At 74.0% G+C, this 55,412-nt stretch carries 56 protein-coding genes (2 of these 56 cut by a window edge); 27 read left to right on the top strand and 29 right to left on the bottom strand.

The features are described 5' to 3' along the window. The 5 genes from OG956_RS34420 to OG956_RS34400 form a co-directional block, all read right to left on the bottom strand. Positions 1-1,125, bottom strand: the 5' portion of a protein-coding gene (locus OG956_RS34420; protein ID WP_330341931.1) for a phosphodiester glycosidase family protein. It extends 162 nt beyond the left edge of the window; the window shows 1,125 of its 1,287 coding nt (coding positions 1-1,125); the start codon lies at positions 1,123-1,125; its stop codon lies off the left edge, out of view. A gap of 345 nt (positions 1,126-1,470) precedes the next feature. Further along, positions 1,471-3,651 carry an MMPL family transporter gene (locus OG956_RS34415; protein WP_330341930.1) on the bottom strand — a complete coding sequence of 727 codons (2,181 nt, stop codon included), beginning with the start codon at positions 3,649-3,651 and terminating at the stop codon, positions 1,471-1,473. Between the two features lie 273 nt (positions 3,652-3,924). Further along, positions 3,925-4,584: a maleylpyruvate isomerase N-terminal domain-containing protein gene (locus tag OG956_RS34410; protein WP_330341929.1), complete on the bottom strand. Its 660-nt coding sequence runs from the start codon at positions 4,582-4,584 to the stop codon at positions 3,925-3,927. A 75-nt stretch (positions 4,585-4,659) separates the two neighbouring features. Continuing rightward, a complete protein-coding gene (locus OG956_RS34405) occupies positions 4,660-5,025 on the bottom strand; it encodes a 5-carboxymethyl-2-hydroxymuconate Delta-isomerase (RefSeq protein ID WP_330341928.1) in 366 nt (121 codons plus the stop codon). 85 nt (positions 5,026-5,110) lie between these two features. Further along, positions 5,111-5,962, bottom strand: coding sequence for a helix-turn-helix transcriptional regulator (locus OG956_RS34400; protein WP_330341927.1), 852 nt, complete (start codon positions 5,960-5,962; stop codon positions 5,111-5,113). Positions 5,963-6,048: 86 nt separating this feature from the next. Between OG956_RS34400 and OG956_RS34395 the strand changes: the two genes are divergently transcribed. After that, positions 6,049-6,840, top strand: coding sequence for an SDR family NAD(P)-dependent oxidoreductase (locus OG956_RS34395; RefSeq protein ID WP_330341926.1), 792 nt, complete (start codon positions 6,049-6,051; stop codon positions 6,838-6,840). 18 nt (positions 6,841-6,858) lie between these two features. On the opposite strand, the gene OG956_RS34390 is transcribed toward OG956_RS34395, so the two are convergent. After that, positions 6,859-7,731, bottom strand: coding sequence for an SGNH/GDSL hydrolase family protein (locus OG956_RS34390; protein WP_330341925.1), 873 nt, complete (start codon positions 7,729-7,731; stop codon positions 6,859-6,861). Positions 7,732-8,244: 513 nt separating this feature from the next. On the opposite strand from OG956_RS34390, the gene OG956_RS34385 reads away from it, so the two are divergent. Then, complete coding sequence (locus tag OG956_RS34385; RefSeq protein ID WP_330341924.1) at positions 8,245-9,246, top strand: NAD-dependent epimerase/dehydratase family protein; 1,002 nt, start codon at positions 8,245-8,247, stop codon at positions 9,244-9,246. A gap of 62 nt (positions 9,247-9,308) precedes the next feature. Here the strand turns inward: OG956_RS34385 and OG956_RS34380 are convergent, their stop codons facing one another. Continuing rightward, positions 9,309-10,427, bottom strand: coding sequence for a sensor histidine kinase (locus tag OG956_RS34380; protein ID WP_330341923.1), 1,119 nt, complete (start codon positions 10,425-10,427; stop codon positions 9,309-9,311). Between the two features lie 2 nt (positions 10,428-10,429). After that, the gene (locus OG956_RS34375) at positions 10,430-11,329 is read right to left on the bottom strand and encodes a response regulator transcription factor (protein ID WP_330341922.1); all 900 of its coding nucleotides are present in this window, start codon (positions 11,327-11,329) and stop codon (positions 10,430-10,432) included. A 111-nt stretch (positions 11,330-11,440) separates the two neighbouring features. Here OG956_RS34375 and OG956_RS34370 point away from each other — a divergent pair, with 111 nt between their 5' ends. The 3 genes from OG956_RS34370 to OG956_RS34360 are packed head-to-tail and all read left to right on the top strand — an operon-like array spanning position 11,441 to position 13,508. Further along, complete coding sequence (locus OG956_RS34370) at positions 11,441-12,133, top strand: glycosyltransferase family 2 protein (RefSeq protein WP_330341921.1); 693 nt, start codon at positions 11,441-11,443, stop codon at positions 12,131-12,133. Further along, a complete protein-coding gene (locus OG956_RS34365) occupies positions 12,130-12,747 on the top strand; it encodes a TIGR04282 family arsenosugar biosynthesis glycosyltransferase (RefSeq protein WP_330341920.1) in 618 nt (205 codons plus the stop codon). The genes OG956_RS34370 and OG956_RS34365 overlap by 4 nt, the downstream gene beginning before the upstream one ends. Then, a complete protein-coding gene (locus OG956_RS34360) occupies positions 12,744-13,508 on the top strand; it encodes a class I SAM-dependent methyltransferase (protein ID WP_330341919.1) in 765 nt (254 codons plus the stop codon). Before OG956_RS34365 ends, OG956_RS34360 begins: the two co-directional genes overlap by 4 nt. Positions 13,509-13,821: 313 nt before the next feature. Here OG956_RS34360 and OG956_RS34355 read toward each other — a convergent pair whose 3' ends face one another. Next, complete coding sequence (locus OG956_RS34355; RefSeq protein ID WP_330341918.1) at positions 13,822-15,057, bottom strand: molybdopterin-dependent oxidoreductase; 1,236 nt, start codon at positions 15,055-15,057, stop codon at positions 13,822-13,824. Between the two features lie 113 nt (positions 15,058-15,170). Between OG956_RS34355 and OG956_RS34350 the strand changes: the two genes are divergently transcribed. Then, entirely contained in the window at positions 15,171-16,505 is a 1,335-nt protein-coding gene (locus OG956_RS34350; protein WP_330341917.1) for a hypothetical protein, read from the top strand. Positions 16,506-16,667: 162 nt separating this feature from the next. After that, complete coding sequence (locus OG956_RS34345) at positions 16,668-19,817, top strand: amidohydrolase family protein (protein WP_330341916.1); 3,150 nt, start codon at positions 16,668-16,670, stop codon at positions 19,815-19,817. Position 19,818: 1 nt separating this feature from the next. Here the strand turns inward: OG956_RS34345 and OG956_RS34340 are convergent, their stop codons facing one another. Beyond that, positions 19,819-20,571 (bottom strand): class I SAM-dependent methyltransferase, encoded by a 753-nt coding sequence (locus OG956_RS34340; RefSeq protein ID WP_330341915.1) that lies wholly within the window; start codon positions 20,569-20,571, stop codon positions 19,819-19,821. A gap of 114 nt (positions 20,572-20,685) precedes the next feature. On the opposite strand from OG956_RS34340, the gene OG956_RS34335 reads away from it, so the two are divergent. From OG956_RS34335 to OG956_RS34320, 4 genes are all read left to right on the top strand, one after another. After that, positions 20,686-21,630 carry a TIGR01777 family oxidoreductase gene (locus tag OG956_RS34335; protein ID WP_330341914.1) on the top strand — a complete coding sequence of 315 codons (945 nt, stop codon included), beginning with the start codon at positions 20,686-20,688 and terminating at the stop codon, positions 21,628-21,630. 87 nt (positions 21,631-21,717) lie between these two features. Then, positions 21,718-22,632 carry a TIGR01777 family oxidoreductase gene (locus tag OG956_RS34330; RefSeq protein WP_330341913.1) on the top strand — a complete coding sequence of 305 codons (915 nt, stop codon included), beginning with the start codon at positions 21,718-21,720 and terminating at the stop codon, positions 22,630-22,632. A 121-nt stretch (positions 22,633-22,753) separates the two neighbouring features. Beyond that, on the top strand, positions 22,754-23,623 hold the full coding sequence (locus tag OG956_RS34325) for a class II glutamine amidotransferase (protein WP_330341912.1): 870 nt from the start codon (positions 22,754-22,756) through the stop codon (positions 23,621-23,623). Between the two features lie 84 nt (positions 23,624-23,707). Continuing rightward, on the top strand, positions 23,708-23,941 hold the full coding sequence (locus OG956_RS34320; RefSeq protein ID WP_330341911.1) for a hypothetical protein: 234 nt from the start codon (positions 23,708-23,710) through the stop codon (positions 23,939-23,941). Positions 23,942-23,963: 22 nt separating this feature from the next. Here OG956_RS34320 and OG956_RS34315 read toward each other — a convergent pair whose 3' ends face one another. The 5 genes from OG956_RS34315 to OG956_RS34295 all read right to left on the bottom strand — a co-directional run bounded on the left by OG956_RS34315 (position 23,964) and on the right by OG956_RS34295 (position 29,366). Beyond that, positions 23,964-25,667 (bottom strand): LCP family protein, encoded by a 1,704-nt coding sequence (locus OG956_RS34315; protein ID WP_330341910.1) that lies wholly within the window; start codon positions 25,665-25,667, stop codon positions 23,964-23,966. Positions 25,668-25,933: 266 nt separating this feature from the next. Beyond that, entirely contained in the window at positions 25,934-26,296 is a 363-nt protein-coding gene (locus OG956_RS34310; protein WP_330341909.1) for an ArsR/SmtB family transcription factor, read from the bottom strand. Positions 26,297-26,410: 114 nt separating this feature from the next. After that, positions 26,411-27,574: a TerD family protein gene (locus OG956_RS34305; RefSeq protein ID WP_330341908.1), complete on the bottom strand. Its 1,164-nt coding sequence runs from the start codon at positions 27,572-27,574 to the stop codon at positions 26,411-26,413. A gap of 325 nt (positions 27,575-27,899) precedes the next feature. Then, positions 27,900-28,772 carry a trypsin-like serine protease gene (locus OG956_RS34300; protein ID WP_330341907.1) on the bottom strand — a complete coding sequence of 291 codons (873 nt, stop codon included), beginning with the start codon at positions 28,770-28,772 and terminating at the stop codon, positions 27,900-27,902. Between the two features lie 162 nt (positions 28,773-28,934). Next, on the bottom strand, positions 28,935-29,366 hold the full coding sequence (locus OG956_RS34295) for an ASCH domain-containing protein (protein ID WP_330341906.1): 432 nt from the start codon (positions 29,364-29,366) through the stop codon (positions 28,935-28,937). A 251-nt stretch (positions 29,367-29,617) separates the two neighbouring features. Here OG956_RS34295 and OG956_RS34290 point away from each other — a divergent pair, with 251 nt between their 5' ends. Then, complete coding sequence (locus tag OG956_RS34290; RefSeq protein ID WP_330341905.1) at positions 29,618-30,028, top strand: hypothetical protein; 411 nt, start codon at positions 29,618-29,620, stop codon at positions 30,026-30,028. A gap of 27 nt (positions 30,029-30,055) precedes the next feature. Here OG956_RS34290 and OG956_RS34285 read toward each other — a convergent pair whose 3' ends face one another. Next, on the bottom strand, positions 30,056-31,315 hold the full coding sequence (locus OG956_RS34285; RefSeq protein WP_330341904.1) for a hypothetical protein: 1,260 nt from the start codon (positions 31,313-31,315) through the stop codon (positions 30,056-30,058). A gap of 431 nt (positions 31,316-31,746) precedes the next feature. Beyond that, positions 31,747-32,349 (bottom strand): Rv1733c family protein, encoded by a 603-nt coding sequence (locus OG956_RS34280; RefSeq protein WP_330341903.1) that lies wholly within the window; start codon positions 32,347-32,349, stop codon positions 31,747-31,749. Between the two features lie 469 nt (positions 32,350-32,818). On the opposite strand from OG956_RS34280, the gene OG956_RS34275 reads away from it, so the two are divergent. The 4 genes from OG956_RS34275 to OG956_RS34260 all read left to right on the top strand — a co-directional run bounded on the left by OG956_RS34275 (position 32,819) and on the right by OG956_RS34260 (position 35,156). Beyond that, complete coding sequence (locus OG956_RS34275; RefSeq protein WP_330341902.1) at positions 32,819-33,631, top strand: serine hydrolase; 813 nt, start codon at positions 32,819-32,821, stop codon at positions 33,629-33,631. A gap of 440 nt (positions 33,632-34,071) precedes the next feature. Further along, positions 34,072-34,302, top strand: a complete 231-nt coding sequence (locus OG956_RS34270) for a response regulator transcription factor (RefSeq protein ID WP_330341901.1) — start codon at positions 34,072-34,074, stop codon at positions 34,300-34,302. 168 nt (positions 34,303-34,470) lie between these two features. Then, on the top strand, positions 34,471-34,884 hold the full coding sequence (locus OG956_RS34265) for an SRPBCC family protein (protein ID WP_330341900.1): 414 nt from the start codon (positions 34,471-34,473) through the stop codon (positions 34,882-34,884). A 74-nt stretch (positions 34,885-34,958) separates the two neighbouring features. After that, on the top strand, positions 34,959-35,156 hold the full coding sequence (locus OG956_RS34260) for a hypothetical protein (protein WP_330341899.1): 198 nt from the start codon (positions 34,959-34,961) through the stop codon (positions 35,154-35,156). A 66-nt stretch (positions 35,157-35,222) separates the two neighbouring features. On the opposite strand, the gene OG956_RS34255 is transcribed toward OG956_RS34260, so the two are convergent. Both OG956_RS34255 and OG956_RS40315 read right to left on the bottom strand, forming a co-directional pair. Continuing rightward, positions 35,223-36,800 carry a hypothetical protein gene (locus OG956_RS34255; protein ID WP_330341898.1) on the bottom strand — a complete coding sequence of 526 codons (1,578 nt, stop codon included), beginning with the start codon at positions 36,798-36,800 and terminating at the stop codon, positions 35,223-35,225. Between the two features lie 14 nt (positions 36,801-36,814). Then, the gene (locus OG956_RS40315; RefSeq protein WP_443065633.1) at positions 36,815-37,525 is read right to left on the bottom strand and encodes a DoxX family protein; all 711 of its coding nucleotides are present in this window, start codon (positions 37,523-37,525) and stop codon (positions 36,815-36,817) included. Between OG956_RS40315 and OG956_RS34245 the strand changes: the two genes are divergently transcribed. Genes OG956_RS34245 through hypA form a run of 9 tightly spaced genes read left to right on the top strand, consistent with a single transcriptional unit; the run spans position 37,524 to position 44,502 of the window. Further along, positions 37,524-39,074: a hypothetical protein gene (locus OG956_RS34245; RefSeq protein ID WP_330341897.1), complete on the top strand. Its 1,551-nt coding sequence runs from the start codon at positions 37,524-37,526 to the stop codon at positions 39,072-39,074. The two genes, OG956_RS40315 and OG956_RS34245, sit on opposite strands and share 2 nt — an antisense overlap. Next, the gene (locus OG956_RS34240; protein ID WP_330341896.1) at positions 39,061-39,606 is read left to right on the top strand and encodes a hemerythrin domain-containing protein; all 546 of its coding nucleotides are present in this window, start codon (positions 39,061-39,063) and stop codon (positions 39,604-39,606) included. The genes OG956_RS34245 and OG956_RS34240 overlap by 14 nt, the downstream gene beginning before the upstream one ends. Further along, complete coding sequence (locus OG956_RS34235) at positions 39,603-40,694, top strand: hydrogenase expression protein HypE (RefSeq protein WP_330341895.1); 1,092 nt, start codon at positions 39,603-39,605, stop codon at positions 40,692-40,694. The genes OG956_RS34240 and OG956_RS34235 overlap by 4 nt, the downstream gene beginning before the upstream one ends. Before the next feature lie 52 nt (positions 40,695-40,746). Next, positions 40,747-42,546 carry a nickel-dependent hydrogenase large subunit gene (locus tag OG956_RS34230; protein WP_330341894.1) on the top strand — a complete coding sequence of 600 codons (1,800 nt, stop codon included), beginning with the start codon at positions 40,747-40,749 and terminating at the stop codon, positions 42,544-42,546. Continuing rightward, complete coding sequence (locus tag OG956_RS34225) at positions 42,539-43,081, top strand: NifU family protein (RefSeq protein ID WP_330341893.1); 543 nt, start codon at positions 42,539-42,541, stop codon at positions 43,079-43,081. Before OG956_RS34230 ends, OG956_RS34225 begins: the two co-directional genes overlap by 8 nt. Then, positions 43,078-43,665 (top strand): DUF5947 family protein, encoded by a 588-nt coding sequence (locus OG956_RS34220; protein ID WP_330341892.1) that lies wholly within the window; start codon positions 43,078-43,080, stop codon positions 43,663-43,665. Before OG956_RS34225 ends, OG956_RS34220 begins: the two co-directional genes overlap by 4 nt. Positions 43,666-43,686: 21 nt before the next feature. After that, positions 43,687-43,893 (top strand): hypothetical protein, encoded by a 207-nt coding sequence (locus OG956_RS34215; RefSeq protein ID WP_330341891.1) that lies wholly within the window; start codon positions 43,687-43,689, stop codon positions 43,891-43,893. A gap of 32 nt (positions 43,894-43,925) precedes the next feature. Further along, positions 43,926-44,123: a hypothetical protein gene (locus tag OG956_RS34210; RefSeq protein ID WP_330341890.1), complete on the top strand. Its 198-nt coding sequence runs from the start codon at positions 43,926-43,928 to the stop codon at positions 44,121-44,123. Between the two features lie 7 nt (positions 44,124-44,130). Further along, positions 44,131-44,502, top strand: coding sequence for a hydrogenase maturation nickel metallochaperone HypA (hypA, locus tag OG956_RS34205; protein WP_330341889.1), 372 nt, complete (start codon positions 44,131-44,133; stop codon positions 44,500-44,502). 20 nt (positions 44,503-44,522) lie between these two features. On the opposite strand, the gene hypE is transcribed toward hypA, so the two are convergent. The 9 genes from hypE to OG956_RS34160 form a co-directional block, all read right to left on the bottom strand. Then, a complete protein-coding gene (gene hypE, locus OG956_RS34200; RefSeq protein WP_330341888.1) occupies positions 44,523-45,602 on the bottom strand; it encodes a hydrogenase expression/formation protein HypE in 1,080 nt (359 codons plus the stop codon). Then, a complete protein-coding gene (hypD, locus tag OG956_RS34195; protein WP_330341887.1) occupies positions 45,595-46,773 on the bottom strand; it encodes a hydrogenase formation protein HypD in 1,179 nt (392 codons plus the stop codon). Before hypD ends, hypE begins: the two co-directional genes overlap by 8 nt. Then, a complete protein-coding gene (locus OG956_RS34190; RefSeq protein WP_076096141.1) occupies positions 46,770-47,060 on the bottom strand; it encodes a HypC/HybG/HupF family hydrogenase formation chaperone in 291 nt (96 codons plus the stop codon). The genes hypD and OG956_RS34190 overlap by 4 nt, the downstream gene beginning before the upstream one ends. A 4-nt stretch (positions 47,061-47,064) precedes the next feature. After that, the gene (gene hypF / locus OG956_RS34185; RefSeq protein ID WP_330341886.1) at positions 47,065-49,410 is read right to left on the bottom strand and encodes a carbamoyltransferase HypF; all 2,346 of its coding nucleotides are present in this window, start codon (positions 49,408-49,410) and stop codon (positions 47,065-47,067) included. After that, on the bottom strand, positions 49,407-50,129 hold the full coding sequence (gene hypB / locus OG956_RS34180) for a hydrogenase nickel incorporation protein HypB (protein WP_330341885.1): 723 nt from the start codon (positions 50,127-50,129) through the stop codon (positions 49,407-49,409). Before hypB ends, hypF begins: the two co-directional genes overlap by 4 nt. A 72-nt stretch (positions 50,130-50,201) precedes the next feature. Continuing rightward, on the bottom strand, positions 50,202-50,768 hold the full coding sequence (locus OG956_RS34175) for a hydrogenase maturation protease (protein WP_330341884.1): 567 nt from the start codon (positions 50,766-50,768) through the stop codon (positions 50,202-50,204). After that, positions 50,765-52,471 carry a hydrogenase maturation protein gene (locus OG956_RS34170; RefSeq protein WP_330341883.1) on the bottom strand — a complete coding sequence of 569 codons (1,707 nt, stop codon included), beginning with the start codon at positions 52,469-52,471 and terminating at the stop codon, positions 50,765-50,767. The genes OG956_RS34175 and OG956_RS34170 overlap by 4 nt, the downstream gene beginning before the upstream one ends. 66 nt (positions 52,472-52,537) lie before the next feature. After that, positions 52,538-52,906: a low affinity iron permease family protein gene (locus OG956_RS34165; RefSeq protein ID WP_330341882.1), complete on the bottom strand. Its 369-nt coding sequence runs from the start codon at positions 52,904-52,906 to the stop codon at positions 52,538-52,540. A 126-nt stretch (positions 52,907-53,032) separates the two neighbouring features. After that, positions 53,033-53,563: a hypothetical protein gene (locus OG956_RS34160; RefSeq protein ID WP_330341881.1), complete on the bottom strand. Its 531-nt coding sequence runs from the start codon at positions 53,561-53,563 to the stop codon at positions 53,033-53,035. Positions 53,564-53,807: 244 nt separating this feature from the next. Between OG956_RS34160 and OG956_RS34155 the strand changes: the two genes are divergently transcribed. After that, the gene (locus OG956_RS34155; protein WP_330341880.1) at positions 53,808-54,299 is read left to right on the top strand and encodes a DUF1360 domain-containing protein; all 492 of its coding nucleotides are present in this window, start codon (positions 53,808-53,810) and stop codon (positions 54,297-54,299) included. Positions 54,300-54,346: 47 nt separating this feature from the next. Here the strand turns inward: OG956_RS34155 and OG956_RS34150 are convergent, their stop codons facing one another. Then, the gene (locus tag OG956_RS34150) at positions 54,347-55,084 is read right to left on the bottom strand and encodes an MgtC/SapB family protein (protein ID WP_330341879.1); all 738 of its coding nucleotides are present in this window, start codon (positions 55,082-55,084) and stop codon (positions 54,347-54,349) included. A gap of 229 nt (positions 55,085-55,313) precedes the next feature. On the opposite strand from OG956_RS34150, the gene OG956_RS34145 reads away from it, so the two are divergent. Then, a protein-coding gene (locus OG956_RS34145; RefSeq protein WP_330341878.1) for a DUF2267 domain-containing protein crosses the window boundary here: on the top strand, positions 55,314-55,412 show its beginning. The gene runs 336 nt beyond the window's last position; the window shows 99 of its 435 coding nt (coding positions 1-99); the start codon lies at positions 55,314-55,316; its stop codon lies off the right edge, out of view.

The following is a 55,412-nucleotide window of genomic DNA, read 5'->3' as shown; positions in this document are numbered from 1 at the left end:
GGCGAGCGCCGCCGTCTCGGCCATCGTCGTGCCGACGCTGGTCGTCATGCGTCCGTCGACGGTCGCCAGGACGATCCTGCCGTCCCGGGTGGTGCCGGCGATCGTGCGCGGGTTGCGGTCGAAGAAGCTGCCGGAGCCCGCCGGCACCACGATCCGGCCGTGGGCGGTGAGCCGGTAGCGGCCGTTGACGCCGAACAGCCCCGGGTGGAGGGGAACGCGCCGGCCCTGCTCGTCGGTCAGCACGGAGTCGGTGCGCAGGCAGCCGCCGTCCACGGTGCGCAGCAGAGCCGCCGCCTCGGCGCCCGTGGCCTGGACCGAGGTCTGGCCGGGGGCCAGCTGTGTGCCGCGCGTCCGCTGGGTGCGGACGACGCACCCGTGCCGGTCGAGGACTGCCTCGACGCCCGCGCCGGAGGGCGTGGACGCGGCGAACTCGGGGGTGAAGCGCACGACGTCACCGGCGGCCGTGCACTGGGTGGGATCCGCCGGACCGGCGCAGTCCGCCGGGACGAGGGGCGGATGGTTGAGATACGTCAGCGGCAGCGTGGCGCCGGTCCGCCGGTTGCGCAGGCTGCCCGACCAGCTCAGCCTGCCCATGACGGCGCGGTTGCCGGGCGCGTCCACGACGAAGTCGGCCTCCGCGCTGTCACCGGTGGGCTCGCTGAGCAGCCGCCCGTCGTAGAGGCCCAGCCCCACCGGGTCACCGGGGTAGTCATGGCTGGCGGTGAAGGTGAAGAAGGAGCCGTTGACGCCGGCCAGGGCCCCGGAGGACCGGACGAGATCCGTCGTCTTCTCGGTGTGGGCCAGGTCGGGGCCGTACGTCGCCCGCAGGTGGCCGCGCGCCGTGCCCGGGTCGATGGTCAGGACGTCGACCATCCAGGGGCCGCGCGTGGTGGTGTTGATCTGGTCGGCCGGGGCGGGCTCGGTCCCGCGGACGATACGGGTGAGGGTCACGCCCTGGGCGAGCGTCTGCGTGGTGCGGGTCTCCGTCAGGCCGGGGTCGCCGAGCGGGAGCCCCGGCTCGGCCGCGGCGGCCCGGCCGGCGGGCGGTGCGAGCAGCAGGAGAAGGGCGGCCACCGCGAGCGCGGCCGCGCGTGCGGGTCCGGGTCTGTACGAGGTGAATGCCATGCCGTGAGGGTGCTCGGCGTGGCGGACGATTACCCGTGCGGCGGTTGATGGGGCGGTCCCGGTTGGGTGAACGACCGGTGTCGCGGGGTGAGTTGGGGGGCGCGAGGGGGCAGTGCGGTGCCGGGCTCGTCGGGGGCACTGCGGCCGGCCTCGCGGAAAGCGCGCGGGACACCGGGGCATGGGGCACCGGAGCACGCGAGGCCCGGCCCACCCGGCCCCGGCAGCCCGTGCGGCGACCGGAAACCAGCGCCCGGCGCCGCGGTGTCGACCGCGGACGCCGACGGGGAGCCCCGCCAGGCCGTCATCGCCCGGCAGGACTCCCCGTCAGTCACCCACACGCGGCCGCTAGTTGCGGCGCCCGGCGGGATCGTGGGCGGCCGGGTAGTCGTCGGTGACCGCACCCGGGGCGGAACCGGCCGCCCCGGCGCCCGCCGCCTCCGCCCGGTCCCCGTGCCCCGGCCACCACGCGGCGTGGCCGATCAGCGCGGTGAGGCTCGGGGTGAAGAACATCGCCATGACGAAGGCCGCGACGGCGATGCCGAAGGAGACCGCGAAACCCATCTCCGTGAGCAGCGAGTTGCCCGCCAGCATCATCGTGGCGAAGGTCGCCGCCAGGATGAAGCCGGCCGCGGCCACGGTCGGCCCGGCGTGCCGCAGTGCCATGCCGGCCGCCTCGCGCGGCTCGCGGCCCTCGCGGGCCTCCTCCCGGAGCCGGGCGATCATGAGGATGTTGTAGTCGGTGCCGATGGCGACGACGAACAGATACATGATCACCGGGAGCATGAACATCAGCCCCGAGTGGCCCTCGCCCTTCTGGAAGATCCACACCGTGGCACCGAGGGTGGCGCCGAAGCCGAGGCCCACCGAGGCCATCAGGTACCAGGGGGCGACCACGCTGCGCAGCAGCAGGCCCAGGATCACCATGATGAGGATGGCGGCCACCGGGAAGACCGTCTTGTAGTCGTGGTTCACCGCGGTGTTGATGTCCTTGTAGATCGAGGACATGCCGCCGACGACCGCCTTGGTGCCGTCCGGCGCGTTGGCGTGGGCGACGTCGCGCACCTTGCCCACCGCGTCGATGGCCTTGTCCGTCGACGCCTCGTACTTGAGGGTGACGGTGAAGTCCGCGGTGGTGCCGTCCTTGTTGAGCTGCGTCATCCGGGCGTTGGCGACGCCGTCCACGGCCCCGAGCTTCTGCGCGTACGCGGCGAAGCCGGACTTGTCCAGCGGCTTGCCGTCGGTGCTGGAGAGGTAGACGTCGGTGGGCGCCGCGGCGCCGGCCGAGTACGCCTTCTGCATCTGGTCCTGGACGACCATGGACTCCTTGGTCTTCGGCATGGAGCCCGAGGCCAGGTCGAACGTGGCGTGGTAGCCGAAGATGCCGACCGACAGCGCGAGCAGGACGAGACCGGACACCCCGGCGGTCAGTGCGGGGCGGCGCTGCACCCCGCGGCCCAGGGCGGCGAAGCGGGCGTTCTCCGGTTCCCTCTGCCAGGACTTCGACGGCCAGAAGACCTTCGGCCCGATCAGCGAGACCACGGCCGGGATCAGGGTCAGACCCGCGACGAGGGTCGCACCGACCGCGATGGCGAGCGCCGGGCCCATCTGCTTGAGGAAGCCGAGGGTGGACAGCACCAGCGCGAGGAAGGCGATGATGACGGCCCCGGCCGCGGAGGCGATGGCCTCGCCCACCCGGCCGACCGCGTTGATCATGGCCTCCTTGGCCTCGTCACCGGCGCGCAGACGTTCGCGGTAGCGGAACATCAGGAACAGGAAGTAGTCCGTGCCCACGCCGAAGAGCACGACGATGAGGATCGACGAGATCGAGCTGTTCGCCTGGAGGTCGAACAGTTTGGTGGCGTAGGCGATCAGACCGTTGGCCACGGCCGACACCAGGCCGATCAGCACCAGGGGCAGGACGGCCAGGATCGGCGCCCGGAAGATGATCAGCAGGGTGACCAGGATGATCGCGAAGGTGCCGAAGCCGATCAGCGCCTGGCCTCGCTTGGACGAGTCCTGCTGGTCGAGGGCCTGGGCGGCGGAGCCGCCGAGCTTGACGTCGAGGTGCGTGCCCTTGGCCAGTTGCTTGACGTCGTCGCGCAACACCTTGGCCGCGTCGGTCTGTTTGGGCTGACCGGCGTTCTTGCTGTCCATCTGCACCAGGGTGAGGGCGTACCTGCCGTCCTTGGACGGCGGGCCGGGGACGACCTTCTGCACCTGGTCGATGTGCTTGCCGCCCAGCTCGGTGGTGATCCGGGCGACGTCCTTCATGTCGGCGGCGGTCAGCCTGCCGCCGTCCGTGCGCTGGTACAGCGCGATCGCGGACGGCGTGAAGGCGCTGGGGAACGCCTTCTGCTGGAGATCCGCCGCCTTGATGGACTCGTAACTTTTCGGCAGGAAACTGCTCTCGTCGCTGTTCGAGGGCAGACTCGGAGCGGTGGCGACGATCGCCACCGCGGCGATCAGCCATGCCACGATCGTCCACACGGGATGTCGGACGACGGTGCTGCCAATTCGTCGGAACATGCGGAAGGTCCTCCTGGGCAGGAAGATCACCGCAGCCCGGGGAGCGGTCCCTGGCATCGGCGACCCAGAACGGCACGTACGGAACGCACCGGTTGGATGGTTGTCTTGTGGGCCACATGGTAGTGACCCGGCGCGAAGATCATCTCATCAGGTGATCCTGGGTTCGAGCGAGTTTCGAGCGCTCGGCAGGCGCGGGTGTACCGGGGGACGCGTGCACACCCGAGGGGCGGGGCGGGTGTCGGCGATGGAGACGATGCAGCGGACGGCGGCCGTTCAGCCGAGGACGAACGGAAGCCGGCCGGCCACGTCGCCCAGCGCGGTCCGTTCCGCGTCGCCCGGCGCGCGGCGTCCGGTGCCCACCAGCAGCGCGTCCGTGTCGGAGAAGGAGCCGGGGAACGCGGTCCCGGCGATCTCCTCCAGCGAGGCGCGCGCCGCCGCGAGGGTCTCGGCGGGCGGCCCGGCGGCCGTCCCCGGCGGCAGACGGGCGATCAGGTCGAGGTGGTGCAGGGTCCACTCGAGCACGTAGGCGGACAGGTAGTCACCGGCGGTCAGGACGTCGTCGCGGGTGCGGACGCGGGCGGCCGGGTCGGCGAGGGCGGCGGCGCGGCCCGCGGCCGAACCGACGTCGTCCAGGTGGAACTTGAGCAGACGGGGCGGGCCGTAGGCGGCGGCCAGCCGGGGGATCAGCGCGTCGAGCGGGTCGTCTCCGCTCGGCGGGTCGACGAGCTTCCAGTAGGTGGCCGCGTCCGCGGTCGGTTCGGTGTCGGCCGGCGTCACCAGGGTGATCAGGACGTCCTGGGCGTCGATGACCAGGTGGCACACCAGGTCCCGCACCAGCCAGCCGGAGCAGCCGGACGGCCGCTCGAAGTCCTCGTCCGGGAGTGCCGCGACCGCGGTGCGCAATGCCGTCCAGGAGTGTGAGAAGAGGTCCACCGGCGGCACGCTAGTGCGGCCCGGTGCGGCGGACAATCGAATTCGGGCCTGCTCGGCCCGGTTTCCTCGGCCGGCTCACCGCGCCGACGGCGAGAGCCGGTAGGAGGCGGCGAGGTCGCGGACCTCCACCGAGAGGAACACCTGCTCCCGGTCGCCGTCGTCGGCGGGCAGATGCCTGGCGAGCAGCGCGAGCACGCTCTCGGACAGCCGCGCCTTCCGCGCCTCGGAACGGCCGGGCATGAGGCTGACTTCCACATGGACGAAGACCCTCTGGGTGCCTGCTGCGTCCCCGACGTACGTCTCGGCCGGCCGCAGCAGCGTCTTGCACACCCCGGAGGTGCCCGACTCCTCGGCCACGAGCGGGTGCAACTCCTCCACGAAGGCGTGAGCGTCGAACGCTGCGGCCGGCCGGGAGGAGTAGTCGATGGTGAGGTGCGGCACGGAGGGCGGCCTTTCACGGTTCCCCGTAGTTTCTTCGGGCAACTGTTTTCCCTCATGCCGCGAGGCGCCGTACGGCGGGTCCCGTTCAGCGGGCGGTGTCCATGCGCTGGGTGCCGAGCACCGCCAGCAGCCGCAGCGCCTCCTCGGACGGTGTGCCGGGGACGGCGGTGTAGATCACCACCTGCTGGTCCCGGCCGGTGATGTCGAGGGCGTCGCAGTCGACGGTGACCGGCCCGACCAGGGGGTGCTGGAACGTCTTGCGGTGTGCGGGCTGCGCGTCCACGTCATGGGAGTCCCACAGCCGTGCGAACTCCTCGCTGCCGGAGCGGAGTTCACGGACAAGCCCGGCCACCTCCGGGTCGTCGGGGTAGCGGGCGGCGGCCGTGCGCAGCCGGTGCACCGCGTGCCGGGAGAACGCCGCCACGTCGGACACGCCGTACAGCCGCCGCTCTCCGGAGCGCGGGCCGAGGAAGGCGCGGCGCGCGAGGTTGCGGTCGCGGCGGGACAGGGCGGAGAAGTCCTCCATGAGGGCGGCGGCCAGCTCGTTCCAGGCGAGTACCTCCAGGGTGGCCGAGGTGACGAAGGCGGCCGACTGCGGCAGCCGGTGCACCAGGTCGAGGATGCTCTGCCGCACCTCGCGGCAGGGTCCGGGCGCCGGGGCCGGCGGGGTACCGGCGAGGAGGTGCAGGTGCTCGCGCTCGGCGTCCGTGAGCCGCAGGGCGCGGGCCAGCCCGGCCAGCACCTCGCGGGACGGGCGCGGGCCGCGGGCCTGCTCGAGCCGGGTGTAGTACTCGGTGGAGATGAACGCCAGCTGCGCCACCTCCTCGCGGCGCAGGCCCGGTGTGCGACGGCGCGGCCCCGCGGCCATGCCCACGTCGGCGGGGCTGATCCGCTCGCGCCTGCTGCGCAGGAAGCCCGCCAGTTCTGCTCGGTCCACGCCCCCAGTGTGCGCGGGGCCGGGCGTGCGATCCAGGTACTGGCGGTGCCTGGATGGCTCCCGCCCGCGGACGCAGGCTGGCTGCCATGGACCACACACCGAGCAAGGACACGTCCGGGCCGGGACTGCTGGCCGGCAAGGCCGCCTTCGTCTCCGGCGCCGGACGCGGCATCGGCGCCGCCGCCGCACGGCTGTTCGCCCGGGAAGGGGCCCGGGTCCTGCTCGCGGCTCGCACGGAGGCGCAGCTGAAGGCGGTCACGGAGGAGGTACGGGCCGCGGGCGGCACCGCGGACTACGTGGTGTGCGACCTCGCCGACACCGCGAGCGTGCGGGCCGCCGTGGACCGTACCGTGGACCTCTACGGCCGCCTCGACATCGCCTTCAACAACGGGGCGGCCATCCAGCCGCCCGGCCCCATGGACCAGTTGCCGGAGGCCGACTTCGACCGGCTGTACACGGTGAACCTCAAGAGCGTCTGGCTGGCCATGGTCGCCGAGGTCGCCGCCATCCGCGCCACCGCCGGGACGGGCGCCATCGTCAACAACTCCTCCGTCGGCAGCCTGCGGGGCAACCCCGAACTCCCGGCGTACGGCGCGATGAAGCGGGCGGTGAACAGCCTGACCGAGTCGGCCGCCGTGACGTACGGCCCCGAGGGCATCCGGGTCAACGCGATCGCGCCCGGCAACACGCTGACCGAGATGATCCGGGCCTGGGAGGCGGAGTCCCCCGGGCTGCAGGACCGGCTCACGGCGGTCACCCCGCTGCGCCGCGGGGCCGCGCCGGAGGAGATCGCCGAGGCGGCCGCCTGGCTGCTCAGCGACCGGGCCTCCTTCGTGACCGGGACGGTGCTGCGGGTCGACGGCGGCGCGCGCGCCTGATCTCGCCGGGCGCGGGAGTCAGCCGAGGCCGAGCACGCTCATGGTGCGCTCCGCCATGCGCTGCTCGCCGAGCGCGTTGGGGTGGACCGGGACGAGGTTCTGCCCGAACAGCAGCGGCTCGATCCACCGGGTGCCGGCGGGCCGGCACGCGTCATGGCCCTCGGACGCCTGGGAGAAGTCCACGAACGTGGCGCCGGTCTCCTCCGCGGCGCGCTGCACGACCGCGTTGAGATGGGCCTGGAGGGCGTGCATGTACGGCACGTCACCGGAGGCGATCGGCAGTTTGGCGAAGCACGACGGGTCCGCCTCGGCGGGCGTGATCCACGGGTAACCGAGCACCGCCACCCGGGCGTTCGGGGCCTTGGCGCGCACGGCGCGCAGGGCGTTCTTCAGCGCGGGGTAGGTCTTGGCGTCGATGGTGTCGTCGAAGGAGGAGCCGTAGAGGTCCTTGCACGGGCTGCCCTGGCCGCCGCTGAGGATGCCCGCGCTGCCGCAGGCGAGCATGGCGCCGATGAAGGTGCCGTTGTCGTTGCCGCCGATCGTCAGCGTGATCAGGTCGGTGTCCGCGCCGACCGCGTCCGCCTGCGGGGCGACGCCGGGGTACTGCGACGCGGTGAAGTCCTTGGTCTGGGCGGCGCCGCAGGTGACGTCCGTCAGCCGGGCGCCGGTGCGGGCGGCCAGCACGTGCGGGTAGTCCGCCGTGGAGCGCAGGCAGATCAGGTTGCTCGTGTCAATGGGCACGACGCCGGAGCCTGCGCTGTAACTGTCGCCGAGGGCGGCGTAGTTCAGGGTGGTGGAGGCCTGGGCGGGTGCGGCGGTGAGGCCGAGGACCAGCGCGCCGGCGAGCGCGGTCGTCGCGGCCATGACACGGCGCAGGGCGGACTTGGGCATGGGCGTGGGGCTCTCTCTTCTCGTGGTGGGGAACACCGGGGGGCGGGCACGGGGATGCCCGCCCCCCGGTGCGTGAGAACGCGGCGGCTCAGAGCGTGCGGAGGTGCCTGCCGTCGGGCGTGGGCGTGGGGACCCGCCACAACGGCCATGACGTGCTGTTTCGCGGGGTTACCGCTGGTCCTACCGATAGGTAATGTGCGGGCGCCGCACCGCGCAGTCAACGCTGTTGACAGAGATTCTTAAAAACTCCGCCGGTCGCTGTGATCCACATAACTGATCAAATAAGAACACATGCTGCTATTCCACCCCTCTGGGGGAACGCGTCGTGGCTGATCGTCGGCACGAGCGGCGCATGGAGCAGTGGGCCGCGGAGTGGGAGAGGTTCGGCGCCCGGCGGGGGCCCAGGACGGGCTGAGTTCGGACCCGGGACGGCTCGGCCCCCACCTCTTACGGAGTCGTGACGCAACGGCCGCGCCACCGGCGGCCGGCACCGGCCGCCTCTAGCGTGGCCGTATGCGTGTACTGGTCACCGGCGGTGCCGGGTTCATCGGGTCCCATGTCGTCGAGGCGCTGCGGGCGAGCGGGCACGAACCGCTCGTGTACGACGTCCGCGACGATCCCGCAGCGGACGTCCGCAACCCGGCGGCCGTCGCCCGCGCGCTGGCCGGTGTGGACGCCGTCTGCCACCAGGCGGCGATGGTCGGCCTCGGCGACGGCGTCGCCGACGCCGCGGAGTACGTCTCGCGCAACGATCTCGGCACGGCCGTGCTCGTCGCGGCCATGGCCCGGGCGGGGGTACGGCGGCTGGTGCTCGCGGGCTCGATGGTGGTGTACGGGGAGGGACGGTACGCCTGCCCGCGGCACGGGGCTGTACGGCCGGGCCCGCGGGCCGTGGCCGATCTCGACGCGGGCCGGTTCGAGCCGTCCTGCCCGCGCTGCGGGGCGGAGTTGAGCCCCGGATTGGTCGCCGAGGACGCCGCGCCCGATCCCCGGAACGTGTACGCCGCGACCAAGCTGGCCCAGGAGCACCTGGCCGCCGCCTGGGCCCGCAGCACCGGCGGTTCGGCCGTGTCGTTGCGCTACCACAACGTGTACGGGCCCCGGATGCCCCGCGACACGCCGTACGCGGGTGTCGCGTCGTTCTTCCGCTCGGCGCTCGCCCGCGGCGAGGCTCCCCGGGTCTTCGAGGACGGCCGGCAGCGGCGGGACTTCGTGCACGTCCGGGACGTGGCCGCGGCCAACGTGGCGGCCCTGGAGGCGGACCCGGCGCCGGGCGTGCTCACGGCGTACAACACCGGCAGCGGCGAGCCCCGTACCGTCGGCGAGCTGGCGTCGGCGCTGGCCGGCGCGTGCGGGGGGCCGGAGCCCGTGGTCACCGGGGAGTACCGGCTGGGGGACGTGCGGCACATCACCGCCGACTCCTCGCGGCTGCGGGCCGACCTGGGCTGGAAGCCGCAGGTCGGGTTCGCCGAGGGCATGCGGGAGTTCGCCGAGGCCGTACCGCGCGAGAAGTGACCGCGAGGGCGCTGCCGCCGCCTGGGGAGCAGTCACTGCGGCACGGGTACGGCGCCCGGGCCTCAGGACGCCGGCGCCGGAACCGGCAGCGTCACCTCGAAGCGGCACCCGCCGGGGATGTTCTGCACGCTGGCCCGGCCCTGGTGGGCCTCCACGATGCCCCGCACGATGGCCAGGCCGAGGCCCGCGCCCGCCGGCGGGGTGCGGGCGTCGGTGCCGCGCCAGCCGGTGTCGAAGACCCGTGGCAGGTCCTCCTCGGGGATGCCGCCGCAGCCGTCGGTGACGGACAGGACCACTCCGTCGGCGGTGCGCTCGGCGGCCACCGCGACCGTGCCGTCGGGAGGGGTCCGGCGGATCGCGTTGACCAGGAGGTTGCCGAGCACCCGGGTCATCTCCTTGCCGTCCACCTCCACCGGCACGGGTTCGACGCGGTCGCCCACGAGACGTACGCCGTGTTCCCGGGCGAGCGGGTCGGCGCCCGCGAGTGCGTCGCCGACCAGGTCGTACAGGGAGATCCGGGAGGGGCTGAGCGGGAGCGTGCCCGCGTGGATGCGGGAGAGTTCGAAGAGGTCGCCGACCATGTCGTTGAGCCGTTCGACCTCGGTGCGGATCTGCTTGAGGTAGCGGCCGGGGTCGGCGGCCACGCCGTCCTCCAGCGCCTCCGACATGGCGCGCAGCCCGGCCAGCGGGGTGCGCAGATCGTGCGAGATCCAGGCGACCAGTTCACGCCGGGACTTCTCCAGCGCGCGCTCCCGTTCCCGGGATTCGGCGAGCCGCGCGCTGGTGGCGGCCAGCTCGCGGCTGAGCGCGTCCAGTTCGGCGGTGGCCGGCCCGTGCGGGGCGGCGAAGGCGCCGGCGTCGCCGAACGAGCGGGCCGCGTCGGCCAGTTCACGGCTGCGGGCGGCCACCCAGCGGCCCAGGAGCAGCGCGGTGACGAGCGAGACCACGGCCGCCATGGCGACGACGGTGGTGACCACGCTCAGGTCGTGCGAGGACAGGAACATGGCCCAGGCGACGGCGAGCGTGCCCGCGAGCATGGCGACGACGCCGACCGCCGCGACCACGGCGATGGAGGCGGTGAGCGAGCGCCGCCGGAGCAGCCGCAGCAGACCCGCACCGGCGGCACCCGCGGCCGCGGCGCCGGCGAAGGCGTACAGGGCGATGAGCAGCGTGGCGCGCATGGTCAGTTCACCGCCTCGCCGGGACCGAAGCGGCGTCCGGTGCCGGACTCGGGGCTGGATGCGGCGCCGGTCTCCAAGCCGCGCTCGGCGCCAGTCGCCAAGCCGCGCTCGGCACCGGCCTCCAGGCCGCGCTCGGCGCCGGTCGCCCGGCCGTGCTCGGAGTCGGTGTCGGTGGCGGTCGTGGCGGTCGGCTCGAAGCGGTAGCCGACGCCCCACACCGTCCGGATCAGCCGGGGCCGGGCCGGGTCGTCCTCGATCTTGCCGCGCAGCCGCCGGACGTGGACCGTGACGGTCGACAGGTCGCCGAAGTCCCAGCCCCACACTTCGCGCATCAGGTCCTCGCGGCTGCAGGCGCGGCCCGGGTGCCGCAGGAAGAACGCGAGCAGGTCGAACTCCCGCAGGGTGAGGGCGAGTTCGCGGCCGTTCTTGGTGGCCCGGCGGGCATCGGGATCGACGGAGAGTCCGGCCGCGGCCAGCCGGTGCCCGGTGGCGGCGGGGCGGCTGCGGCGCAGCACGGACTCCACGCGCAGGACGAGTTCGCGCGGGCTGAAGGGTTTGGTGACGTAGTCGTCGGCGCCGACCTCCAGGCCGAGGATGCGGTCGTCCTCGTCGCCGCGGGCGGTGAGCATGATGACCGGCACGGGGCCGCCGTCCCGCATCCGCCGGCACACCTCCAGGCCGTCCATGCCGGGCAGCATCAGATCCAGCACCACCAGGTCGGGCCGGTGCGCGGCGGCGCGGGTGAGGGCGGTCGGCCCGTCGTCGGCGCGGTCGACCACATAGCCGGCGCGGTGCAGATATCCGGTGACGATCTCGGCGACGGTCGGATCGTCGTCCACGACCAGGATCCGGGCCGTCGCGCCGGCGGCGTCGGTCCCTCGGGGCTCGTACGGCGAGTGCATGCCTCCAGCCTCGCACCGCGCGCCCGCCGCCGTGGGGCCGCGGGCCGGGTGTCCGCGTTTCGTAAGGACCATGAGTCCGATTTGCCCGATCGGCGTTCGTAGGGTGAAACCGTGACGACCACTTCTGCGGACGTCGACGTGGTGCTGCCCTGCCTGGACGAAGCCGGCGCCCTGCCCTGGGTGCTCGGCCGGATCCCGGCCGGCTGGCGCGCCCTCGTCGTCGACAACGGTTCCACCGACGGCTCCCCCGGCATCGCCCGCGCACTCGGCGCGACGGTGGTGCACGAACCCCGCCGCGGCTTCGGCGCCGCCTGCCACGCCGGACTGACCGCGGCCACGGCCGACATCGTGTGTTTCTGCGACTGCGACGCCTCCCTCGACCCCGCGCTGCTCGTGCCCTTCGTACGGGAGATCCGGCAGGGCGCGGCCGACCTGGTCCTCGGCCGGCGCCGCCCCGAGGGCCGGGGCGCCTGGCCCGTGCACGCCCGCGCCGGCAACCTGGCGCTGGCGCGGATGCTGCGCCGCCGCACCGGGCTGCGCCTGCACGACCTCGGTCCCCTGCGGGCCGCCCGCCGCGAGCCGCTGCTCGCGCTCGGCCTCACCGACCGGCGCAGCGGCTATCCGCTGCAGATGGTCGTCCGCGCGGCCGACGCGGGCTGGCGCATCACCGAGCGCGACGTGCCCTACCGCCCGCGCACCGGCGCCTCCAAGGTCACGGGCACCTGGCGCGGCACCTGGCAGGCCGTGCGGGACATGAGCCGCGTGCTGGCGGAGACCCCGGCCGGCGGGGAGCTCGTACGGTGACCACGCTGCTCGTCATCGCCAAGGAACCGCTGCCGGGGCGGGTCAAGACCCGGCTGACCCCGCCGTTCAGCCCGCGGCAGGCCGCATGGCTCGCGGAGGCGGCGCTCGTGGACACCCTGCACGCGGTGGCCGCGGCACCCGCGACCCGGCGTGTCCTCGTCCTCGACGGCACGCCGGGCCCCTGGCTGCCGCCCGGCTTCGAGGTGCTGCCGCAGTGCGCGGGCGGACTCGACGAACGGCTGGCGGACGCCTTCGCGCACTGCGCCGGGCCGGCGCTGCTCATCGGCATGGACACCCCGCAGGTGACGCCCGAGCTGCTCACCGTCGACTTCGCGGACTGCGACGCGTACGTCGGTCCGGCCGAGGACGGCGGCTTCTGGGCGCTGGGCCTGGCCCGGCCCGACCCCGCGCTGCTGCGGGGCGTGCCCATGTCGACGCCGGTGACCGGGGCCGTGCAGCGCGAGCGGCTGCTCGCGGCCGGGCTGCGGGTGCGGGAGCTGCCCCGGCTGCGGGACGTCGACACCGCCGACGACGCCCGGGCCGTCGCCGCGCTGGCCCCGCACGGCCGGTTCGCGGCACGGCTCGCCGGCTGCGCACCGGCCGGTCCGCGATGACGGGCGGCTCCGTCGCCTGGGCGGCCGCCGACCCCTACTCCGCCGCGCTGCGCTCCGGCCGCGGCCCGCTGTTCCTGCGCCGCACCGACGGCTGGCTGCTGCCGCTGGAGGTGGAGCGCTGGTGCGCCCGCGCGGACGCCGTGGACCGGGCGGTGCTGGACCGCTGCGAGGGCGCCGTCCTGGACGTCGGCTGCGGGCCGGGCCGCCTGGTGGCGGAGCTCGCCGCCCGGGGCCGTACCGTGCTCGGCATCGACGTCAGCGAGGCCGCCGTCGACCACACCGTCCGGCTCGGCGGACAGGCGCTGCGGCGCTCGGTGTTCGAGCCGCTGCCCGGCGAGGGCCGCTGGGACACCGTGCTGCTGATGGACGGCAACATCGGCATCGGCGGGGAGCCGGCCGCCCTGCTGCAGCGGGTGGCCGCGCTGCTGCGCCCCGGCGGACTGCTGATCGCCGAGACGGTGCCGGGGCACGTCGACGAGCGCGCCCGGGTGCAGGTGGTCGACACGGTCGCCGGTGCCCGCACCGCCGGCGCCCCGTTCCCGTGGGCGCGCCTGGGCACCCCGGCCCTGCTGCGGTACGCGCGCAGGGCCGGGTGGCGTCCGGTCGCTCAGTGGTCCGCGGGCGGCCGGTGCTTCGCCGCCCTGCGCACCCGAAGCACCCGCAGCACCAGCAGCAGCGCCGAGCCGCCGAAGAGGACGGCGGTGATCAGCAGCCAGCGGGTGAGGAAGCCGTCCGGGGAGAGTCCGGTCGCCGACCGGTAGCGCCGCGCCGTCATGCCGCTGATCAGCGGGAACCAGACGAGCAGGAGCAGCCCGGACAGCAGCGCGGGGACGCGGACGTACAGCGTCCGGCCGCGCCCTCCGGCCGCCCCGAGACCGCGGACGACGGCCCGGTCGGCGACCGTGTACAGCGGCAGCAGCACGAGGTCGTGCAGCAGGGCGGCGCCCACGATCCACAGCGCCACCCCGAACCAGTCACCGGCGAACAGCCGGATCCCGGCGTAGGCGGCGAGGGCGAACGAGCAGGCCAGCAGCAGCAGTTGGAAGGGGCTGCCCAGGCTCGGGCGTCGCGGCATCACAGGTCTCCGAAGGTCAGTCGGGCCACCCACTTGGTGTTCAGCACCCCGGGTGCCGCGGGGACGATGATCCGGGCCGGGTGGCCGTGGTCGGGGGAGAGTTCCTCGCCGTTGACGAAGAGCGCGAGCAGGGAGCGTCCGTCGGCCACCTGGTTGGCGCGCAGGGCCGCACGGCGGAAGGCGCCGTGCCGCTGCAGGGACTCCACGAGGACGTCCGGCGGATCGCCGTCGTACCCGACGAGCGCCGCGAGGTCGCGCAGCCGCACGCCGCGCCACCACTGGTCGGCGGTGGACCAGCCCTCCACGCAGGCGATGGGCAACGAGGCGCTGTGCTGCGGCAGTCGGAGAAGCTGGGCGCGGCTGAGCCGGACGGTTCCGGTGCGGCCGGTGACGACCAGCCGCCAGGCGTCCTCGTGCGTGTCGGCCGCCGTGATGCCGGCGTAGGCGGCGGTCTTGTTGATCTGGAAGCCGTTCGGGCCGCCGCCGGGGTCGGCCGTGCCGTGCGGCGCGAGCAGGGCCGTGCGGCGGAAGGGGCCGCCGAGGCTCTGCCCGACCGTGGTCAGGAACAGCAGCAGCGAACCGCCGCCGACGAGCCCCAGCGCGCCGCGCCGGGAGGTGGTGGGCGCGTCCGGGCGCGGGGCGACCAGGTCGCCGGCCTCCGGCCGTCTCCTGCCGCGTACGGTGCGCACCGCGGCCGGTGTCTTGAGCGCCGCGTGGGCCAGGAACGCGGCGAAGAACACCCAGGCGCCGTAGAAGTGCAGCGGGTAGAAGGAGCCGGGGAAGACGTAGTCCAGCTGGACGTTGAGGACGCCGGTGGTGAACTCGAACAGCCCTCCCCCGACCAGCAGCACCAGGGAGAGCCGCTCCAGGGCGTGGGCGAGGGAGCGGGCCGGCGGCAGGGTGAACAGCCTCGGCACCACCGACCACAGCTTGGCCAGCAGAACGGGGATCAGGGTGATGCCGAGCGTCACATGGACGCCCTGGGTGAGCCGGTACAGCCACACCGGGTCGGTGGGCCAGGCGAAGAGGTAGAAGCCCAGGAGGCCCTTGTCCGGTGTCTGGTCGTTCACCCGCGCCAGGCCGGGGTTGTACGCGGCGTACGACACCAGGCCGGTCACGAACAGGACGGTGATGCCGGCGAGCAGCACGAGGCCGAGCACCGAGGTGAACCAGGGGCCGCGCAGCGGGCTGCGCCAGAAACCAGGGGAAGTGGGAAGCCGGGGGTGATCGCGCATGTCCCGACCGTAGGCCGCGAGACCCCTGGGAAAGGGCCCGCGACCGGTGACGAAACGCTGACGTCGGGCCCGCGCGGCGGCCGCGCGCCCCTCCCCCGGCCTAGCGTGCCCGTGTGACCCGATCTCTCCGCCGTGACCTGTACGCCGCGTGCGCCGCCGCCCTCCTCGTGACGGCGGCGGTCGTCGTCGGCCGGCACATCCAGGACACCCGCCGCACCCTGTTCGTGCACTGGCCGCCGCTGTTCGCCGACTGGGACCCGCATCTCGGGCCCGGCACACCGGCGGCCCTGGCGGTGGCGGCGGCCGTCGTGGCGTACGGCCCCGCCGTGGCGGCCCGGCTGCCCTGGCGCGCGCTGCTCGCGGCGGCCGGGGCGAGCGCCCTGGCCTGGATCGTGTCCCTCGCCCTGGTCGACGGCTGGCAGCGCGGCATCGCGGGCCGGCTGACCACCCGCAACGAATACCTCCGGGTCATCGGCCGCTTCCACGACATCCCGGCCACGCTGCGCGACTTCACGCACCACATCGTCAGCGGGACACCCGACCCGTGGCCCGCGCACATCGCCGGCCATCCGCCGGCGGCGACGCTCACCTTCGTGCTGCTGGACCGGATCGGGCTGCGCGGCGGCGGCTGGGCCGGGATGTGGTGCATCACCGTCGGCGCGACGGGGTGTGCGGCCGTGCTGATCGCGCTGCGCGCGCTGGCCGGCGAGGTGCTCGCGCGCCGCGCCGCGCCGTTCCTGGTGCTCGCCCCGGCCGCGGTGTGGCAGGGGGCCTCCGCCGACGCCTACTTCGCGGCCGTCGCCGCCTGGTCCCTGGCGCTGCTCGCCCTGGCCCTGACCCGGCGGTCCCACGGGTGCGCGGCGGCCTCGGGACTGCTCTTCGGCCTGACCTGCTACCTGTCCTACGGCCTCACGCTGTTCGCCCTGATCGGCGCGGCCGTCGTCGTCCTCGCCCGCGGCGGGCTACGGGAACGCCCCTTTCTCGTGCTGTCCCTGCTCGCCGGACTGGCCGTGTTCCCCGTGGTGTTCACGCTCGCCGGTTTCGACTGGTGGCACGCGTACCACCTCCTCGTCACGCGCTACTACCAGGGCGTCGGCGGCACCCGCCCCTACGGCTACTGGGTCTGGGCCAACCTCGCCTGCACCGCCGTGATCACCGGCCCGGCGACGGCGGCGGGCCTGCTCCGCACGACCACGGCCCTGCTTCCCGGGTCCGGCCCCGGGCGCCCGCCGCAGACATCCCTCGCTCTCCTCGTCACCGCGGCGCTGCTCGCCCTCCTGATCGCGGACCTGTCCGGCATGAGCAAGGCGGAGACGGAACGCATCTGGCTGCCCTTCGCCCTCTGGCTGCTCCCCGCCTGCACCCTCCTCCCCCGCCCCCGCCCCTGGCTGGCCGCCCAGGCGGTCCTGGCCCTGCTCCTCAACCACCTGCTGCTGACCGGTTGGTGAGCCTCCCGGCCGGGCCTGGCCGCAGGAGTGACGCCCCGTGACCGCCGTCCGTCACCGGCGTTGCCCTGGGCGTGACGTGACGCCGGTGTGGCCGGAATCGCGTACTGGTGCGGGACGTACCGCTGCCACTTCGCTGAACGGGGACGGCAGGAAGGACAGGGCATGGCTTTCGGCGGGATCGGACGGCGCGGGTTTCTCGGCACGGCGGCGGGAGTGGTCACGGCGGTCTCCACAGGAGCGGCGGCAGCGGCGCCCGTGAGGGACGCGGGCGGCGGTGCACGGTTCGTCACCTGCACGCGGATCACCGGAGGTTCGGTGACCGGCAGCCGGGCCGGCGGTGATCTGATCGCCGAGATCCAGGGGGTGCTGTGGCGGGTGCCGCGGGGCGGCGGTACGGCCGTACAGGTGACGGGCTGGGAGCTGGAGGCCACCCGCCCCGTGCTGTCCCCCGACGGCAGGACGCTGGCCGTGGGCGGGTATCGCGGGGGCGGCTTCCATCTGTGGGTGCTGCGGCCGGACGGCGGCGGACTGCGGCGGTTGACGGACGGGCCCTGGGACGACCGCGGGGCCGCCTGGTCGCCGGACGGCACACGGCTGGCCTTCTCCTCCGAACGGGGCGGCGACGCCACGACCGGTTCCTCCTACGGGCTGTGGGTGCTGGACGTGTCCGACGGCCGGCTGCGGCGGCTCACGGGCGGCGACTTCGAGGACTTCGACCCGGCCTGGTCGGCGGACGGGCGCTCGCTGGTGTGCGTGCGCGCCGCGCACACGCCGGGCGGCGGCAACGACGGCGGTCGGTCGCTGGTCCGGGTGCCGGTCTCGGGCGGCCCGGCCGAGGTGCTGCGCACGGTGGCCGAGGGGCGGCTGCTGTGCCCGTCCGTGTCACCCTCGGGGCGGATCGCCCATCTGCAACTGACCGGCGCGAGCAGCCCGGCGCTGCCGGCCGGCGCGGCCTGGCTGATGGTCGACGGTCAGGCCGTCTCGAAGCACGAGGACCTGGCGGCCGCCCCGCCGTGCTGGCTGGACGAGGACGAGCTGCTGTACGTCGGTGACGGCCGGATCCGCGTACGTTCCCTCGCCGGCTCCTCGGTGCGGGAGGTGCCCTTCACCGCCCGGATGCCGGTGCCCGCTGCGTCCCGGCGACGGCGCCGGGCGCCGCTCGCGCAGGACTCACCGGCCCCGGTGCGCGGCCTGCACCGGCCGGCCCTGTCCCCGGACGGGCGCAGCGTGGCGTTCGTGGCGCTGAACGCGCTGTGGCTGATGCCCGTCGGCGGTGCTCCGCGCACGCTGCTGCGGGCCGCCGACGTGCACCTGCTGCAGATGCCGGCGTGGGCGCCGGACGGGCGCAGCGTGCTGTACTGCACCGACCGGGACGGGCTGGTGGCCGTCCGCCGTCACCACCTTCACAGCGGCGCCGACGAGCCGCTGACCGGGGGCGGCCGGCTGTATCCCGCGCTGTCACCGGACGGCACCCGGCTGGCCTGCCAGGACGTGACCGGGAACCTGCTGGTGCGCACCCTGGCCACGGGCGCCGAAGAGGTGCTGGCCCGGCCGCTGGCCACCGACGGTCCGCCCGGCGCGCCGACCTGGTCGCCCGACGGACGGTACGTGGCCTTCTGCGACCGGAACCGGCTCAACCAGCGTTTCCGCGAGGGATACAACCTCATCCGCGTCATCGACACCCGCACCGGCGGCGAGCGCCGCCACCTGCCCGCCGAGCACCAGTCGCTGTCCGACCGGGTCGCCTCCGGGCCGGTGTGGTCCCCGGACGGACGCTGGATGGCGCTGGTGGCCGAGTCCGCCCTGTGGCTGCTGCCGGTGACCGCCGACGGTGCCCCGGCCGGTGCCGCCCGCCGGCTCACCGACGAGCCGGCCGACCACCCCAGCTGGTCCGGGGACTCCGGCGCCCTGCTCTACCTCTCCGCGGGCCGGCTGCGCCGGGTCTCCGTCGCCACGGCGCGCGCCCGCACGCTCCCGGTGCGCCTGACCTCGCGGCGCGGCGCGACCGTCCCGGCGGAGCCGCTGCGGATCCACGCCGGGCAGCTGTGGGACGGCACCGGCGCACCGCCCCGGCACGACGTCGACATCCTCGTCAGCGGCGCCCGCATCACCGCTGTGGAGCCGCACCGTGCCCGGCGTCCCGGGCACCGCACCCTCGACGCCTCCGGCCGCACCGTCGTCCCCGGTCTCGTCGACAGCCACACCCACCCGTACGCGGCGACCTACGGCGCCCGGCAGAGCCTGACGACGCTCGCGTACGGCATCACGACCACGTTCTGCCTGGGCGGCCCGCTGTACGACGCGGTGCGGCTGCGGGAGGCGGCCGCGCACGGTGCTCTGCTCGGCCCGCGGCAGCTCGCCTGCGCCGAACTGATCGACGGCGCGCGCACCGCGTACAGCATGGGGCGCGCCCACCGCACCCGGGACGGTGTCCGGCGCACGCTGCGGCGGGCCGCCGCCCTGGACGTCGACTTCGTGAAGACGTATGTGCGCGCCGCGGGCGAGGTCATGGCCGAGGCGGCCGGGGCCGCCCACGCGCTGGGCGTGCCCAGCGGCAGCCATCTGTGCGCGCCGGGGCGGGCGGCGGGCCAGGACCTGACCACCCATCTGCAGGCCACCCAGCGGCTGGAGTACGGGCACGCCGTCAGCCCGCTCGGCCGCATCGGCCAGGACGTGGTGCACCAGTACGCCGACGGCTCGTTCGCCCTGGTCATCACGCCGTTCAGCGCGCAGATCCTGCTCGCCGCCGATCCCCGGCTGGCCGAGGATCCGCGGGTGACGCGCCTGATGCCGCCGTGGGACACGGCCGCCGTCCGCGAACGCGCCCGGACCGCGCCCACGCAGGCGCAGCAGCGGGCCCTGGCCACGGAGATGGCGGACTACCGGCGGCTGGCCGCGCACGGCGCCCGTATCGCGCTGGGCACCGACGCGCCCCTGGTGCCCGTCGGTCTCTCCCTGCACCTGGCCCTGCGCGCCCTGCACGCGCACGGCTTCACGGCCGCCGAGGCCCTGCACACCGCGACGCTCGCACCGGCCCGTCTCTTCGGTCTGGACGCCGATCTCGGCACGGTCGAGGAGGGCAGGATCGCCGACCTGACGCTCGTCGACGGCGACCCGTTCTCCGACTTCGGCACCCTGATCGACGTGCCGGTCGTGGTACGCGAGGGAGTCCCGTACACCCAGGCCGAGTTGACGTCGGCGCACCGGCCCGCCGGCGTGCACGCACCTCCGCGGGGCATGTCCTGGCCGCAGGTGGCCGACCGGCTCCGGCGCGGGTCGTGCTGCCATCCCGGCGCGGACGACAGGGCCTAGCCTAGGCCGCCACCGGAAGCCGGTACACCGAGACGTGCCCACGCGACTCGGCGGTGAACTCGGCGCCGGACCAGTCGGCGTGCCTGGACTCCAGCTCGAATCCCGCCAGCCGGGCCATGAGGTCGAGTTCGGACGGCCAGATGTAGCGGTGCGGGCTGCGGTACAGCCGGGCCTCGTGCGTCCCTTCGCCGCCGTCGAAGTGGAAGTGGTGCGAGACCACACGCTGGTTGAGGATGTCGTAGGTGTCCAGCCCGACGTACCCGGGGTCGGCGCGCCACACGGTGGCAACCTTGCCCGGGGGGAGCGTGCGCAGCTCGGGCACCCACAGTTCGATCACGAACCGGCCGCCCGGTGCGAGATGCCGGGCGGCGTTGCGGAAGCACTCGACCTGCTCGGCCTGCGTGAGCAGGTTGGAGATCGTGTTGTAGACGAGGTAGACGAGGCTGTACGTCCCCGGGGCGCGGGTCGTCGCCATGTCGCCCATGACGACGGGGATCGTGGCTTCGTCGGCCTTGGTCCGCAGTTGCTCCACCATCGGCCCGGACAGCTCGATGCCGGTGACGCGAACGCCCCGTTCGGCGAGCGGGACCGCGACCCGGCCGGTCCCGATCGCGAACTCCAGGGCCGCTCCGCCCTCCGCCAGCTCGGCGAGACGTGTCACCGTGGGCGTCAGCACCTCGGGCGCGAACATGCCGGTGCCGGGCGTGTCGTACCGCTGGGCCGCGGCCGCGTCCCAGATCCTCTCCTGCTCCATTGCGCCAACGCTCGCCGTCGGCGGGCGAGTTGTCCAGCGAATTACTGTGACACCCCCGATTTTGAACGCGTTCAAAATCGGGGGTACTCTGGGCGCACCAACCAAGGGGGCACCATGAAGGTGATTCTGCCCGGGGGAACCGGACAGGTCGGGACGATTCTCGACCGTGCGCTGACGGCGGCCGGCCATGAGGTCACCGTGCTGACCCGGCATCCGACGCGGGAGCGGCAGGTCGGCTGGGACGGCGCGACGCTCGGCCGCTGGGCCGAGGTGATCGACGGCAGCGATGCCGTCGTCAACCTGGCCGGCCGCAGCGTCTCCTGCCGCTACACCCCCGAGAACCTGCGGGCCATGATGGATTCGCGGGTGGCCTCGGCGCGCGTGGTGGGGGAAGCGATCGCCGCCGCGCCGCGTCCGCCGCGGGTGTGGCTGCAGATGAGCACGGCGACGATCTACGCCCATCGCTTCGACGCGGCGAACGACGAGGAGACCGGCGTGCTCGGCGGCTCGGAGCCGGGCGTCCCCGGCTACTGGTCCTACAGCGTCGGCATCGCCAGGAACTGGGAACGCGCCCAGGCCGAGGCGTCCGTGCCGGCGACGCGCAAGGTGGCCCTGCGCACCGCGATGGTGATGAGCCCCGACCGCGGAGGGGTCTTCGACGTCCTGCTGGGGCTGGTACGGCTCGGGCTGGGCGGCCCCGTCGCCGGTGGCGCGCAGTACGTGTCCTGGATCCACGACACCGACTTCGTTCGGGCGGTGCAGTTCCTGATCGACCGGGACGACATCGAGGGACCGGTCAACCTCGCCTCCCCCGGCCCGCTGCCGCAGCGGGAGTTCATGCGGGCGCTGCGCGCGGCGCGGGGCGTTCCCGTGGGGCTGCCGGCGACCCGGTGGATGGCGGAGCTGGGGGCGTTCGCGCTGCGCTCGGACACGGAGCTGCTGCTCAAGAGCCGCCGGGTGGTCCCGGGCCGGCTCCGTGCGGCCGGGTTCGGCTTCGCGTATCCCGACTGGCCGCCGGCCGCCGCGGACCTCGTACGCCGGGTGAAGGAGTCCCGGTGACGCGGGCGCTTACTTGAAACTGCAAGCAGCCGGGGTATCGTGCGGCACGGCAGGCAGGTGAAGCACGCACCCCCTCTGGAGGACGCCATGCGCGTCGCGATCACGGGATCGACCGGGCTCATCGGCTCCGCCCTCACCCGTTCCCTCCTCGCGGACGGCCACCAGGTGGTCCGCCTGGTCCGGGGCCGCTCCGGGGCCGCCCCGCACGACGGCAGCGCGTCCGCGCACTGGGATCCGGTCGCGGGCCGGGTCGATCCCGGTGCGCTGGACGGTGTCGACGCGGTCGTCCATCTCGCCGGCGCGGGAGTCGGCGACAAGCGGTGGACCGCCGCCTACAAGCGGGAGATCCGTGACAGCCGGGTGCGCGGCACCGACGCCGTCGCGCGGGCCTGCGCCGCGTGCGCCGACCCGCCGCGCGTCCTGGTCTCCGCGTCCGCGACCGGCTACTACGGCGACACCGGCGCACGCGTCGTGGACGAGAGCGAGCCGGCCGGCGACGACTTCCTGGCCGGCGTCTGCGTCGCCTGGGAGGCGGCCGCCGACCCGGCCCGGCAGGCCGGGATCCGGGTGGTGCACCCGCGCACCGGCCTCGTGGTCTCCGCCGAGGGCGGCGCCTTCGGCCGGCTCTTCCCGCTCTTCCGTCTCGGTCTGGGCGGCCGGCTCGGATCGGGCGACCAGTACTGGCCGTTCATCTCGCTGACGGACCAGATCGCGGCGCTCCGCTTCGCGCTCACCACCGAGGAGCTCTCCGGGCCGGTCAACTTCACGGCGCCGGAACCGGTCACGAACCGCGAGGTGACCCGGGCCCTGAGCCGTGCCCTGCACCGGCCGGCCCTCGCCGCCGTACCCGCCTTCGCCCTGCGCGCGGCGCTCGGCGGGTTCGCCGAGAGCATCACCTGCAGCGCACGCGTCGTACCGGCCGCCCTGCAGCGGGCGGGCTTCGCCTTCGCCCATCCGACGATCGACGGCGCGCTCGACGCGGCGCTGCGACCGGCCGGTTGACGAAGCCCGGACCGGACTCGCCCGGACAGCGCGTGCGGGTTGGTCCCGCGCGCGGGACCATGGTCGCCGGGCGGGGCCCGGCTGACGGGCCCGGCGGAAGACGGGCGACGAGGAGGACGCCGTGTGCCGACTGTTCGGGCTGACCAGCGCCCCGCTCCGCACGCACGCCACGTTCTGGCTGCTGGACGCGCCCGACAGTCTCAGCGCGCAGAGCCACCGCGAACCCGACGGCACCGGTCTCGGGTTCTTCGCCGCGGACGGCGCCCCCGAGGTGCACAAGGCGCCGATCGCCGCCTACGAGGACCGCGCGTTCGCCCGGGAGGCCCGGGAGGTGGAGTCGGCCACCTTCCTCGCGCATCTGCGGTACGCCTCGACCGGGGGCCTCGACCTGCTCAACACCCATCCCTTCGAGCAGGACGGGCGGCTGTTCGCGCACAACGGGGTGATCGAGGGGCTGGACGAGCTGGACCGGCATCTGGGCGAGGATCTCGCGCGCGTGCGCGGGGACACCGACTCCGAGCGGTTCTTCGCCCTGGCCACACGGGAGACCGCGGCGCGTGGCGGGGACGTGTCCGCCGGCCTGGTGGCCGCGGCACGCTGGGTCGCCGCGAACCTGCCCCTCTACGCCCTCAACGTCGTCCTCGTCACCGCCCGGGAGCTGTGGGCGCTGCGCTACCCCGCCACCCACGAGCTGTACGCGCTCCAGCGCCCGGCCGGCGGTTCGCACGGGGCACGGCATCTGGACCACGCCGGCCGGGACGGTCATCTGCGGGTGCGCTCGGCGCATCTGGCCGATCGTCCGTCGGTCGTGGTGGCCAGCGAGCGCCTGGACGAGAGCCCCGGCTGGCGGCTCCTCGCGTCCGGCGAGCTGCTGCACGTCGGCCCCGATCTCCGGGTGACCTCCCGCATCGCCCTGCCCGGTCCCCCGGCCCGCCCGCTGAGCCTGTCCGACCTGCACCCCGCCGCGGCCGCCTCCCAGCGGCCCGCGTAGCGGCAGGGACCGAGGTGCGTGCGGCGGGCAGCCGGTGACCGGGCTCACCAGGCCGAAACTTGCGCAAGCCGTAAACTTTTCGCCGTGGAGACTACCGACGTGACGGGCTGGGAGACCGCCGTGCTCGAGGGCGGGCCGGCGGACGGGCTGCGGATGAAGGTCTCCGGCCGGCCGCGCGTGGTCCAGGTGACGTACCCCTGCCGGATCGAGGCCGCACCGCCCGGCGGCGTACGCGCCGAGGCGGTGTACCTCTACCGGCGTGACTACGGCGTCACCGAGGAGCCCCTGCGGTACGGCTTCGACATCGCCAGTCCCTGACCGGCGCGGCGGGCCCCGCCGGTCAGTCGTCCGAGTCGGGCTTGCCCCGCGCCGCCGCGTACGCCTGGGACGGGGTCATGGCCACGCCGTTGAGGCTGACCGTCTTGTACGGGCTGACCTTGGCGCAGGTCTTGGCCTGGTCGGCGGTCGAGGCGTGGGCGCCTCCCACGGCCGTCTTGGTGTCGGCCGGTGCCGCCGAGGAACCGCCGCCCGGGTAGCTGGTGCCGCTGGTCCAGTCGCTGCCGATGACCAGGGTCAGACCGGTGCCGGTGCCCTGCTTCAGATGCGAGGCGGGCAGTCCGAGCGCCTTGGCGACGGTCGTGGCCTGCGCCTTCTGGCCCGTGCCGTAGGTGAGGGTGGTGGCCGTCGCCGGGCTCGGCGCGTTGGCCGTGGTGGTGCCGGAGCTGAAGCCCTGGTCGGTGAGCGCGGTCGCGATGTCCGAGGCGCGGCCGGTGACCGCGGTGCCGTTCTCCACGGTGACGGCGATCTGCGAGGCGGGCACGGCCGGGGCGGTGGCCTTCGCGGTCGCCGAGGCCGCCGTGGACTTCTTGCCGGAGCCGGTGGTCAGCGACTGGTCGTCGGCGATGGTGGCGAACAGGGTCTTGGCGCCCGGGCCGACCACCACCCGGTCCTTGTTGTTCGGGTCGGGGGCCGTCTGCATGGTCGTGAACGTCATCCGCTTCGTCGGCACCTTGTTCACGTCCGCCGCGAGCGAGATCAGTTTGTTCACGCTGCCCAGGCCGTCGTCCACGGTCAGCGCCTTGGTGGCGGCGTCGGCCAGACCGTAGACCGCGGTCGGGTCGGTGAGCGTGCCCGCGCTCTTGAACTTGCGGATCATCGCGCTGAGGAAGATGTGCTGCGAGATCGTACGCCCGAGGTCGCTGCCGTCGCCGAAGCCGTGCCGGGAGCGCACGAACTCCAGCGCGCCCTCGCCCTTGAGGGTGTGGGTGCCCTTGGACAGCTTCAGGTGGGAGTAGGTGTCGTACACGTCGTCGCTGACGCAGACGGAGACGCCGCCGACCGCGTCGGACATCTTCACGACACCGGAGAAGTCGAGCTTGACGAAGTGGTCGATGGGGATGCCGGTGAGCTGGTGGACGGTGGCCACCTGGCAGGCGGGACCGTACTGCAGGGCGCTGTTGATCTGGCCGTAGTAGCCGGACGTGGACCGGCCGGACTCGCTGTCCTTGCAGGCCGGGACCTGGGTCATGGTGTCGCGGGGGATGCTCATCACCGTCGCGTTGGAGCGGTCGGCGGATATGTGCACCACCATCTCCACGTCCGCGTTGCTGCCGCTCTGCACCCCGGTCTTCGAGCAGCCGCCGCCGAGCTTGCAGTCGGCCGCGCTGGTGCGGCCGTCCGAGCCCATCACCAGGATGTTGATCGGGGTGCGGCCGAAGGCGTCGGCCTTCTCGCTGCCGCCCTTGCCGTCGAGCGAGAGGCTGTGGATGTTGCCGTTCAGGTGCTCGTAGAACCACCAGCCCGCGCCCGCCGTGACCACGATGACGACCGACATGCCGATCCCGAGGCCCTTCAGGGCCTTCTTGGCACGGCCCACCGGACGGGCCCGGCGACCTCTCGTGCCGCGCCCGCGGGCAGCCGCCCGGGCCGCCGCCCGGCCGCCCGGCTGGCGCGTCCCGTCGGGCTCGGCCACGCGCTGTCCCGGCACCCGCGCGCTACGGCTGCGCGTGGCCTGCCCGGCGGGCCCGTCCCACGGGTCGCTCATCTCCCACTCCCATGAACGGTCCGGCGGGGCGAAGCCCGTGGCTCCGCCTTGCTTGCATGGTTGCGCAATCTAACAAACCTGGGGCCCGAACAGCACAAATACACACACGCTTCACAGGCGAGGCACCTCGTGGAACCGCCGTGCGGACCGCAAACGGTATGGAAGCCGGAGTGTACGCGCCTTATATAAGTGTTCTGTATGAAGGTGTGAGCCACACCACACTGACAGCACCCGGCACCGCATCGGCGGCCCCGGTCGCGGGGTGCTCAGCCACCGCTCCGACGCAGCGGGCGGACCGGGGCCGGCGCCTGCGCGGAGCGCGCGGTCAGCTGCTCCACCATCAGCCGGACCAGCGCCACGACGTCCGGGTCGCCTATGAAGTAGACCTGCCGCCGGCCCTCCCGGCGCGAGCCGACGAGTCCGGCGAGCTTCAGTTTCGCCAGGTGCTGGCTGACCGCGGGCAGCGCTCCGCCCACCCGGTCGGCGAGATGCGTGACATCGCTCTCACCCTCCGCCAGGGCCCACATCAGATGCAGCCGGGCGGGGGAGGCGAGCAGACCGAACGCCGCGGCGGCCTCGGCGAGCACCTCGGCGGACGGGTCCTCGAAGCCCGCGGCGTTCTCCGGCACAGTCCTCTCCCGTCCCCGCCCTCGCCGTCACCGGCGACTCGTCTGCGCCCACCCACTGTAGGCGCCCGGTCACGGCTCCGGGCCTCGCCGGGACGGCCCGGCCGGTCCGAGGACTCAGTCCTCGTAGAAGTTGTTCACCACGACGTCCGGTTCGTCGTCGTCGAACGCCTCGTTGAGCAGCGCGCCGCCGATGAGGCCCGCCGCACCTGCGCCGATGAGCGCCCCCGCGCCGAAACGCCTGCCGCCCCCGTCGTGGTGGTGATGGTCGTGGTCGCCGTACGGCTGCGGGTAGCCCTGCTGCGGATAACCCTGCGGCACGGGCTGCGGATAACCCTGCTGGGGCGGGGTGTAGAACGGCGGCACCGTGGTCTGCACACGCTGTGCGCAGGCGGCGCAGGTCTGGACGGGCCGGGGCACGCCCCACTGCGGCGACCACGTGACGGTCGTCATGCCGGGGCCGTGATGGGGGTCGAAGAAGCAGGTCACGCTGGAACTCCCAGTGGTGTACGGGGACGCGGGGGCCGCCGGGTCCGGCGCGGGGGCAGCGGCGGCCGGCGGGCTCGGTGGGACGGACGGCTGGTAGGGGTCGGCGGGCGTCTGCGGTGCCGGGGGCTGGTACGGGTCGGCGGACGTCTGCGGTGCGGGCGGCATGGGGGCACCCGCGTGTGCCCCCGGTACGGCGGCGGGGGCCGGCGCCGGGCCCGGCAAGGCGTCCTCGGGCACGGCCACGCCGTAGTCGGCGGCGATGCCGGCGAGCCCCGAGGCGTACCCCTGCCCGACGGCGCGGAACTTCCACTCCGCGCCATGCCGGTACAGCTCGCCGAAGACCAGCGCGGTCTCGGCGGACAGGCCGCCAGGGGCGAGGTCGTAACGGGCCAGCTCGGTGCCGCCCTCCTGGTCGAGGACGCGGATGTGCGCCCGCCGCACCTGTGCGAAGGACTGGCCCCGGCTCGCGGCTTCGTAGAGCGACACGGGGAAGACGATCTTCTCCACCGCGTCCGGAAGCCTGGTCAGGTCGACCTCGATCCGCTGGTCGTCGCCGTCGACGGGCGCGCCGCTGCCGCAGTGGCGGACCGAGCCGTCGGGGCTGGTGAGGTTGTTGAAGAAGACGAAGTGCTCGTCGGAGAGCACCTTTCCCGTCCGGTCGCACAGCAGGGCGCTGCCGTCCGGCTCGCAGCCGGCGTTCGCCTGCCAGCCCAGCCCGACCGTCACCGCGGTCAGACCGGGGGCCTGCTTGCTCAGCGACACATTGCCGCCCTTGGTCAGGGACACACCCATCGACGTCCTCCGCAGCCGTTCACACTCAGCGCGTCCATCATGATCGACGTTCCGGGACCCCTCCGAGTTCCCCGGCCGTGCCATGTGCTGATCACCCGGGCGGCCTGATCGGCACCGCGGTCACCGGCGCGTCCTGCTCGGCCGCTCCCGGGACTGACGCTGGCGCCCGGGGCGGCGCGTCGGGTGGCCCACCGGCCGCAGGCAAGCAAGAGGGAGCGGCGCCGCCGGCCGCGGGTTCCCCCACTGGCCCGGCGGCGCCGCTCCCTTGCGTCCATCGCATCACCCCTCCGCCGTCGGCCTCCCTCTCCGCGCGGGGCGTCGAGCGTCAGGGCAGCTTCACGAACGGCGCCAGGAAGGACCGGGCGCCCGGGGTGTCGAGGCGGTAGGCGACGTTGGTGGCGTAGCAGGGGGTGTCTCCGGTGATGGTCGTGGCGGCGAGGACGTTCCTGCCGCCGACGACCATGAAGTTGGGGCCGCCCGAGTCGCCGTAGCAGGCACCGCCGTTGCCCTGCGGAGCCGTCATGGCGAGCCGGACCCAGGACGGGTTGAGGGCGTCGAAGGTCAGGGGCGCCTTCATGCGGACGCCGCCGCCGGGGTGGGTCTGGCCACCGGGCCCGTTGGCGGCCTCCTGGGTGCCGTACCCGGCCACGAACCAGTCGGTGGAGTTCAGGCCCTGCGGTGCGAGCGCCCCCAGTTGACCGGCCGTCGGCAGGGCGGCCGGAGTGAAGGACCAGCGCGAGGCGACCTTCGCGGCGGGCAGTTCGATCACCGCCATGTCGTGCGGGTCGGAGGCGGGGCCCGGATAGTCGGGGTGGGTGTGCGCGACGCCCTCGACGGCGACGGCGTTCGCCTGGGCGGCGGGGTCGCCCGGGTACTTCTTCGCGGCGGCGTCGAGCCCGGACTGGACGTCCTGGTCGAGCGAGACGTAGAAGCGGACGCCGGCCGGCCAGTCGCTGGTGCAGTGCGCGGCGGTCAGGAAGGTGTTGGCGTCGATCATCGTGCCGGAACACACCCAGTCGACGCGGTCCGGGGTCGCCGGGTCGTTGTCGTCGTCCCAGGTGGCCACGAGCGCCCCGACCTCGGTGCGTTCGGGCGCGGGCGTGGCGTTGTAGGAGTTGATCGCGGAGGAGGGCAGCGCGACGGCGAGCACGGTGGCGCAGGCAGCCGCGGTGACGGCGGTGACGCGTAGGGCGGTCAAGAAGAACCCCTTCACTGGATGTGTGGGACAGGTGTTCTCCTGTGGGAGGTAGGAGCATTGAAGTGGGCGGGGCGGCCCGGGGCAAGACGGCGTTCCTCCTGACATCGCCGCGGGATCGGGGAGGTGTCCCTCCCCCGGTTCCCGTCGGTCAGCCGGATGCGCTCAGCGGTCGCGCGGGGCGCCGGCCTCGACCACCCGGAAGCGCTCGGCGACGACGAGGGTGTCGTCGTCGATGACGGGCGTGTGCCCCAGGAACTCGCTCACTCCGGCGCTCCGGAAGAACTCCTCGTGGGCGGCCCGCCACTCCTTCGCGTCGCGGTAGCCGCGCCCTTCGGCGCGCGCGAAGTCGTCGTCGATCTCCCGGACGGGTACGCCCCGTACGTCGACGACCTCGATGGTGACGGCCGGACGCCCCTCGGAGTCGAGTACCGAGAACCGCTCGCCGGGGCGGGGCACCGCCTCACCCGCGTGCTCGTAGATCTCCGCAAGGCCCGTGAGCGCGGTCTTCTCCCCGCTCAGGATCGCCGCGACGCCACGGTCGCGTTCCGGTCCGGGAAAGGCGAGTTCGAGCACCGGCAGATCGTCGTGTCCCATCGGGAGAGCGTACGAGGCCCGGTGGTGGTGCTCAATGGCCGGGCGAGGCCGGGGCGGTCCGCGGTCGGCCGCGGCCTGAACGGCGCGCTCTTGCATTCTTCCGGCGGCCCGTGGGACGGCAGCACCACTTTTCATCCCTACGGGTGAATCGGCGGATGGATGTCCGGAGTCCTCCTGCTCTGTGCGGTGTGCTGAGTCACGCGGGCCTGACGCCGTCACAGGCCGGTCGGAGACAGGAGGGGGCGGGACGTATGCGTGGCTTCGTTCTGTGCGCGTGGCTGCTGACCGCCGGACTCGGCGGATACCTCGCCACGGTCTGGGTGCGGCACGGCGGTCTGCGGCAGCGTACGCCCGGTGTGACGCGACTGCCGCTGTGGCTCGTGCTCGGGCATGTGGCCCTGGCCGTGGCCGGGCTGGCCGCCTGGACCGCCTATGTGGTGGGCGGCGTGCGGAGTTCGGCCTGGGCCGCGTGCGCGGTGGTGCTGATCGTGGCCGCGTTCGGCTTCATGATGCTGCTGCGCTGGCTGCCCAGTTCCGGCCGCCATTCCCACGGGGCCGCCACGGCCGAACGGCACTTCCCGCTCACGGCCGTGGTCGCCCATGGCACGGCCGCCGGGGCGACCGTGCTGCTGGTGCTCCTCGTCGTCCTGCGCAAGGCGTGAGTCGTACGGCGAACGCCCCGGCCGGGTTCACTTCGCGGCCGGCCGGCGACGCACGGCCGCCAGCACCAGCGCGCCCACCGCCGTCACGGCCACCGCGCCCGCGGCCAGCACCGGCATGCCGTCGCTGCCCGTCGCCGCGAGGCTGCCGCCGGAGCCCGACGCACCCGGCGTTCCGGACGCCGCCGAGGCGCCGGTCGTGCCCGTCGTGCCGGTCGTGCCCGTGGTTCCTGTGGTGCCCGTGGTACCCGTGGTTCCCGAACCGCCGGTCGACTGGCCGTGCGGGTCGTTGCCCCCGCTGCCCGAAGCGGCGCCGCCGTCGCCGGAGTTCCCGCCGTTCGTGCCGCCGCCGGAGGTGCTGGTGCCCGGGCCGCCGTCGCGGGTCACGCCGACGTTCAGGTAGGCCGTGTCGTTCGCCGGGTTCCTGTCGAAGTCCGGGTGGATGCCGTACACGGAGCTGACCGTCACCTCGCCCTGGGTGTCCTGGGCCTTCTTGCCGATCTTGAGGACGAAGGTGTAGTCGAAGGACTGGTCGACCTCGAAGGTGTGGTCCGCGGGTGAGCACACGTACACCGCGTGACCGGGCCCGGACGGACCGGTCGGGCCGTCGATCGCGAACGGCAGGCAGTCCTCGGGCACGTCGACGGCCACGGTGCCCTTCGGGATCCGCACCATGAGGGCCGGCTGGTCGTCGCTCTGCTGGTTCCGGATCCAGCCGGGACCGTCGTTGCGCAGCGTCGCCGTGACGCTCACCCTGCTGCCGGGCGCGCCCTCGGCCAGGTCGCCCTCCGCGTGCAGGTCGGCGGTGTTGTCCGCGGTGAGGTTCAGCAGCCGGTAGCTGTCGTCGTAGCCCTCGCCCGGAGCCGCGCCGGTGGGGCTCGTGCCGTACTCGACGGCCTCCATCAGGGCCTTGGGCAGCGCCTTGAACCGTACGGGCACGGTGACGGAGGCGCCGGGCTCGACGACCGTGTCCAGCCGGCACAGCGCCTGCCTGACCTGGTCGGGGTCGGTGGAGTACGTGCACCCGTCGACGTGTGCCGGGAAGTCGAGGCCGCGGGTCAGCCGGATCCGGAAGGTCAGCCCGTCCGCGGCCGCCGTGCCCTTGTTGGTGACGGTGACGGACCGGTCGTACACCTCGCCCGGCTTGGGCGCGGCGGCGGGCAGCGCCGAGACCACCAGATCGGGGGCGGTGTCCTCGGCGTGCGCCACGGGCGCGGCGAGCAGCGGGAAGCCGATTCCGATCGCGGTGGCGGCCACGCAGGTCGCTGCGGGGCGGAAGGCTGAGCGCACTATGGGACTCTCCTCGAAAGGCGCGGGACACGACCCGGCCCGTCAACGGCCGGTTGATCATGTACTGGACACGCGAGGAGGGCCAGAGGTTGTGCGCGGCGCCGGAGCCGGGCCGCACAGACGCGGGGCAGCGCGCTCCGCGACGACCGGGCCCTGTGACCGACGAGCCGGAGCGCACCCTGTCGGGTGACCGTCCCTGCGGGAATCCGGTCGTGCAGGGTGACCAGGCCTGGTGGGACGGCGGATTCCGTGGTGTGCTGGTGGTGGCGGGAAGGACCGAGAACAGACGCGGGGAAGCGGCTCGCAGCCGTGCACCGCGCAATCCGGATCCGCGAGAAGCGGGTGGCCCTTCCCGCCCTGGCACGCAGCCGTCCGCCGCGCCGTCCTCGCTTCCTGGCCCGCACTGTGCGGCGACGCCGCGGGGGCGCAGGTCAGCCGCGTCCCCCGCTGAGATTCCCCCACCGGGGTCCGATCTGCTTCCACTCCTCGTCCCACTCGGCCATGCGCCGCTTGATCAGCCGGCCGCGGACCACCCATCCCGCACCCCAGACCGCCGCGCCGGCCGACGGGGCGACGAGCACGCCGGTGAGGGCCGCCTGCAGGTCCGCCGCGGCGCCGGTGACGGGCGGGGAGACCACATGGCCCGCGCGGTCGGTCCACACGGTCACCTGGGACCCGGCGGGGACGCCGGGCAGGACCTTCGCCCGGTCGGTGTGCACGGCGCCGTGGGCGTCCGTCCAGCGCACGGTGGCCCAGACCCGCCCGTCGGCGTAGCCCGACCCGGAGGCCGAGGTCCGCGCCGCGCCGTCGGTGACCACGGCGGACACCGGATGCACCTGCGCCTGGCGGGAGGAGAAGGCCGCGCTCGAGGTCTCGGCCGCGGCGAGCCCGGCAGCGGCGCCGCCGAGCACGGCGAGCACCCAGGTCACCAGGACGATCCAGGCCTCGACGACGTCGCTGTGCCGCCTGAGCGGGTTGCTGCGCCAGCGCCACAGCCGTACGGGTGTGACCGTCGTGGGAGGTGTCCGGGTCATCGTCACCGCCTCCTTACGCGCACCGACGGCTTCGTCGCCTCCCCTTCACGTACCCCTCGCCGGGCCGGAGTGCGCCGGGCGGGCGGCGAGCGGGCTCGGGGCGGTCTCCCGGACCCGGCCGTCGAGTGTCACCCCACCATCGTGCACCTCAATCCGGATGTCGGCGGGGCGAGTGCCCAAGAGGCTCCGGACCGGCAGACGGTGCGCCCGCCCTCGACGGCCGGCCGGGGCACCGCAAGCACCAACCAGTTCATCCCTTCTCCCATCATCACCCCGGATGCCGGTGTCCGGCCGACGACAGGTGAGCGGCGCGGTCCGGCCGTGCGCACCCGCCGTTCCGGCGACGGACCGGGCGCCGGGACGCGTCCCGTGGGTGGCCCCGGTGGCTCTTCTCACAATTCGCCTGGAACGCGCGTGATGGTGACCGCGGCCACTTCGGCGGGCGCACGTTTTCTCTACGTTCGTGGCCATGCCGTTTCACGTCTCCCCCGCCTCCGCACGCTCACGGGCCGGCGCCCTCCTGGCCTCGGCCGCGGCCCTGGTCTCCCTCGGCGCCCTGCACCCCGCGCCGGCCGCGGCCGTATCCGCTTCCGCCGCGTCTCCGCACGCCACGGCCGCCGTACTGGACCTCGACGGAGCCGGCCGCACCCCGGTGGTGCACGGAACGGACAGCGCGTACGACACCGCCAGCATCGTCAAGGTCGACATCCTCGCGGCGCTGCTGCTGAAGGCGCAGGACGCCGGACGGCAGCTCACCGCCGAGGAGCGCCGGCATGCCGAGCCGATGATCGAGCGCAGCGACAACACGGCGGCCGACGCGCTGTGGCGGCGGATCGGCCAGGCCCCCGGGCTGGCGGCGGCCAACAAGCGGCTGGGGCTGACCTCGACCACGGGCGGGTCCGGCGGGAAGTGGGGGCTGACCCGGACCACGGCGAGCGACCAGATACGGCTGCTCAGGGACGTGTTCGACGGCACCGCGACGTCCCCTTCCGGCTCCGCCGGCCTGAACGCACGCTCCCGTGCCTACATCCGCACGCTCATGGGCCGGGTCGTGCCCGAGCAGAGCTGGGGCGTCTCGGCCGCCGGCGCCTCCGGGACGCCGCGGGCGCTGAAGAACGGCTGGCTGCAGCGCACCACCACCGGCCGCTGGGACGTCAACAGCATCGGCCAGGTCACCGTCAAGGGACACCGGTACCTCGTCGCCGTCCTGTCCAACGGCAGCGCCTCGATGAGCGCGGGGGTCTCCCTGGTGGAACGAACGGCACGCGCGGCCGTCGCCTAGGCCCTGTCGTCAAACTCCCTCCCCCAGCCTTCGGCCGGGGGGACCCCCAGCCCCGCGACGCCATGCACGCTCCCCCACTGCCTTAAGGGCGTGGGAGGTGCCCCCACTCGCCGCACCGGGCCCCGGCCCAAGTACGTCCAGTACGAGGGCCAGGGCCCGGCACTCCCCCAGCCTTCGGCTAGCGGGACCCCCAGAGCACGCACCTACGGCATGCATCAGCTGCTCCGCAGCGGGCGCGAGGCCCGCCCTCCGGGCGGACGGCGGGAGTTTGACGACAGGACCTGGCGCCGCAGCGGACGTGCCCCTCGACGCCGCACCCCGGGGACGGTGTGACACGCCTGTGACAATCGACGGACGCGGCTATGACGTGCGCCGAGCAGGGTGGAGCAACAAGGGCAAATCGCCCTAAACGGTCACATCCCTCGCCGGAGGAGAGCACCATGAGCGCCACCCCCGCCACGCCGCACACCGGGGCCCCGATGCCCGCGCTGGCCCCGCGGGAGCGGGAGACGCTCGGGCACATCGCGGCGGGCCACACCTATCTGCAGACCGCCCGCCACATGGGAGTGTCCCCCCACACCGTGGACGCCTACCTGCGCCGCATCAGGGCCAAGCTCGACATCGCCAACACCGCCGAGCTGACTCGTGTGGCCATCGCCCTGGGGATGTGATCCGGGGCGGCGATCACGCGGAGCACAGCCGGGGACCGACCCTGCCGCCCCGGAGTGACGGGCAGGAAGCGGGCCGGACCGCGGCGGTGGCGGCATGGGGGACTTTTCGGGCGTCGTGGACGGGGCACGCGGTGGGGGCAGGACTTCCGAGCGGAGGGCGGTATCAGCATGAGCGAGTACGAGTGGTCCCGCACGATGCCCGCACAGCCCGAGCAGGTCTTCGACCAGGCGGCCAACATGGGTCAGCTCGACTCATGGCTCCCGGACGCCGTGCACGTGGAGGCCGAGGACCCGCCCGCCGTCACGGTGCACGAGGACCGCTACGGCCACGACATGCCCGCCCTGCTGCGGGCCGAGCCCGACCAGATGCGTCTGGAGTGGGGCACGCGCGAGCAGGGCAGCTACACCGGCTGGCTGCAGGTGTCCGGCATCGGCAGCGGGGCCAGCGAGGTCACCGTGCACCTGTCGTTCTTCGACACCGGTCACGATCCCGGCGAGGAGGCGGTGTTCAGCTCGCTGGACAGCAGTCTGCGGCGCCTCGAGGAGCAGGTGCGCCTGCGCGTGGACAACCCTTCCGGCTGAGACAAGGGGCCCGGTACGGGCCGCCTGTTTGCCGACGGAAAACGCTGGGGACCCGGGAGCCGGAGGTGATCGTCGTGCCTGAACCCGGCAGCAAGAAGTACGACACCCGAAGGGCGCGGCTGCGCAAGGACGCCGAGCGATCCGGTGTCTCCGACCAGGACGCGAACGCCGTCGCCAACGAGTCCCTGCAAGAGGACGAGCGGTGGCGGAGCCGGGGCCCGAAGACGGAACGCGGCCGCGGCCCCAAGGGCGAACGCCCAGGGAACGAGTAGGCGTGCTCAGGGCCTCCCCGGTGTCCGGGGAGGCCCTGAGCCGTACCTGCGGCTGACGGCTTTCCGTCATTGACCGGACCCGAACGTCCGGGTCGTGTAGGCGCACTCCGTGTAGATGTACCCGGGGCGCAGTGCGGCCGTGTCCGAGGCCGGGGCCGCGGTGCTGCCGCCGTTCGGCTTGTGCACGAAGTAGGTGGTGCCCGCCGGGAGGCTGATGGTGCGCTGCGGGTAGTGCCGGGAGCTGTCGCTGCACGGCTTGAAGCCGGTCGTCAGGGTCTCGGCGAGGGTGTACGTCTGGCAGCCGCCGCAGGCCTTGAGGGTGAAGCTGCCGGTGACGGGACCCGTGTAGAGCACGGTGATGTCGTGCGGGCTCGCGTTCTTCACCGTGACGGAGATGCCGCCGCCGGAGGCGGTGGTGGGCAGCTTCCTGCCGGCCTTCGGGAGCGTCTGGGCGACCTCGGCGGCTATGGCGATCTTCTTGGCGCGGGCGGCGTTCGGGGCGTTCTTGTTGTCGGCGACGAACTGTTCCATGGTCTTACGGGCGGCGTCGAAGTCGCCGTCCTTGTACTGGTCGACGCCACAGGCGTACTCGCCCGCGTCGCCGCTGCGGCCGGCCTGTCCGGCCGCCCCGGCCAGCGTGCCGTCCGCGTCGCCCGACGACTTCGCCAGCGCGCCGATCCGGGTGTCGAGGTCGCGCAGCCGCTGGACCGCGGCGCAGGGTGCGCCGCCGCTGACGGCCTTCTCCGCCCGCCGTACCGCCGCCTCGACGGCCGGGGACACCTTGGCCGCCGCGTCGGACCGCGGGAAGGTGTCCAGCAGGTCGCCGAAGCGGGCGTCCCAGTCCGTCCCGCCGGCGGTCAGGCGCTGTGACCCGCACTCCCACAGGGAGTTCGCGAGGCGGTCGTCGGGCCAGCTCGCCAGTGATCCGAGCTGGTCGTCCGGCAGTGTGCCGGGCACCGTGCGCAGGTATTTCAGCGGTTCGACGGCGTCGCAGTAGTCCTGGTGGCCGTAGGCCGCGCCGACCGTCGTGTAGTAGGTCCGCAGGCTGTCGGGCAGCCGCCGGGCGGCGCGGGAGCCGGCGTGGTGCTCGGCGAGGTCGCGGTAGACCTCCAGCGCCGACCGGTAGCCCGGCTCGGCGGACGCGAACGGCCGGCGGCCGCTCGTCGCCACGAGCCGGTCGGCCTTGTCCAGGCGGCCGAGGAGAGCCTGTTCCACGGCCTCGTGGTGGGCGTCGCGGTACCACAGCGCACCGCCCGCCGGCACGGCCAGCAGCGCCACGCCCAGCAGCAGGGCGAGCGGCGCCCGGGGCGGCCAGGGCAGCCGGGTGCGCAGTCCGGCGACCCCGCCGTGGAGGGCGGCGAGCAGCAGGACGAGGGCGTAACCGGCGACGGCTGCCGACGGAACGCCGTCGGCGTCGGCGGGCAGCGCCACGAGCAGCAGAACGACGGTCGCCGCCCAGCACGCGGCCATGAGCGCCCACCGCCGCAGCAGCGCGTAGCCGAGCCCGAGACCACTCATGTTGAGCAGGGCAACCGCGGCGGCGCGCCATCCGTCCGGCGGCGCGGGCGGCGGGCTCGTCGGCATGGGCGGGACGGGCGGCGGCGCCGCGAACCCCTGGCTCGGACCGTACGGACCTCCGGACATGCTCGCTCCCCCCGTCAGCGGCGCCCCCATGGCCGCGGATCCGCAGTGTACGGGCCCGCGTGCCGACGGGACAGAGGCCCGAACATCCCCCGCGCCGTTGGGATTTGAACGGGTCGACGCATGAGGAGACCCTTGATCGTCCCGTCCTGCGCCTTATTTGCCTCGCACCCCTTTTGTCCGATCACCCTGGGCGGCCGTGCCCGGCCGGAGAGGTCCGGCGGCATCCGACGACATCGGCGGCATCCGAGGGAAGGAACGGACGGGACATGGCCGCACGGGCGGCCGTGGCGGTGGGGCTGACCTGGCAGGCCTGCGCGCGGCTGCGAACGCCTGCGGTGAGGGCGCGCCCCCGCGGTTCGGCGGGCGGCCGCCGGCCCCGGCGCCCCCACCGCGAGCGGGAGGAACACGCCCGGGAAGGCGATGGTGCGGAAGCCCCCCGCCCGCACATGGGCGAGCACGGCCCCGACATGGAACAGCACCAGTCCGGCGCCTGCGGCGACCCCCAGCGGTTTCGCACCGAACAGCCCGAGCAGTCCTTGCGGACAGCCGCCACCTCCTCCCCAGGCGCGCCCCCGTCCGTCACCCAGCGTGACGTCAGGCCCTCCCGGGCGCTCGTTTTCCCCCGCGCGGCGCAATCGCGGTGCGCCGGAGGGGCGCGGGCCTGTGACCGGTGTGACCGTGGTGGAGGGAGTGGGGCCGGCAGACCTGCGACGAGGAGGCGGCATGCCCGACGGAAGCGGCGAGGGCGGAGCGGTGCGCGCCGCCGTGCTGGACGACCGGTGCGCCGGCGTGCCGCGCGGCCCGGCCGGCGACGCCTTCGGACAGCTGGGCGCCGTCGCGGACGCGGTGCTCTACGAGGGGTATCTGCTCTACCCCTACCGCCGGTCCTCGCCGAAGAACCGGGTCCGCTGGCAGTTCGGCGTCCTGCTGCCCCGTGACTGGGTGGAGCGGGACGGACCGGTCACACCGGGGGTCTCCGGCTCCGCGGACTCCTGGTACCAGCAGACCGAGTGCCTGCTGCGCGCGCGGGACGCGGACGCGGTCGTACGGGTGCGGGTGCGGTATCTGCAGATGCAGGACAAACAGGTCGAGGCGGCCCGTCCGGACGGGGAGCACCGGCCGGTGGAGTCCTTGCGCACGGCCGACGGCGCCGCACACCTGTCGTTCGAGGAGGCGGTGCCCCGCGAGAGCGAACTGGCGTTTCGGCTCGGGGAGTTGACGGGCGGCGGCCGTACCGCCCGCGTCGTGGCGCCGGCCGGCACGGACGCCGAGCCGCTGCCGGACGGCGCGGGCCGGACCGTGCGGCGGCGCCGTGAGGTGCACGGCGCCGTCACGGTCGCGGCGGAGCCGCTGGCGCCGGAGCTGTACCGGCTGCGGGTACGCACCGAGAACACCGGAGAGGCAGCGGACCCGGACGCCCCGCGCGGCGAGGCGCTGCGGCAGGCGCTGATCGCCACGCACACCCTCCTCGGCGGCGACGGCGCGGAGTTCGTGTCCCTGATCGATCCGCCCGGCGCGCTCGCCGAGCAGGCGCGGAGCTGCCGTAACGCCTTCACGTTCCCCGTGCTCGGCGGCGCGCCCCAGCAGGGCGCGACCGGCGCCGCCATGCTGTCCGCCCCGATCATCCTGCCGGACTGGCCGCAGGTGGCGCCGGAGAGTCCGGGCGACCTGCACGACGCGGCCGAGATCGACGAGATCCTCACGCTGCGCACCATGCTGCTGACCGACGAGGAGAAGGCCGAGGCAAGGGCCACCGACCCGCGGGCCGCGCAGATCGTGGACCGCGTGGAGGCCATGCCCCGCGAGGTCTTCGAGCGGCTGCACGGCGCGATCCGCTCCCTGACCCCGGCGGAAGCGCCCGCCGGCAGGCCCTCCTGGTGGCAGGAGGGCGGCGACGACGGCCTGTCCCCGGCGACCGACACGGTGCTCGTGGGCGGGGTGCGCGTCGGCGGCGGCAGCCGGGTGCGGCTGCGCCCGCGCGGCCGGGGCGCCGACGCGCAGGACATGTTCCTGGCCGGCCGCACGGCACAGGTCGCGGCGGTCTTCCACGACGTGGACGGCAGCGACCACCTGGCGGTCACGGTCGACGACGACCCGGCCGCCGAACTGCACGGCTGGTACGGCCGTTTCCACTACTTCCGGCCCGACGAGGTCGAACCCCTCGGCCCCGCCGGCCCACCGGGCCCGGGCCGGCCACTGCGGCCGCAGCCCCCGCGGCCCCCCGAGCGTCCGGCCGGCCGGCCGGAGGAGGGACGGTTCGATGGACGCCCTTGACGTCCTGACGCACGACCACCGGATGGTCGAGCAGTTGTTCCGCGACTATCAGGCCGCGGCCTCCGACCGGCAGCGGCGCGGCGTCGTGGAGCTGCTGGTGCGGGAGCTGTCCAGGCACGCGGCGCTGGAGGAGATGTACCTCTACCCGCTGGCGAGGAAGGCGCTGCCGGACGGCGACCGCGAGGTCGACGAGCATCTGAGCGAGCACATGGGGGTCAAGCAGGTCCTCCTCGGCCTCGACCGGCTCGGCGAGGGCGACGACCGCACCGACGAACTGGTCGAGCAGCTGCGGCACGAGGTGGCGGAACACATCCGGGAAGAGGAGGGCACCCTCATGCCACGGCTGCGGCAGCACGTCTCGCAGCCGGACCTGGACCGGCTGGGCCGGCTGATCGCGCAGGCGAAGGCGGGCGCACCGACCCGACCGCACCCGAACGCCCCCGACCACCCGCCCGCCCTGACCTTCGCGGCCCCGGTGGCCGCGGCCTACGACCGACTCCGGGACCGACTGCAGCGGAGGCCGAGGACATGACCACACACAGCGGCACCACCGAAGTGACCCGCGAACCCAGCAGGGCCAAGGCGCGCGGGGACGGATTCGACGAGATCCACATCCTCTGGATCTCCGAGGGCATGAGCTGCGACGGCGACACCGTGTCCCTGACGGCCGCCGGGCAGCCCTCCATCGAGGACCTGGTGCTCGGGCTCATCCCCGGCCTGCCGAAGGTGAACCTGGTCAACAAGGTGCTCTCCCCGAGCCTGGGCGGCGAGGACTTCCTGGCTCCCTACCGGGCGGCGGCGCGCGGGGAGTTGTCGCCGTTCATCCTGGTCATCGAGGGCTCGATCCCGAACCAGAACATCATCGACGGCGACGGCTACTGGACGTCCTTCGGCAACGACCCGGACACCGGCGAGCCGCAGACCCTGAACTGGTGGATCGACCAACTGGCGCCGAAGGCCTGGGCGGTGGTGGCGGCCGGCACCTGCGCGGCGTACGGCGGCATCCACGCCATGGCCGGCAACCCCACCGGCTGCATGGGGCTCGCGGACTATCTGGGCTGGGACTTCAAGTCGCAGGGCGCGCTGCCGGTGGTGAACGTGCCCGGCTGCCCGATCCAGCCGGAGAACTTCATGGAGACCCTGATCTGGGTGCTCTACCACGCGGCCGGAGCGGCGCCGCCGCCCCCGCTGGACCACATGCTGCGTCCGCAGTGGCTGTTCGGCAAGACGGTGCACGAGGGCTGCGACCGGGCCGCCTACTACGAGCAGGCCGACTTCGGCAGGGACTACAACTCCCCCAAGTGCCTGGTGAAGACGGGCTGCTGGGGCCCGGTCGTGAACTGCAACGTGCCCAAGCGCGGCTGGATGGCGGGCATCGGCGGCTGCCCGAACGTGGGCGGCATCTGCATCGGCTGCACCATGCCCGGGTTCCCGGACGCGTTCATGCCGTTCATGGACGAGCCGACCGGCGGTGCGCTGTCGTCGACGCTGATCAAGCCGTACGGCGCGGTGATCCGCCGGCTGCGCGGACTGACCAGCATGGCGGTCAACCGCGAACCCAAGTGGCATCACAACAGACCCGAACTGACCACCGGTTACGACCCGCACTGGCGTCCCTGACGGAAGGCCACCACAGAACCATGCGTACGACGAACGAGGGGCAGGAACCAGGATGACCACGACCGAGGACACCACGCGGGCCGGTGAGCGCAAGCCCGCGCAGATCGTGGACATGTCCTGGGACCCGATCACCCGGATCATCGGCAATCTCGGCATCTACACGAAGATCGACTTCGCCAACCAGGAAGTCGTGGAGTGTCACAGCACCTCGTCGCTCTTCCGCGGCTACTCGGTGTTCATGAAGGGCAAGGACCCGCGCGACGCCGGGTTCATCACCTCGCGGATCTGCGGCATCTGCGGCGACAACCACACCACGTGCTCCAACTACGCCCAGCAGATGGCCTACGGCGTCAAGCCGCCGAGGATGGCCGAGCACATCACCAACCTCGGCGAGGCCGCCGAGTACATGTTCGACCACACGATCTTCCAGGACAACCTGGTGTTCGTGGACTTCTGCGAGGCGATGGTCAAGGCCACCAACCCGGGACTGCTCTCCCGCGCCGAGCGCACCGACGCGCCGCGCGGCGACATCCACGGCTACCGGACCATCGCCGACATCATGAAGGCCTTCAACCCCTTCGAGGGCGAGGTCTACAAGGAGGCGCTGAAGGTCAGCCGGGTCACCCGGGAGATGTTCTGCCTGATGGAGGGCCGCCATGTGCACCCCTCCACCCTGTATCCGGGCGGGGTCGGCACCATGCCGCAGCCGAACACCTTCACCGACTACCTCGCCCGCCTGATGCGCGTCATCGACTTCGTGAAGAAGGCGGTGGCGATGAACGACGACGTCTTCGACTTCTTCTACGAGGCACTGCCCGGCTACGAGGAGGTCGGAAAGCGGCGGATCCTGCTGGGGTGCTGGGGCGCCTTCCAGAACCCGGACGTGGTCGACTACCGCTACGAGAACATGAACAAGTGGGGGAAGGCGATGTACGTCACCCCCGGCATCGTCGTCGACGGCAAGCTCGTCACCAACAACCTGATCGACATCAACCTCGGCCTGCGCATCATGCTGGGCAGCTCCTACTACGAGGACTGGGTGAACGAGCAGCCGTTCGTCACCCACGACCCGCTCGGCAACCCCGTCGACATGCGCCACCCGTGGAACCAGACCACCGTGCCGGTGCCGCAGAAGCGGGACTTCGACGACAAGTACAGCTGGGTGATGAGCCCGCGCTGGTACCACCCGGAGACCGGTCAGCACCTCGCCCTGGACACCGGCGGCGGCCCGCTGGCCCGGCTGTGGTCCACCGCGCTCAGCGGCCTGGTCGACACGCCGTACGTCAAGGCGACCGGCAACAGTGTGCGGATCTCCCTGCCGAAGGGCGAGGCGCTGCCGGAGACCACGCTGGAGTGGCGCATCCCCAAGTGGAGCAACACCATCGAACGGGACCGCGCCCGGCCCTACTTCGTCGCCTACGCCGCCGCCATGGCCCTGCAGTTCCTCGAGGAGGCGATGGGGCTGCTGCGGGCCGGCGAGACGAAGATCTTCACGGACTTCGAGGTGCCGGACGAGGCGATCGGCTGCGGCTTCCACGAGGCGGTGCGCGGCGTCCTCTCGCACCACCTGGTGATCAGGGACAAGAAGATCGCGAACTACCACCCGTACCCGCCGACCCCGTGGAACGCCAGCCCGCGTGACAGCTTCGGCACCCCGGGCCCGTACGAGGACGCCGTGCAGGGCCAGCCGATCTTCGAGGAGAACGGCCCGGACGACTTCAAGGGCGTCGACATCATGCGCACCGTGCGCAGCTTCGACCCGTGTCTGCCGTGCGGGGTGCACATGTACGTGGGCAAGGGCAGGACGCTGACGACCGTGCACTCGCCGACGTACGGGGCCGGCCATGGGTGACGGTCCGCGGCTCGCGGATCCGGAGGTGGAGGCGCGGCTGGCCCGGCTGGACGAGCTGCTCGCCGGTCTGGAGTCCGCGCCGGGGCCCGCCGGGGCCACGGCCGTCGAGGCGGTCCGGGTGCTGACCGAGGTGTACGGCGAGGCGCTGGCCCGGGTGCTGGACCTCGCCGGTGAGCAGTTGTCCGGGCAGCTGGCCGGGGACGAACTGCTGGGGCACCTGCTGGTGCTGCACGGGCTGCACCCGGAGCCGCCCGCCCGCCGGGCCGCACGCGCGGTCGACCGGCTCCGGCCCGCCGTGCGCGAGCGGGGCGGCGATGTGGAACTGGTCGGCGTCGAGGGCGAGGTGGCCCGGGTGCGGGTCAGCGAGTCCGGCGGCTGCGGTTCCGGCTGCGGTGGCGGGCCGACGGTCGCGGACGCGGTCCGGGAGGCGGTGCTGGCCGCCGCGCCGGAACTGACGGCGGTCGAACAGCTGGCGGCGGCGCCCGCCCCCGCCTTCGTACCGCTCGACACGGTGCTGGTACGGGAGGCGCGGTGAGCGTGGACGGCGCGCTGGCCCGGGTGATCCGCTCCGCCGCCGAACGGGACGGCCCCGAGCGGTGCGAGCTGTGCGCACAGCCCGTCCCGGAGGAGCACCGCCATCTGTACGCCGCCGAGCGCGCGGAGCTGCTGTGCGCCTGCGGGGCGTGCGCGGTGCTGTTCGCCGGGGACGGCGCGGGCGGCGGCCGGTATCTGCTGGTGCCGCGCCGGCGGGTGCGGCTGGAGCCGGTGGACACCGCCCCGCTCGGGGTGCCGGTGGGGCTGGTGTTCTTCGTGCCGCGGGCCGACGGCACGGTCACCGCGCAGGGCCCGAGCCCGGCCGGCGCCATGCGCTGGGAGGTCGACGCCGCCCGCTGGGCGGCGGTGTGCGCGGCCTGTCCACCGCTGGCGACCATGGCGCCGGAGGTGGAGGCTCTGTTGGTGAACACCGTGCGGGGCATGGACCACCACTGGATCGTGCCGGTCGAGGACTGCTTCCGGATGGTCGCGCTGGTCCGCCGGGAGTGGCGGGGCCTCGCCGGCGGAGGCCGGGTGTGGCCGGCCGTCGAGCGGTTCTTCACCGAGCTGACCGAGCGGTCGTGAGGACCGGAGAGGAGAACAGTCATGAGCGCCATACGGGTGGGCCGCCCCCAGGCGAAGCCCGACACGCCGAAGCACGTGCGCGGGCTGCACCAGGGCAACAAGGGCCCGTACCAGCACCAGACCGGGCACCACAGGGACGGCACCTCCGACGCGCGCCGCTCCACCGGGATCCACTGGAAGCGGCACGACGCCATCATGAAGATCATGCCGAACATCTCGCCGGGATGAGCGGCGGAATGCGCAAGCGGAAGGGCATCGGGATGGGAAAGCGACCAGCGGCAAGGAGATGCGGCGCGGCGCGTACGGGGACGACGGCACAACGCGTGCTGATCGCCCAGGGCGTGCTGCTCGGCGCGGTCACGCTCGCGCTGTTCGTCCAGGAGTTGCCGGGCATCGTGCGCGAGGTGCGCATCTGGCGCATGAGCAATCTGCGCTCCGGCGCCAAGCGCCCGCGCTGAGCCGGCCGTGCACGAGCTGTCGATCGCGACCGCGATCGTGGAGCAGGCCGGCGCACTCGCCCGCGCGGACGGGACGGACGCCGTCTCGGCGGTGACCGTCCGCGTGGGCGAGCTGGCCGGTGTGGTGCCCGACGCGCTGCACTTCGCCTTCGAGGTGGCCCGGCAGGACACGGCACTCGCCGCGGCCGAGCTGGTCGTCGAGCAGGTCACGGCGCGCGCCTGGTGCGCACCGTGCGCCGAGGAGTTCGCGGTGGGCATGCCGCCGTTCTTCTGGTGCCCGCGCTGCGACCGGCCCTCCCAGGAGCTGCGCAGCGGACGGGAGCTGGAGATCACCGAGGTCCGGCCGGCGGACCCGGAACCGGAACCGGCCCCGCGCTGAGTACGGGGCCGGGGCGCGGCTCAGCAGATGCGGGGCAGCTGCTCGCCCAGCGGCAGGTCCACCACCCGGGTGCCGCCGAGACCGGTGGCGACGACGACCATGCCCGGGTGGTCCGCCACGCACTCGCCGATGAGGGCGGCGCCGGCGCCCCGCGGGTGTGCCCGCATCGCCGCCAGCACCGCCTCGGCGTGCTCCGGGGGCACGAAGGCGACCAGCCGGCCCTCGTTGGCGACGTACAGCGGGTCCAGGCCGAGGAAGCCGCAGGCGTTCTGCACCTCCTCCGGGACCGGGAGGGCCCGCTCGCGCAGGCGGACGCCGGTGCCGGAGGCGCGGGCGATCTCGTTCAGAGAGGCGCCGAGGCCGCCGCGGGTCGGGTCGCGCAGCACGTGGATGTCCTTCGTGACCGCCAGCATGGCCGCCACGAGGTCCGCGAGGGGCGCGGTGTCCGAGGTGATCTCGACGCCGAACTCCAGACCCTCCCGCACGCTCATGACCGCCACGCCGTGCAGGCCGATGGGCCCGCTGACGATCACGGCGTCGCCGGGCCGGGCGCGTTGCGGGCGGATGTCGACCCCGTCGGGTACGAGTCCCACGCCGGCGGTGGTGACGTAGACGCCGTCGCCGTGTCCGGACTCCACGACCTTGGTGTCGCCGGTGGCGACGGTGACGCCCGCGGCCTTCGCCGCCGCGCCGACGGCCCGCGCCACCCGGCCGACGACCTCCAGCTCCACGCCCTCCTCCAGGACGAAGGCCGTCGACAGGTAGGCGGGCCGGGCGCCGCTCATCGCCAGGTCGTTCACCGTGCCGTTGACGGCGAGGTCGCCGAGGCTGCCGCCGGGGAAGAACAGCGGCCGTACGACGTAGGAGTCGGTGGAGAAGGCCAGCCGGGCGCCGCCCAGGTCGAGGACGGCGGAGTCGGTGAGGGCGGCGAGGACGGGGTTGCCGTAGGCGGGGGCGAAGACCTGCTCGATCAGCTCCGCGGACAGGGCGCCGCCTCCGCCGTGCCCCATGACGACGACCGGCTGGTCGCGCAGCGGTGCGGGGCAGCTCCAGTTCGCCGGGTCGACGACCTCCGTCCCGGGCGTGGCGGTGTCAGCCAACGGGGTTCATCTCCTCGTGCGGGATCTGCGGGACCTGCGGGGTTTGCGGGACCTGCCCGGCGGGCGTTCCCTGGGGCGCCGGGGCGGTCATCCGGCGGTAGAGGTAGTACGCGGCGCAGGCGCCCTCGCTGGAGACCATCGTGGCGCCGAGGGGGGTGCGCGGGGTGCAGGCCTTGCCGAACGCCTCGCACTCGGTGGGCCTGATCAGTCCTTGCAGCACCTCGCCGGCGCGGCACACGGCGGGCTCCTCGGTGCGGATGCCGGTGACGTCGAAGCGGTGCTCGGCGTCGTAGGCGCGGTAGGCGTCGGACAGCCGCCAGCCGCTGGCGGGGATGCGGCCGATGCCGCGCCAGTTGCGGTCGGTGACCTCGAACACGTCCTCCAGCATGCGCAGGGCCGCCGGGTTGCCCTCCTCCCGCACGGCGCGCGGGTAGGCGTTCTCCACCCGGTGCTCGCCGCGCTCGAGCTGGTGGACGGCGCGGCGGATGCCCTCGAGGATGTCCAGCGGCTCGAAGCCGGTCACGACGATCGGCACCCGGTGCCTGTCCGCCAGCCCGGGGTACTCGGCCGTGCCCATGACGCTGCACACGTGCCCGGCGGCGAGGAAGCCCTGCACCCGGCACTCCGGTGCCGTCATGATGGCCTCGATCGCGGGCGGGACCCGGACGTGGGAGACCAGCAGGCTGAAGTTGGCCAGGCCCAGGCGGCGGGCCTGGTGGACGGCCATGGCGTTGGCCGGGGCGGTCGTCTCGAAGCCGATGGCGAAGAACACCACCTGCCGGTCGGGGTTCTTCCGGGCGAGGTCGAGGGCGTCCAGCGGTGAGTAGACGACGCGTACGTCGCCGCCCTCGCCCTTGACGCGGAACAGGTCCCGATCGGTGCCGGGCACGCGCAGCATGTCCCCGAAGGAGCAGAAGATCACCTCGGGCCGAGCGGCGATGTCCAGGGCCTTGTCGATGACCTCGAGCGGTGTGACGCACACCGGGCAGCCGGGGCCGTGGATCAACTCGACTTTGTCCGGCAGGAGTTGGTCGATGCCGTGACGGATGATGGAGTGGGTCTGGCCGCCGCAGACCTCCATCAGCGCCCAGGGCCGGGTGACCGTGGCGCCGATCTCGTCCAGCAGGCGGCGCGCCAGCTCGGGGTCGTTGAACTCGTCGATGTACTTCACCGGGCCTCACTCCCGCTCTCCTGCCGGGCCGCCTGTTCCCACGCGTCCCCGAACTCCTCCTCCAGCAGCCCCAGTTGCTCGAACAGCTCCAGGGACGCCCGTGCCGACTCCTCGTCCAGGCGCTGCAGCGCGAAGCCGACGTGGACGATGACGTACTCCCCCACCCGCACATCGGGCAGGTACTCCAGGCACGCCTGTTTGCGCACTCCGCCGAAGTCGATCAGCCCGGTGAGGGGGTCGGCGCGATGGTCGATGGACACGACCTTGCCGGGCACTGCCAGACACATGGGGTCACTCCGTCTCGTGAGGGGTTGCCGTTCCCGCGACCATGAGCTGGCCGAGCGCCAACCCGCCGTCGTTCGGGGGGACTTCGCCGTGCCGCAGGACGGTGAAGCCGTCCTGCGCCAGCAGCGCGGTGCACTCCTGCTCCAGCAGGCCGTTGGCGAAGACGCCTCCGGTCAGGGCGACCGTGGTGAGGCCGGTCTCCGCGCGGGCGCGTCGGCACTGGTCGGCGACGGCCCGTGCGGCGCCCCGGTGGAAGCGGGCCGCGAGCAGCGGGGCGGGGGTGCCGCGCCGCCGGTCGTCGAGGAGGGCGCGGAGCATGGGCGCCGGGTCGATCCGGCCCGGCCGGGTGAGCCCGAAGGGGTAGGCCCCGCGGTCCGCGTCCACGGCCTCGAGCGCGGCCGCCTCCAGCTCCATCGCGGCCTGCGCCTCGTACTCCGCCCGGTGGCACACGCCCACGAGCGACGACACGGCGTCGAACAGGCGGCCCATGCCGGACGTCGGCACGCAGGCCAGCTGACGCTCCAACTGCCGCTGCAGCACGGTGAGTTCGGTCGGCGTGCAGGCCCGCACGCTCGGCAGGTCCGGCTCCCAGGGCAGTCCGGCCGCCCACAGCCTGGCCAGCGCCAGCCGGCAGGGGTTGGCCACGCCGGCGTCGCCTCCGGGCAGCGGGGCGGGGGCCAGGTGGGCGAAGCGCCGGTAGCCGGTGTAGTCGGCGAGCAGGATCTCGCCGCCCCACACCGTGCCGTCGTCGCCGTATCCGGTGCCGTCGAAGGCGACGCCGATCACCGGCGTGCTGCCGTCCAGGCCGCCTTCGGCCATCGCGGAGGCGATGTGCGCGTGGTGGTGCTGGACCAGTCGCAGGGCGCCGCCGGGCAGTCGGGCGGCACGGTCGCGGGCCCGCCGGGTGGAGTGGTAGCCGGGATGCCGGTCGGCGGCGACCAGCGCGGGAGCGACTCCGGTCAGGCGGGTCAGGTGCCGTTCGGCGCGCTCGGCGGCCTCCAGGGTGGCCAGTTCGCCCATGTCGCCGATGTGCGGCCCGAACCAGGCGTGCTCGCCCTCGGCCAGGCACAGCGCGTTCTTCAGGTCGCCGCCGACGGCGAGGACGGGCGGTACGGGCACCGGGAGCCGCAGGGAGCGCGGGACGTAGCCGCGGGAGCGGCGGAGGACCTGTTCGGTGCCGTCCGGGCGGACCCGCAGCAGGGAGTCGTCGCACGGCGAGGCGATGGGCCGGTCGTGGGTGAGCCAGGCGTCGGCCAGTCCGGCGAGCCGTTCCAGGGCCTCGGCGTCGTCGGTGACGATGGGTTCGCCGGAGCGGTTGCCGCTGGTCATCACCAGGACCCGGGGGCCGGGCGGATCGCCGGGCAGGCCCAGGAGCAGGGTGTGGACGGGGGTGTAGGGCAGCATCACGCCCACGTGCGGACTGCCCGGGCAGACCTGGCCGGCGAGGCGGAGGCCGTCGGGGGGAGTGCGCCGGCGGAGCAGGACGATGGGGCGCCGGGGGCTGGTCAGCGCGCGCCGTTCGGCGGTGGAGACGGCCGCGATCCGCTCGGCGGTGGCGAGGTCGGCGCACATCACCGCGAACGCCTTGCCGCCGCGTTCCTTGCGGGCGCGCAGGGTGGCGACGGCCCGGTCGTCGGTGGCGTCGCAGGCCAGGTGGTAGCCGCCGACGCCCTTGACGGCGACGATCCGCCCGGCGGCCAGCAGCGCCCGCGCCGTGGCGAGGGCGTGCGCGTCCCGGGCCGGGCGCAGGCCGCCGAGGCCGGGGACGAGGGCGAGCCGCGGCCCGCAGTCGCGGCAGGCGACCGGCTGGGCGTGGAAGCGCCGGTCGGCGGGGTCGCCGTACTCGTGGGCGCAGGAAGGGCACATCGGGAAGCCGGCCATCGTCGTGGCCGCGCGGTCGTACGGCATCCCGGTGGCGATGGTGAAGCGCGGGCCGCAGTGGGTGCAGGTGACGAACGGGTGCCGGTGCCGGCGGTCGGCCGGATCGGCCAGCTCGCGCAGGCAGTCGGCGCAGGTCGCGGTGTCGGGCGGCAGCTCGGTGCGGCCGCCGGCCCGCTCGGTGGCGCGGATGGCGAAGGGGCCCGCCTCGCCGGTCGCGGGCAGGTCCTCGCCGGCGATGCCGGTCACGGTGGCCAGGGGCGGCGGCTGCTCGGCCAGCGCGGCGCAGAACCGCTCGACGTCCTGCGCCGGGCCCTCCACCTCGACGATCACGCCGTCTCCGGTGTTGCCGACGAATCCGGCCAGGCCCAGGCCCGCGGCCAGCCGGTGCACATGGGGCCGGAAGCCGACGCCCTGCACGGTGCCGCGCACGGTGAGCCGGCGGCGCACCAGGCCGGTGGGGGGCGCCGTCATACGGCGGGGGCGGGCGCGCTGTGGTGGTGGCCGTGCGGACGGGGCGCGAGGGGCGGGCGGTGGAGCGTGCCGTCCCGGGCGGCGAGGGCGCGGTCGAGGAGGGTGCCGACGCCGGCGCCGGTGCGGGCGCAGGACCGTACGATCTCCACGCCCGGGTTGACGCGGTGCACGTTCGCCCGGAAGACGGCCTCGTCGAAGCCGGCCGGCTCGGCGAGGTCGGTCTTGGTGACGACGACGAGGTGGGCGGAGCCGAAAGCGGTGGGGTACTTCAGCGGCTTGTCCTCGCCCTCGGTGACCGCCATCAGCACGACCCGCAGCGTCTCGCCGAGGTCGTAGGCGGCCGGGCAGACGAGGTTGCCGACGTTCTCCACGAAGAGGACCTCGGTGTTCTCGGGCAGCCAGCCCGCCAGCCGGGCCCGCACCTGCCGGGCCTCCAGATGGCACAGCCCGTCGGTCAGCAGCTGCTGGACGGGGGCGCCGGAGCGGGCCAGCCGGACGGCGTCGTTCTCGGTGGCCAGGTCCGCGGTGAGCGCCGCCACCGGCACCTCGCGCTGCACCGCGCGGGCCAGGACCCGGCCGAGGAGTTCGGTCTTGCCGCTGCCGGGGCTGGACAGCAGGTTCACGACGGTCACGCCCTGCCGGGCGAGATCGGCGCGCAGTTCGGCGGCCAGGTCGTCGTTCTTCGCGAGGACGGCCTGCTTGACGTCGGACCCGCACATGGGCGCTGCTCCTCGGATGCGGCGGTGGAGCCCGGCCGCGTCCCTGCGGCGCGGGCTCCACCGATCTTCCGCTCAGCCGGCCGCCGTACCGGGCAGCGCAGCCGGGTGCGGGGGCCCGGATTCCACCGGGCAGCCCAACGGGGGCGCGGGCGCGCGGGGGTCGGCGAGCAGGGCCGGGATCAGGGTGTGCAGCGCGTCCACGGTCCGGGGGACGGCCTGTGCGACGGGTGCGCTGAGTCCGGGCAGGAGGTCCTCGTCGCCGTCGGGGAGCACCTGCGGTTCGCAGGCCAGCACCAGGACCCGGGGCAGGGGTTCCTCGCCGAGGTGGGCGGCCAGGGCGAGCACCTTCGCCGGGTCCATGCCGTGGGCCTCGGGCACGACGTCGCCGCCGGGCGGTTCTGCCTCGATCAGAAAGAGGGTGCCCGGGGGGTGGCCGTGTCGCGCGGTGTCGACCAGGACGGCGGTGTCGTACCCGTCGAGCAGGGCGTAGGCGAGGTCCATGCCGCGGATGCCGTAGTCGCGCACCCGGACCTCGGGCGGCAGCGGGCGCCGGGCGAGGGCGCGGATCACCTCGGGACCGAAGGCGTCGTCGGCGAGGAAGATGTTGCCGACGCCGGCGACCAGCAGCCGCGGCGTCACCGGAGGACTCCGGCGGGCGGGGTCAGGGGCCGGGGCGAGCCGGACGGGATCTTGCGGACGAAAGCCGACCGCAGGGCGTGATAGGGCGCCTCCGGGTCGTGGAAGATGGTGTGCATCCGGGCCAGTTCGGCCTCGCGGTAGGCGGCGAGCGGGGGTTCGTGCTCCTCTTCGGCGCGCGCGGCCTTGGCGGCGACGCGTGCCTCCAGGAAGGGCGAGGCGGCGAGTTCGGCCGCCAGCCGGCGCACCTCGGCCGGGAAGGCGCCGGGCGCGGCCGGGACCAGCCGGTCCACGAGTCCCAGCCGCTCGGCGGACGCCGCGCTCACGGGCAGGGCCTCGGTGGTCAGCCGGCGGGCGGTCTCCGCTCCGACGCGGCGCGGCAGGCTGTACGTCCAGAACTCCGAGCCGTACAGGCCCATGCGCCGGTAGTGCGGGTTGAGGACGACGCCGGTGCGGCACCACACCTCGTCGGCGGCGAGGGCGAGCATGACGCCGCCGGCCGCCGCGTTGCCGGCGAGCGCCGCCACGACCAGCCGGTCGGTGGTGCGCAGCACCGCCTCGACCAGGTCGTCGATGGCGTTGAGGTTGACCCAGGACTCCTGGGCGGGGTCGGGGGCCGCCTCGATGACGTTGAGGTGGATGCCGTTGGAGAAGAAGTCGCGGGACCCGCCGAGCACGAGGACGCGCGTGGGCCGGGTGAGCGCGTGCCGGTAGGCGGCGAGGAGCCGGCGGCACTGGTCGGTGCTCATCGCCCCGCCGGGGAAGGAGAAGCCGAGGAAGCCGGTGTCGCCGTGCTCCCGGTAGCGGATGTCGGTCCAGGTCCGCCGCTCGTCCGGCAGTTCCAGGGGGGCGGGGTCCTCCGGGAGCCGGAGGGAGGGTTCCCAGGCGGCGAGCACGGAGGCGGCCGGGCGGCGGAAGGGCGCGGGGTCGCCGGAGCTCTTGCGGGGGCGGAGTTCCGGGATCCACACCGCGCCGTCGCGGGTGGCCCGGCACACGGCGCCGGCCCGCCGGGCGAGGAGGTCGCCGGGGCGGCCGCGCAGCCGGTCCTCGGGGTGTCCGCCGTGCAGGAACACCTCCCGGCCGAGGAGGTCGTCCAGGACGCCCGGCTGGGAGTCGGCGCCGCGGAGTTTGCGCAGGACGGTTGCGGTGTCGTCGCGCTCCCAGTCGATCCGCCGCCGGTCCTGCCGGAAGACCTCGCGCCAGACCACGCCGACCGAGCCGTCCGTCTGCGGCCGGGGCTTGTAGGAGCCCTCGGCGTAGCGCCGTACGGCGGTGAGGACGGCGGTGACGGCGGCGTCGGAGGCCTCGTTGCGGTACAGGTCGCTCTTGCCGACGGGCAGTGCGGGGAACGGCTCCGCCGCCCAGACCGGGCCCGCGTCCATCACCGCCTCGGCCTGCAGGACCGTCACGCCCCACTCCCCCGCCCCTTCGGCGATGGCCCAGTCCAGTGAGGACGGGCCGCGGTCGCCCGGCGGCCCCGGGTGCACGATGAGACAGGTGTGGTCGCGCCACAGGTCCTCGGGCAGCGCGGTCCTGAGCATGGGCGCGATGACGAGCTGAGGGCGCAGTTCGCGTACGGCGGCCCGGACGGGGTCGGGGCCGTGCGAGGCGAGGACGGCGTCCACGCGGTGCCCGTGGTCCGTCAGTTCGGCGAACACCCGCTGGGTGAGGCTGTTGAACGCGCTGGCGACGAGCAAAATGTCCATGACACGGCATCGTCGTCCCTGTGCGGGGCGGCGTGAAGCACCGCCGCGCCGTATTGTCCCCCGCGCTCAGGTCTCCTCCTCCATGCGGATCGCGTTCCGCAGGTCCTCGTAGGCCCGGCTCCCGTCGTCGGCGTGGGCCTCCAGCAGGGCCCGGGCGATCGCGTCGAGCTTGCGCTGGATGGCGTGCTCGGCCCGCATCTCGGCGTTCTTCAGCAGGGCGAGGAGCAGCAGGGTGACCGCGGTCATGGACTCGCCCGCCAGCAGCAGCAGTTCGAGCCGCAGATGCGCGACGTGCGCGGCGGCGAAGAAGCCGACGAGGCACAGGCACAGGAGGAAGAACACCGGCGAGCTGGTGAAGTTGGACGCGTACTCGGCGAACTGCTCGAAGCGGCCGCGGCGCGGCCCGCCGCGGTGCACGGGGTTCTTGAAGGTCATGGCCGGGCCTCACCTCACGGCGGACGGATCCGGACCAGCTCCGCAGTACCCCCGGGCAGGGCGTACGACACGGGTGGCGGCCCGGCGGGCGCGCACGGTGCCGGGCCGTCCGGCCGACCGGGATGCTCAGGCGGCGAGGGTGCGGCCGGGGCCGAGGCGGTCGAGGAGCGCGTCGAGGTGCAGCTCGGCCACGGGGGCGAGGAGGTCGGGGTGGCGCAGCAGGGCGGCGGCGCGCCGGTCGCCGTCGTCAGGGGCGAGCAGGCGGCGGAACTCGGCCGTCGTGCCCGAGGCGTGTTCGCCCTCGGCGAGTGCGGCGACGGCCAGCCGGGCCAGCTCGGGGTCGGTGAGCAGGCCGGCCGCCCAGCTGGCCACGACCTCGTCCACCCAGGTCCGCCAGGCCCAGTCCTCGTCCGCGCCGTCCTCGCCGGTCCGCTCGGCGCCGGTGATCCAGTCCAGCCGGGCGGCGCCGCCGGGGCCCGCCATGGTGACCAGGGCCGCGTCCATGTCGGTCGGGTAGCGCAGCCATGCGGCGACCATCACCGCCTGCCGGGCCTGCACCTCGCACAGCGCGGCGGCGAGCGCGCCGCCGCTGGGCGGATAGGCGGCCGTCAGCCAGCGCGCCGTCGCGGCGATGAGGGGGGACAGATCTGTGAGCACAGCTGGGCCGTCCGAGAGGCGAGGGGGAACAGGAGCTCCACGCAACGGTAGCCCGGCCCGCGGGGTCGCCGGGAGGGAGTGCGAAGCAGGTCATATGTGGCATCGCCCACGTCGGCGGGCGGCTGCTCCCCCTCTGTTCCCGGCGCGCCGCCCGCGGGCCGCGGCCGGCGCCGTCACGTGTCGCCGCCGCGCCCCGGGGAACTCGTCGCGCGCCACGCCGGCACACTCATCGGAGGTCAGGGGCATGACGAAGGACGCCGGGCAGTACGACGACCACAGCGACGTCCCTCTCGGCGGGTACGCCACGCTCGCCTCCGTCTTCGCGTCCGGCGCGGGTGCCTTCGCGCTGCTGGCCCGGCGCCGGGGTGTGCGGCTGCCGGAGACGGTGCCGCCGTGGGACGTCGTCCTGCTGGGGACGGCGACGTACAAGGCGTCCAGGCTGCTGACCCGGGACAAGGTCACGAGCTTTGTGCGGGCGCCGTTCAGCCGCCGCACGGGCGAGGGCGAGGGGAACGAGGTCATCGACGAACCGCGGGGCGACGGGCTGCGGCGGGCCGTGGGCGACCTGCTGTGCTGCCCGTTCTGCACCTCCGCCTGGGTCGCGGGCACCCTGGTGTGCTCCTACACGGCGGCGCCCCGCCTCACCCGCCTGGTCTGCGGCGGCCTCGGCGCGCTGACGGCCGCGGACTGGCTGCAGTACGCCTGGACGTGGACACAGCAGGCGGCGGAGAGCTGAACCGCTGGCGGCCGCCTTCTCCGGGGACACGCGGGACGCCGTGCGGGCTAGGCGTCGTCCGCGGCCGCGCTCACCTCGACGTCGATGACGCCCTCGTCCTGGAACAGCTCCGACGCCAGTCCGGTCGGGTCGCCGGCGCCCTCCAGTTCCAGCAGCACGCGGGCCGCGTCGTCGGTGCGGCCCGGCAGCCGTTCGACCTTGACCTGCGTGATCCTGAAGCCGCGCCGGGTGCAGGTCTGCATGAGCCGCGGCAGCAGGGCCGAGCCGGTGCGGTAGGTCAGCCGTGCCTCGAAGGCGGCGGCGGCCGTGGCCGGGAGAAGCCGGGACGTGAACCGGGTGTATCCCCGCACCACGAGGAAGTGCAGCGCCGTCACCGCCACCGCGAGGACCGGTAGCCCGCCGCCGCAGGCCATGCCGACCGCGCAGGTCAGCCAGATGGTGGCGGCCGTCGTCAGGCCGCGTACGGCGTCCCGTCGTACGAAGATCAGGCCGCCGCCGATGAAGCCGATGCCGGAGACGATCTGGGCCGCGACCCGGGAGGGGTCGAAGGAGACGTTCTGCAGGCCGAGCACCGCGGTGAACCCGTGCTGGGACACCTCCATCATCAGCGCGCTCGCGATGCCGACCAGCGTGTGCGTGCGCATTCCGGCGCTCTTCTGCTGCGCCTCCCGCTCCCAGCCGATCAGGCTGGAGAGCAGCAGCGCCAGCGCCAGTTCGGACAGCTGCCGCAGTCCCTGGCCGTTGTGCACGTCCCACAACGGCGCCGCCAGACCCGTTCCCGTCATGCACACCTCGCTCTCGCCCCGCCGACGTCCGGGTCGTCCGATGATCCGGCGCTCACATCTACCCCGCGACGGGACCGGCACTCCGGCGAGCCGCGTACCGGCCGCGGCGACCGGGTACTCGGGCGGGGCCTCCGGCGGAACCGGCGTTCGTGCCTTGCCCGCGGTCGGGCCGCACTGCGGTCGGCGCGCACCGCACCGTTCGGGGCCTCGTGAAGAAGGGACCGGTCTCATGCGGCACGACGAGATGATCGGAAAGGTGCAGGCGCTGGCGCAACTGCCGGACCGGGGTTCGGCCGAACGGGCCGCGCACGCGGTCGTGCGGACGCTG

Source organism: Streptomyces sp. NBC_00557, from assembly GCF_036345995.1.
Taxonomy (GTDB): Bacteria; Actinomycetota; Actinomycetes; order Streptomycetales; family Streptomycetaceae; genus Streptomyces.
Note: the sequence above shows the minus strand (reverse complement) of the source record. Positions and strands in the feature narration are given on the sequence as shown.

Excerpts from the sequence above, each read along its gene's own strand:
- OG956_RS34190 (WP_076096141.1), bottom strand. The coding sequence starts at position 47,060 with ATGTGTCTGGCAGTGCCCGGCAAGGTCGTGTCCATCGACCATCGCGCC.
- hypB (WP_330341885.1), bottom strand. The coding sequence starts at position 50,129 with ATGTGCGGGTCCGACGTCAAGCAGGCCGTCCTCGCGAAGAACGACGAC.
- OG956_RS34355 (WP_330341918.1), bottom strand. The coding sequence starts at position 15,057 with ATGCGCGATCACCCCCGGCTTCCCACTTCCCCTGGTTTCTGGCGCAGC.
- OG956_RS34375 (WP_330341922.1), bottom strand. The coding sequence starts at position 11,329 with ATGCACTCGCCGTACGAGCCCCGAGGGACCGACGCCGCCGGCGCGACG.
- OG956_RS34270 (WP_330341901.1), top strand. The coding sequence starts at position 34,072 with ATGAGCGCCACCCCCGCCACGCCGCACACCGGGGCCCCGATGCCCGCG.
- OG956_RS34395 (WP_330341926.1), top strand. The coding sequence starts at position 6,049 with ATGGACCACACACCGAGCAAGGACACGTCCGGGCCGGGACTGCTGGCC.
- OG956_RS34230 (WP_330341894.1), top strand. The coding sequence starts at position 40,747 with ATGACCACGACCGAGGACACCACGCGGGCCGGTGAGCGCAAGCCCGCG.
- OG956_RS34165 (WP_330341882.1), bottom strand. The coding sequence starts at position 52,906 with ATGACCTTCAAGAACCCCGTGCACCGCGGCGGGCCGCGCCGCGGCCGC.
- OG956_RS34330 (WP_330341913.1), top strand. The coding sequence starts at position 21,718 with ATGCGCGTCGCGATCACGGGATCGACCGGGCTCATCGGCTCCGCCCTC.
- OG956_RS34305 (WP_330341908.1), bottom strand. The coding sequence starts at position 27,574 with ATGGGTGTGTCCCTGACCAAGGGCGGCAATGTGTCGCTGAGCAAGCAG.
- OG956_RS34155 (WP_330341880.1), top strand. The coding sequence starts at position 53,808 with ATGACGAAGGACGCCGGGCAGTACGACGACCACAGCGACGTCCCTCTC.
- OG956_RS34295 (WP_330341906.1), bottom strand. The coding sequence starts at position 29,366 with ATGGGACACGACGATCTGCCGGTGCTCGAACTCGCCTTTCCCGGACCG.
- OG956_RS34385 (WP_330341924.1), top strand. The coding sequence starts at position 8,245 with ATGCGTGTACTGGTCACCGGCGGTGCCGGGTTCATCGGGTCCCATGTC.
- OG956_RS34150 (WP_330341879.1), bottom strand. The coding sequence starts at position 55,084 with ATGACGGGAACGGGTCTGGCGGCGCCGTTGTGGGACGTGCACAACGGC.
- OG956_RS34235 (WP_330341895.1), top strand. The coding sequence starts at position 39,603 with ATGACCACACACAGCGGCACCACCGAAGTGACCCGCGAACCCAGCAGG.
- OG956_RS34380 (WP_330341923.1), bottom strand. The coding sequence starts at position 10,427 with ATGCGCGCCACGCTGCTCATCGCCCTGTACGCCTTCGCCGGCGCCGCG.
- OG956_RS34245 (WP_330341897.1), top strand. The coding sequence starts at position 37,524 with ATGCCCGACGGAAGCGGCGAGGGCGGAGCGGTGCGCGCCGCCGTGCTG.
- OG956_RS34280 (WP_330341903.1), bottom strand. The coding sequence starts at position 32,349 with ATGACCCGGACACCTCCCACGACGGTCACACCCGTACGGCTGTGGCGC.
- OG956_RS34315 (WP_330341910.1), bottom strand. The coding sequence starts at position 25,667 with ATGAGCGACCCGTGGGACGGGCCCGCCGGGCAGGCCACGCGCAGCCGT.
- OG956_RS34255 (WP_330341898.1), bottom strand. The coding sequence starts at position 36,800 with ATGTCCGGAGGTCCGTACGGTCCGAGCCAGGGGTTCGCGGCGCCGCCG.
- OG956_RS34225 (WP_330341893.1), top strand. The coding sequence starts at position 42,539 with ATGGGTGACGGTCCGCGGCTCGCGGATCCGGAGGTGGAGGCGCGGCTG.
- OG956_RS34340 (WP_330341915.1), bottom strand. The coding sequence starts at position 20,571 with ATGGAGCAGGAGAGGATCTGGGACGCGGCCGCGGCCCAGCGGTACGAC.
- OG956_RS34360 (WP_330341919.1), top strand. The coding sequence starts at position 12,744 with ATGACGGGCGGCTCCGTCGCCTGGGCGGCCGCCGACCCCTACTCCGCC.
- OG956_RS34265 (WP_330341900.1), top strand. The coding sequence starts at position 34,471 with ATGAGCGAGTACGAGTGGTCCCGCACGATGCCCGCACAGCCCGAGCAG.
- OG956_RS34215 (WP_330341891.1), top strand. The coding sequence starts at position 43,687 with ATGAGCGCCATACGGGTGGGCCGCCCCCAGGCGAAGCCCGACACGCCG.
- OG956_RS34335 (WP_330341914.1), top strand. The coding sequence starts at position 20,686 with ATGAAGGTGATTCTGCCCGGGGGAACCGGACAGGTCGGGACGATTCTC.
- OG956_RS34210 (WP_330341890.1), top strand. The coding sequence starts at position 43,926 with ATGGGAAAGCGACCAGCGGCAAGGAGATGCGGCGCGGCGCGTACGGGG.
- OG956_RS34240 (WP_330341896.1), top strand. The coding sequence starts at position 39,061 with ATGGACGCCCTTGACGTCCTGACGCACGACCACCGGATGGTCGAGCAG.
- OG956_RS34275 (WP_330341902.1), top strand. The coding sequence starts at position 32,819 with ATGCCGTTTCACGTCTCCCCCGCCTCCGCACGCTCACGGGCCGGCGCC.
- OG956_RS34415 (WP_330341930.1), bottom strand. The coding sequence starts at position 3,651 with ATGTTCCGACGAATTGGCAGCACCGTCGTCCGACATCCCGTGTGGACG.
- OG956_RS34170 (WP_330341883.1), bottom strand. The coding sequence starts at position 52,471 with ATGGACATTTTGCTCGTCGCCAGCGCGTTCAACAGCCTCACCCAGCGG.
- OG956_RS34390 (WP_330341925.1), bottom strand. The coding sequence starts at position 7,731 with ATGCCCAAGTCCGCCCTGCGCCGTGTCATGGCCGCGACGACCGCGCTC.
- OG956_RS34345 (WP_330341916.1), top strand. The coding sequence starts at position 16,668 with ATGGCTTTCGGCGGGATCGGACGGCGCGGGTTTCTCGGCACGGCGGCG.
- OG956_RS34290 (WP_330341905.1), top strand. The coding sequence starts at position 29,618 with ATGCGTGGCTTCGTTCTGTGCGCGTGGCTGCTGACCGCCGGACTCGGC.
- hypF (WP_330341886.1), bottom strand. The coding sequence starts at position 49,410 with ATGACGGCGCCCCCCACCGGCCTGGTGCGCCGCCGGCTCACCGTGCGC.
- OG956_RS40315 (WP_443065633.1), bottom strand. The coding sequence starts at position 37,525 with ATGCCGCCTCCTCGTCGCAGGTCTGCCGGCCCCACTCCCTCCACCACG.